The sequence below is a fragment of the Glycomyces sp. NPDC048151 genome, assembly GCF_043202775.1.
Lineage (GTDB): Bacteria > Actinomycetota > Actinomycetes > Mycobacteriales > Micromonosporaceae > Glycomyces.
Map to the genome: position 1 here is coordinate 468,907 of NZ_JBIDBB010000002.1, position 56,940 is coordinate 525,846.

At 71.5% G+C, this 56,940-nt stretch carries 48 protein-coding genes (2 of these 48 cut by a window edge); 21 read left to right on the forward strand and 27 right to left on the reverse strand.

Annotated features, from left to right (window positions below; genetic code table 11):
• The 6 genes from ACGGCP_RS05645 to ACGGCP_RS05670 form a co-directional block, all read left to right on the forward strand.
• Window positions 1–218 carry the final stretch of an ATP-binding cassette domain-containing protein gene (locus tag ACGGCP_RS05645; RefSeq protein WP_392961497.1) on the forward strand. The gene continues 703 nt to the left of window position 1, outside the view, so the window shows 218 of its 921 coding nt (coding positions 704–921); the start codon falls outside the window, past its left edge; its stop codon occupies window positions 216–218.
• Window positions 215–1,852, forward strand: coding sequence for an ABC transporter permease (locus ACGGCP_RS05650; RefSeq protein ID WP_392961500.1), 1,638 nt, complete (start codon window positions 215–217; stop codon window positions 1,850–1,852). The genes ACGGCP_RS05645 and ACGGCP_RS05650 overlap by 4 nt, the downstream gene beginning before the upstream one ends.
• A 275-nt stretch (window positions 1,853–2,127) precedes the next feature.
• Complete coding sequence (locus ACGGCP_RS05655; RefSeq protein ID WP_392961503.1) at window positions 2,128–5,220, forward strand: ATP-dependent helicase; 3,093 nt, start codon at window positions 2,128–2,130, stop codon at window positions 5,218–5,220.
• Window positions 5,213–8,287, forward strand: a complete 3,075-nt coding sequence (locus ACGGCP_RS05660; protein ID WP_392961506.1) for a UvrD-helicase domain-containing protein — start codon at window positions 5,213–5,215, stop codon at window positions 8,285–8,287. The genes ACGGCP_RS05655 and ACGGCP_RS05660 overlap by 8 nt, the downstream gene beginning before the upstream one ends.
• Window positions 8,288–8,354: 67 nt before the next feature.
• On the forward strand, window positions 8,355–8,546 hold the full coding sequence (locus ACGGCP_RS05665; protein WP_392961509.1) for a ribbon-helix-helix protein, CopG family: 192 nt from the start codon (window positions 8,355–8,357) through the stop codon (window positions 8,544–8,546).
• A complete protein-coding gene (locus ACGGCP_RS05670) occupies window positions 8,543–8,929 on the forward strand; it encodes a type II toxin-antitoxin system death-on-curing family toxin (RefSeq protein ID WP_392961511.1) in 387 nt (128 codons plus the stop codon). Before ACGGCP_RS05665 ends, ACGGCP_RS05670 begins: the two co-directional genes overlap by 4 nt.
• A 60-nt stretch (window positions 8,930–8,989) precedes the next feature.
• On the opposite strand, the gene ileS is transcribed toward ACGGCP_RS05670, so the two are convergent.
• Window positions 8,990–12,133 (reverse strand): isoleucine--tRNA ligase, encoded by a 3,144-nt coding sequence (ileS, locus tag ACGGCP_RS05675; RefSeq protein ID WP_392961513.1) that lies wholly within the window; start codon window positions 12,131–12,133, stop codon window positions 8,990–8,992.
• Window positions 12,134–12,635: 502 nt separating this feature from the next.
• Here ileS and ACGGCP_RS05680 point away from each other — a divergent pair.
• A complete protein-coding gene (locus ACGGCP_RS05680; protein ID WP_392961516.1) occupies window positions 12,636–14,762 on the forward strand; it encodes an anthranilate synthase component I in 2,127 nt (708 codons plus the stop codon).
• Window positions 14,763–14,834: 72 nt separating this feature from the next.
• On the opposite strand, the gene ACGGCP_RS05685 is transcribed toward ACGGCP_RS05680, so the two are convergent.
• Window positions 14,835–15,245: a hypothetical protein gene (locus tag ACGGCP_RS05685; RefSeq protein WP_392961519.1), complete on the reverse strand. Its 411-nt coding sequence runs from the start codon at window positions 15,243–15,245 to the stop codon at window positions 14,835–14,837.
• Window positions 15,246–15,516: 271 nt separating this feature from the next.
• Here ACGGCP_RS05685 and ACGGCP_RS05690 point away from each other — a divergent pair, with 271 nt between their 5' ends.
• Window positions 15,517–16,095: a dihydrofolate reductase family protein gene (locus ACGGCP_RS05690; protein ID WP_392961522.1), complete on the forward strand. Its 579-nt coding sequence runs from the start codon at window positions 15,517–15,519 to the stop codon at window positions 16,093–16,095.
• A 99-nt stretch (window positions 16,096–16,194) separates the two neighbouring features.
• Here ACGGCP_RS05690 and ACGGCP_RS05695 read toward each other — a convergent pair whose 3' ends face one another.
• Entirely contained in the window at window positions 16,195–16,779 is a 585-nt protein-coding gene (locus ACGGCP_RS05695) for a PepSY domain-containing protein (RefSeq protein WP_392961524.1), read from the reverse strand.
• Between the two features lie 236 nt (window positions 16,780–17,015).
• Between ACGGCP_RS05695 and ACGGCP_RS05700 the strand changes: the two genes are divergently transcribed.
• The 4 genes from ACGGCP_RS05700 (at window position 17,016) to ACGGCP_RS05715 (ending at window position 21,190) form a co-directional block, all read left to right on the forward strand.
• Complete coding sequence (locus tag ACGGCP_RS05700; RefSeq protein ID WP_392961527.1) at window positions 17,016–17,693, forward strand: response regulator transcription factor; 678 nt, start codon at window positions 17,016–17,018, stop codon at window positions 17,691–17,693.
• A gap of 28 nt (window positions 17,694–17,721) precedes the next feature.
• Window positions 17,722–19,224, forward strand: coding sequence for a sensor histidine kinase (locus ACGGCP_RS05705; protein WP_392962039.1), 1,503 nt, complete (start codon window positions 17,722–17,724; stop codon window positions 19,222–19,224).
• 281 nt (window positions 19,225–19,505) lie between these two features.
• Complete coding sequence (locus ACGGCP_RS05710) at window positions 19,506–20,435, forward strand: 2-hydroxyacid dehydrogenase (protein WP_392961530.1); 930 nt, start codon at window positions 19,506–19,508, stop codon at window positions 20,433–20,435.
• Between the two features lie 47 nt (window positions 20,436–20,482).
• A complete protein-coding gene (locus ACGGCP_RS05715) occupies window positions 20,483–21,190 on the forward strand; it encodes a spermidine synthase (RefSeq protein ID WP_392961532.1) in 708 nt (235 codons plus the stop codon).
• On the opposite strand, the gene ACGGCP_RS05720 is transcribed toward ACGGCP_RS05715, so the two are convergent.
• The 12 genes from ACGGCP_RS05720 to uraD all read right to left on the reverse strand — a co-directional run bounded on the left by ACGGCP_RS05720 (window position 21,191) and on the right by uraD (window position 32,488).
• The gene (locus tag ACGGCP_RS05720) at window positions 21,191–21,541 is read right to left on the reverse strand and encodes a tRNA-binding protein (protein WP_392961535.1); all 351 of its coding nucleotides are present in this window, start codon (window positions 21,539–21,541) and stop codon (window positions 21,191–21,193) included. It abuts the gene before it with no gap.
• A 15-nt stretch (window positions 21,542–21,556) separates the two neighbouring features.
• On the reverse strand, window positions 21,557–22,597 hold the full coding sequence (gene alc / locus ACGGCP_RS05725; RefSeq protein ID WP_392961537.1) for an allantoicase: 1,041 nt from the start codon (window positions 22,595–22,597) through the stop codon (window positions 21,557–21,559).
• Window positions 22,594–23,946, reverse strand: coding sequence for an allantoinase AllB (gene allB / locus ACGGCP_RS05730; protein ID WP_392961540.1), 1,353 nt, complete (start codon window positions 23,944–23,946; stop codon window positions 22,594–22,596). Before allB ends, alc begins: the two co-directional genes overlap by 4 nt.
• Before the next feature lie 123 nt (window positions 23,947–24,069).
• Window positions 24,070–24,462, reverse strand: a complete 393-nt coding sequence (locus ACGGCP_RS05735; protein WP_392961543.1) for a gamma-glutamylcyclotransferase — start codon at window positions 24,460–24,462, stop codon at window positions 24,070–24,072.
• A 258-nt stretch (window positions 24,463–24,720) separates the two neighbouring features.
• Window positions 24,721–25,770, reverse strand: a complete 1,050-nt coding sequence (locus ACGGCP_RS05740) for an XdhC family protein (RefSeq protein WP_392961546.1) — start codon at window positions 25,768–25,770, stop codon at window positions 24,721–24,723.
• Window positions 25,767–28,043: a molybdopterin cofactor-binding domain-containing protein gene (locus tag ACGGCP_RS05745; protein WP_392961549.1), complete on the reverse strand. Its 2,277-nt coding sequence runs from the start codon at window positions 28,041–28,043 to the stop codon at window positions 25,767–25,769. Before ACGGCP_RS05745 ends, ACGGCP_RS05740 begins: the two co-directional genes overlap by 4 nt.
• Window positions 28,036–29,397, reverse strand: coding sequence for an 8-oxoguanine deaminase (locus ACGGCP_RS05750; RefSeq protein WP_392961552.1), 1,362 nt, complete (start codon window positions 29,395–29,397; stop codon window positions 28,036–28,038). Before ACGGCP_RS05750 ends, ACGGCP_RS05745 begins: the two co-directional genes overlap by 8 nt.
• Entirely contained in the window at window positions 29,394–29,951 is a 558-nt protein-coding gene (locus tag ACGGCP_RS05755; RefSeq protein WP_392961555.1) for a (2Fe-2S)-binding protein, read from the reverse strand. Before ACGGCP_RS05755 ends, ACGGCP_RS05750 begins: the two co-directional genes overlap by 4 nt.
• Window positions 29,948–30,826 (reverse strand): FAD binding domain-containing protein, encoded by an 879-nt coding sequence (locus tag ACGGCP_RS05760; protein ID WP_392961558.1) that lies wholly within the window; start codon window positions 30,824–30,826, stop codon window positions 29,948–29,950. Before ACGGCP_RS05760 ends, ACGGCP_RS05755 begins: the two co-directional genes overlap by 4 nt.
• On the reverse strand, window positions 30,823–31,674 hold the full coding sequence (gene pucL / locus ACGGCP_RS05765; RefSeq protein ID WP_392961561.1) for a factor-independent urate hydroxylase: 852 nt from the start codon (window positions 31,672–31,674) through the stop codon (window positions 30,823–30,825). The genes ACGGCP_RS05760 and pucL overlap by 4 nt, the downstream gene beginning before the upstream one ends.
• A gap of 2 nt (window positions 31,675–31,676) precedes the next feature.
• Entirely contained in the window at window positions 31,677–31,997 is a 321-nt protein-coding gene (gene uraH, locus ACGGCP_RS05770; RefSeq protein ID WP_392961564.1) for a hydroxyisourate hydrolase, read from the reverse strand.
• A complete protein-coding gene (gene uraD / locus ACGGCP_RS05775) occupies window positions 31,994–32,488 on the reverse strand; it encodes a 2-oxo-4-hydroxy-4-carboxy-5-ureidoimidazoline decarboxylase (RefSeq protein ID WP_392961566.1) in 495 nt (164 codons plus the stop codon). The genes uraH and uraD overlap by 4 nt, the downstream gene beginning before the upstream one ends.
• Before the next feature lie 218 nt (window positions 32,489–32,706).
• On the opposite strand from uraD, the gene ACGGCP_RS05780 reads away from it, so the two are divergent.
• On the forward strand, window positions 32,707–34,230 hold the full coding sequence (locus tag ACGGCP_RS05780) for a PucR family transcriptional regulator (RefSeq protein WP_392961569.1): 1,524 nt from the start codon (window positions 32,707–32,709) through the stop codon (window positions 34,228–34,230).
• A 40-nt stretch (window positions 34,231–34,270) separates the two neighbouring features.
• Complete coding sequence (locus tag ACGGCP_RS05785; RefSeq protein ID WP_392961572.1) at window positions 34,271–34,879, forward strand: NTP transferase domain-containing protein; 609 nt, start codon at window positions 34,271–34,273, stop codon at window positions 34,877–34,879.
• A gap of 39 nt (window positions 34,880–34,918) precedes the next feature.
• On the opposite strand, the gene ndk is transcribed toward ACGGCP_RS05785, so the two are convergent.
• Window positions 34,919–35,326: a nucleoside-diphosphate kinase gene (gene ndk / locus ACGGCP_RS05790; RefSeq protein WP_392961575.1), complete on the reverse strand. Its 408-nt coding sequence runs from the start codon at window positions 35,324–35,326 to the stop codon at window positions 34,919–34,921.
• 128 nt (window positions 35,327–35,454) lie between these two features.
• Here ndk and ACGGCP_RS05795 point away from each other — a divergent pair, with 128 nt between their 5' ends.
• A complete protein-coding gene (locus tag ACGGCP_RS05795) occupies window positions 35,455–37,035 on the forward strand; it encodes a VOC family protein (protein ID WP_392961578.1) in 1,581 nt (526 codons plus the stop codon).
• A gap of 31 nt (window positions 37,036–37,066) precedes the next feature.
• Window positions 37,067–38,089: an SCO2521 family protein gene (locus tag ACGGCP_RS05800; RefSeq protein ID WP_392961581.1), complete on the forward strand. Its 1,023-nt coding sequence runs from the start codon at window positions 37,067–37,069 to the stop codon at window positions 38,087–38,089.
• On the opposite strand, the gene ACGGCP_RS05805 is transcribed toward ACGGCP_RS05800, so the two are convergent.
• Genes ACGGCP_RS05805 through ACGGCP_RS05815 form a run of 3 tightly spaced genes read right to left on the reverse strand, consistent with a single transcriptional unit; the run spans window position 38,086 to window position 41,898 of the window.
• Window positions 38,086–39,081 carry an SCO2522 family protein gene (locus ACGGCP_RS05805; protein ID WP_392961584.1) on the reverse strand — a complete coding sequence of 332 codons (996 nt, stop codon included), beginning with the start codon at window positions 39,079–39,081 and terminating at the stop codon, window positions 38,086–38,088. The two genes, ACGGCP_RS05800 and ACGGCP_RS05805, sit on opposite strands and share 4 nt — an antisense overlap.
• A gap of 40 nt (window positions 39,082–39,121) precedes the next feature.
• Entirely contained in the window at window positions 39,122–40,030 is a 909-nt protein-coding gene (locus ACGGCP_RS05810; RefSeq protein ID WP_392961587.1) for an SCO2523 family variant P-loop protein, read from the reverse strand.
• A gap of 2 nt (window positions 40,031–40,032) precedes the next feature.
• Window positions 40,033–41,898: an SCO2524 family protein gene (locus tag ACGGCP_RS05815; protein WP_392961590.1), complete on the reverse strand. Its 1,866-nt coding sequence runs from the start codon at window positions 41,896–41,898 to the stop codon at window positions 40,033–40,035.
• A 206-nt stretch (window positions 41,899–42,104) separates the two neighbouring features.
• On the opposite strand from ACGGCP_RS05815, the gene ACGGCP_RS05820 reads away from it, so the two are divergent.
• Both ACGGCP_RS05820 and ACGGCP_RS05825 read left to right on the forward strand, forming a co-directional pair.
• Window positions 42,105–42,299, forward strand: coding sequence for a hypothetical protein (locus tag ACGGCP_RS05820; RefSeq protein ID WP_392961592.1), 195 nt, complete (start codon window positions 42,105–42,107; stop codon window positions 42,297–42,299).
• A 9-nt stretch (window positions 42,300–42,308) separates the two neighbouring features.
• A complete protein-coding gene (locus tag ACGGCP_RS05825; protein ID WP_392961595.1) occupies window positions 42,309–42,620 on the forward strand; it encodes a hypothetical protein in 312 nt (103 codons plus the stop codon).
• Here the strand turns inward: ACGGCP_RS05825 and ACGGCP_RS05830 are convergent.
• From ACGGCP_RS05830 to tnpB, 7 genes are all read right to left on the reverse strand, one after another.
• Complete coding sequence (locus ACGGCP_RS05830) at window positions 42,617–43,138, reverse strand: GNAT family N-acetyltransferase (RefSeq protein WP_392961597.1); 522 nt, start codon at window positions 43,136–43,138, stop codon at window positions 42,617–42,619. The genes ACGGCP_RS05825 and ACGGCP_RS05830 overlap by 4 nt on opposite strands.
• The gene (locus tag ACGGCP_RS05835; RefSeq protein ID WP_392961600.1) at window positions 43,135–43,557 is read right to left on the reverse strand and encodes a DUF4233 domain-containing protein; all 423 of its coding nucleotides are present in this window, start codon (window positions 43,555–43,557) and stop codon (window positions 43,135–43,137) included. The genes ACGGCP_RS05830 and ACGGCP_RS05835 overlap by 4 nt, the downstream gene beginning before the upstream one ends.
• The gene (locus ACGGCP_RS05840; protein WP_392961603.1) at window positions 43,550–44,887 is read right to left on the reverse strand and encodes a bifunctional folylpolyglutamate synthase/dihydrofolate synthase; all 1,338 of its coding nucleotides are present in this window, start codon (window positions 44,885–44,887) and stop codon (window positions 43,550–43,552) included. Before ACGGCP_RS05840 ends, ACGGCP_RS05835 begins: the two co-directional genes overlap by 8 nt.
• Before the next feature lie 56 nt (window positions 44,888–44,943).
• Window positions 44,944–47,565, reverse strand: a complete 2,622-nt coding sequence (locus ACGGCP_RS05845; RefSeq protein WP_392962041.1) for a valine--tRNA ligase — start codon at window positions 47,563–47,565, stop codon at window positions 44,944–44,946.
• A 39-nt stretch (window positions 47,566–47,604) separates the two neighbouring features.
• Window positions 47,605–48,525 carry a methylmalonyl Co-A mutase-associated GTPase MeaB gene (gene meaB / locus ACGGCP_RS05850; RefSeq protein WP_392961605.1) on the reverse strand — a complete coding sequence of 307 codons (921 nt, stop codon included), beginning with the start codon at window positions 48,523–48,525 and terminating at the stop codon, window positions 47,605–47,607.
• Entirely contained in the window at window positions 48,525–49,685 is a 1,161-nt protein-coding gene (locus ACGGCP_RS05855; protein WP_392961608.1) for an acetyl-CoA C-acyltransferase, read from the reverse strand. The genes meaB and ACGGCP_RS05855 overlap by 1 nt, the downstream gene beginning before the upstream one ends.
• A gap of 90 nt (window positions 49,686–49,775) precedes the next feature.
• Window positions 49,776–51,245 carry an IS607 family element RNA-guided endonuclease TnpB gene (tnpB, locus tag ACGGCP_RS05860; protein WP_392961611.1) on the reverse strand — a complete coding sequence of 490 codons (1,470 nt, stop codon included), beginning with the start codon at window positions 51,243–51,245 and terminating at the stop codon, window positions 49,776–49,778.
• A 176-nt stretch (window positions 51,246–51,421) separates the two neighbouring features.
• Here tnpB and mce point away from each other — a divergent pair, with 176 nt between their 5' ends.
• The 3 genes from mce to ACGGCP_RS05875 all read left to right on the forward strand — a co-directional run bounded on the left by mce (window position 51,422) and on the right by ACGGCP_RS05875 (window position 55,260).
• A complete protein-coding gene (gene mce / locus ACGGCP_RS05865) occupies window positions 51,422–51,850 on the forward strand; it encodes a methylmalonyl-CoA epimerase (RefSeq protein ID WP_392961614.1) in 429 nt (142 codons plus the stop codon).
• A gap of 215 nt (window positions 51,851–52,065) precedes the next feature.
• Window positions 52,066–53,265 (forward strand): cell division protein DivIVA, encoded by a 1,200-nt coding sequence (locus tag ACGGCP_RS05870; protein WP_392961617.1) that lies wholly within the window; start codon window positions 52,066–52,068, stop codon window positions 53,263–53,265.
• Between the two features lie 174 nt (window positions 53,266–53,439).
• Window positions 53,440–55,260 (forward strand): DivIVA domain-containing protein, encoded by a 1,821-nt coding sequence (locus tag ACGGCP_RS05875; RefSeq protein ID WP_392961620.1) that lies wholly within the window; start codon window positions 53,440–53,442, stop codon window positions 55,258–55,260.
• A gap of 357 nt (window positions 55,261–55,617) precedes the next feature.
• On the opposite strand, the gene mmsB is transcribed toward ACGGCP_RS05875, so the two are convergent.
• Window positions 55,618–56,940, reverse strand: partial view of a multiple monosaccharide ABC transporter permease gene (gene mmsB, locus ACGGCP_RS05880; RefSeq protein ID WP_392961623.1) — the 3' portion only. Its footprint extends 9 nt past the window's final position; only the last 1,323 of its 1,332 coding nucleotides appear in the window; its start codon lies beyond the right edge, outside the window; the stop codon is at window positions 55,618–55,620.

Below are 56,940 nucleotides of genomic sequence, written 5' to 3' on the forward strand. Positions count from 1 at the left end.
GCCTGGAGGACAACGACGGCGTGCACGACCTCAAGGTCGACGGCCTCGACATCGAGTGCAGCGTCGACACCGCCGCGCTCGACGACGTGCTCGCGCAGCTCGCCGTCGCGGGCGTCGCCGGCCTCACGTGCGAGCCGCCGTCGCTGGAGGAGATCTTCCTGCGCTTCTACGGCGACGAGCTCGCCGCCAAAGGCGTGAGCAACGGGGAGCAGCCATGACCGCCGCGGTCGCCGAGATCGAGGACGGCCTGGGCACCCTCGCCGGGACCGGGAAGCTCCTGCGCTTCCAGCTGCGCCGCTCCCGCGTGTACCTGATCGGCTGGCTCGCCGGACTCGCCGGAGGCACCTGGATGGTCGCCGCGTCCTTCCCGGACCTCTACCCGGACGCGGCGGGCCGCGAGGCCTACGGCGTCACCGTCAACACGCCCGCCATGCGGTCGATGACCGGCCCCGAGACATACATCGAGGCGTACGGCGCCAGCACCGGCGCGATGTTCGCCCACCAGATGATCCTGTGGACCGGCGCGCTCACCGCCGTCATGTTCCTCCTCCTGGTCACCCGGCTCACCCGGGCCGACGAGGAGACCTCCCGCTCGGAAGTGTTCCGCTCGAACCCGATCGGACGCCGCGCCGACCTCGCCGCCGCGCTCCTGCTCGCGCTCCTCGCCGCAGTCGCGCTCGGCGCGGTCATGGCGCTCGCCGTCGCCGCGCTCCCAGGCGGCCAGGGCGGCAGCGCGATCCTCTTCGGACTCGTGCACACCGCGGTCGCGGTCGTCTTCGCCGGGATCGCGGCGGTGACCGCGCAGCTGGCGAGCTTCGCGTCGAGCGCGAACGGACTCGCGTTCGCGGTGCTCGGCTGGTCCGCGTTCACCGCCGGGATCGGCAACGCCCAGGAGAACTGGGTCGTGTGGCTCTCGCCGATCGGCTGGGCGCAGGAGACCTTCGTGTACACGCCCGAGCAGCGCTGGTGGCCGATCGTGTTCGCGGGCGCGGTCGCGTCACTCACCGTGTGGCTGGCGTTCGCGCTGGTCACGCACCGCGACTTCGGGCAGGGCATGATGGCCGGACGCCCCGGCCGGGCCGCGGCCAAGCCGGGACTGCGCAGCGCCACGGCGCTCACGTTCCGCCTGACGCGCGGCGTCACCTGGGCCGGGATCATCACGATGCTGCTGCTCGGCGCGGCCTACGGGTCCGTGCTCGGCGGCGCGGACGACATGCTCGAAGGGCTCTCCGAGACCGAGCGGGCCGTGCTCGACCAGGGCGGGGCGAGCATCGAGGACAACGTGGGCGCCACGTTCTCGGCGCTCAACGGCCTGTTCGCGACCATCTTCGGCCTGCTCGTGATCGGCCGGGCCCGCAAGGAGGAGACGCAGGGCCGCGGCGAGCTCATCGCGGCCGCCGCCGTGCGCCGCTCGGGCTGGCCCGGCTCGTACCTGCCCGCCGCGATGTGGGCGGTGACGGCGGCGGTGCTCGTCGCCGCCGTGTTCACGGGCCTGACGGGCGCGGCCTCGACTGGCGACGGCGACTACCTCGGGAAGCTCGCGTACGCCGGGGCGCTCCAGCTCCCGGCGGTGTGGGCGGTCACGGCGTTCGCGTTCGCCGCGTTCACGTGGCTGCCGCGCCTGGGCTGGCTGCGCTGGCTGGCGTGGGTGTGGCTGTTCGTGGTCCTGTACTTCGCGAACCTGCTCGACCTGCCGGAGTGGGCGCAGGCGGTCTCGCCGTTCCACCACCTCGCGGCCTACCCGGCGCAGGACGTGGACTGGCCCGCGTTCGCGATCGTGACGCTCGCCGCTGCTGCGCTGACCGTGCTCGGCTACGCGGGCGCGCGCCGCCGCGACCTCAGTTTCAGCTGAGCCGCAAAGACTCTGCCGTAGAAGGAAACCAGGCGCCGCCGGTCCCGTCCAGGGGCCGGCGGCGCCGTCCGCTCGCTCCTGTCGACGGGCAGTCCCCCACCCACCCGGGGGGCGTCCCCTGCTCAATTTTCTCGCGCCGGTCCGACAAGAAAGCCCCGGTCTTACCGTCGTAAGGAAAAGTGTCACCCGAAAGCGTGAACGCCGCGTGTGCCGTGCCACTCGCGGTTCGCATATGCGCAACCGAATTGTCGTGGGGTCATGGTTCCATTGGGTGCGTGTCCGACCTTCGGTATGAGCTCACCGATCCGCCCGCCGCGGCCGAACCGGGATTCGATCTCGATCCCCGGCAGCGTGCGGTGGTCGACCACCCCTCCGGGCCCCTGCTCGTGCGCGGCGGGCCCGGCACCGGCAAGACCGAGTCGCTCATGCGGGCCGTCGCCGCGAAAGTCGAGGCCGGGACCGACCCGGCCTCGATCCTCGTGTTCGGGTTGCGCCGCCAGGACACCGCCCACCTGCGCAACCGCCTGAACTTCGCCACCGCCGGGCTCTCGGCCGCCGAGGTCGGCGTGTTCACGTTCCCCGCGTTCGCGTTCGCGCTGCTGCGCGCCTCGGCCGTCGCCGCAGGCCGGGACGAGCCGCGCCTGCTCACCGGCCCCGAGGCCGACGCGCTCATCCGGTCGATGCTCGAAGGCGAGGATTTCGCGTGGCCCGCCGGGTTCGACGAGGCGGTGCGCACGTACGCGTTCGCGCAGCAGCTGCGCGACCTCGTGCTCCGCTGCGGCGAGCGCGGCCTGTCCGCGCCCGAGCTGGCGCGGCTCGGCGGCGAGCACGACCGGCCCGAGTGGGCCGCGGCCGCGCGCTTCTACGACCGGTACGTCACCACGCTTGCGCTGCAGTCGATGTCGAGCGCGCTGTACGACTCGGCGGAGATCGTGCGGGCCGCCGCCGCGGCGCTGCGCCGCGACCCGTCGCTGTTCCCCAGGCCCGCTTGGGTGTTCGTCGACGACCTGCAGGACGCGACGCCCGCGCACCTGCGGCTGCTCGAACTGCTCGCCGGGGACGGCGCGAACCTCGTCGCCGCCGGGACGCCGGACGCGGCCGTGTTCGGCTACCAGGGCGGCGACCCCGAGTCGGTGCGGGACTTCCCGTTCCGGTTCCCGCGCCGCGACGGGTCCGAGGCGCCGGTGGTGCAGCTCGACGACACGCACGACACGGCGCTCGCGCCGCTCGCGGCCACCACGGTCCTGTCGCGGCGGCTGCGCGGGCACGACCGGGACCGCAGGCGCGGCACCGCCTCCGAGGAGCCCGGCCGCGTCGACGTGGTCTACCTGCCCTCGCCCACACGGGAGGCCGTGTACGTCGCCGACGTCGCGCGCCGCGCGCACCTGCTCGACGGCATCCCCTACGGGGACATGGCGGTCGTCGTCAAATCCGCTTCGGAGATCCCGCGGCTGCGCCGGGCCATGCAGCACGCGGGCGTCCCGACCCGGCAGGCCGCCGACGATGTGCCGCTCCCGGCGCACCCCACGGTGCGCAACCTCCTGCACCTCGTCCTCGTCGGGCGCGGGCGCGAACGCCTCGACGAGACGAACGCGGCCGGGCTGCTGCACTCGGCGTACGGCGGCGCGGACCCGTTCGAGGAGCGGCGGCTGCGCCAGGAGCTGCGGCGGCTCGCCGTCGCCGCCGACAACTTCTCCCCCGGCGCGGACCTCCTCGTCGAGACCCTCCGCGACCCCGAACGCACTGCGGCCCTTCCCGAAGAGGACTGGGCCGAACCGGCGCGGCGGCTCGGGGCGCTCTTCGGCGCCGCCCGCGAGGGCACCGGACTCAGCGGCACCCTGTGGGCGGTGTGGGAGGCCTCGGGGATGAGCGAGCGGCTGCGGCGCCGGGCCCTCTCGGGCGACCGGCGGGCGCAGCGCGCCGACGCCGAACTCGACGCCGTCATCGCCCTGTTCGACCTCGCCCAGGACTACGAGCGCAAGCAGCCCGGCGCGGGCGTCGAGGTGTTCTGCGAGCACGTCCTCCACCAGCAGCTCCCCGGCGACTTCCTCTCGGCGCGTGCGGAACTGGGCGACGCCGTGACCCTCGCTACCGCGCACGCCGCGCACGGGCGGCGCTGGGAGTTCGTGGTCGTCGCGGGCGCGCAGGAGGGCGCGTGGCCCAACCTGCGCCCGCGCGGCTCGCTCCTGGGCGCCGAAGCGCTCGTCGACCTGCTCGACGGCCGCGCCGACGTCGACCAGGTCGCGCAGCTCCTCGACGAGGAACGCCGCCTGTTCTACAACGCGTGCACCCGGGCCCGGCTGCGGCTCCTGGTCACCGCCGTCGACTCCGAAGAGGCGCAGCCGAGCCGGTTCAGCGCCGAGCTCGGCGTCGAACCGGTCAACGCGCCCCGCCGGGGACGGCCGCTGAGCCTGGCGGCGCTCACCGCGCGGCTGCGCGAAGCCGTCGTCGACTCCGGCCACGCCGAACGCGACGCGGCCGCCGCCGCGCTGCGCCGCCTCGCCGACGCCGACGTGCCCGGCGCCGACCCCGCCAGGTGGTGGGGCCTCGCCGAGATCTCCGACGAACGCGCGCTCGCCCTCGCCGGGGAGACCATCCGCATCTCACCGTCCCAAGTGGAGAAGACGCAGCAGTGCGGGCTGCGGTGGGTCCTCGAGGCCCACGGCGGCGACTCCGGCGACCTCCTTCCCCGCCACCTCGGCACCCTCCTCCACGCTGCCGCCGAAGCTGTCACCGTCGACCCCAACGCCGACCCCAAGGTCGTCATGGAGCAGGTCGTCGGCGAGCACTTCGACCGGCTCCCGTTCGAAGCGCCCTGGCACGCCGAGCAGCAGCGCCAGCGCGTCTCAGGCGCGGTCGAGCGGTTCGCGAAATGGCTGAGCGCCAACAGGAGAGAGCTCATCGGCGCCGAACGCTCGTTCCGGCTCAAACTCGAAGTCGGCCCGCCTGGAGTCGAAGTCGTCATGTCCGGCCAGATCGACCGGCTCGAACGCGACGGGGACGGCCGCCTCTACGTCGTGGACCTCAAGACCGGGAAGAGCGCCGTCTCCAAAGCCGACGCGCAGACGAACCCGCAGCTGGGCATCTACCAGCTCGCCATCAGCGAAGGCGCGTTCGAGGAGGGCTCGGAGCCGGGCGGGGCCGAACTCGTGTACCCGAACGCGAAGGGCGCCACGGCGGTCGCGCGCCAGCAGGGGCCGCTCGGCGAGCACGAGAACCCGGACTGGGCGCGGGAGCTCGCCGGGGACACCGCGATCCGCATGGCCGGGTCCGTGTTCGAGGCCCGCAACACCAGCAAGTGCGAGACGTGCTCGGTCAAACGGTGCTGCCCGATCGCCGACGAAGGACGGCAGGTGACCGATGAGTAAGGCGTACACCGCAGTGGGGCTCGCCAACCGGCTCGGCACGCCCACCCCGACACCCGAGCAGGCCCGTGTCATCGAAGCCGGGCGCGACCCGATGCTCGTCGTCGCGGGCGCCGGCTCGGGGAAGACCACGACCATGGCCGACCGGGTGGTGTGGCTCATCGCCAACCGGGTCGCCCGGCCCGAGCACATCCTCGGGCTCACCTTCACGCGCAAGGCCGCCGCCGAACTCGCCGCGCGCGTCCGCGACAAGCTGCGGCGCCTCACCGAGTCGATCCCCGAACTCGCCGACCTCCACGGCGAGCCCACCGTCTCCACGTACAACGCGTACGCGGGCAGCCTCGTCGCCGAGCACGGCCTGCGCATCGGCATCGAACCGGGCACGCGTGTCATCACCGACACCGGCCGGTGGCAGATCGCGCGCGACCTGGTGTGCGCCTGGGACAGGCCGATGAGCGAGTTCGACGTCGGCGTCGACAAGGTCACCGAGCAGGTGCTGCAGCTCGCCGGGCAGCTCGCCGAGCACTTGAAGGACGGCGACGACCTGCGCGCGTTCGACCGCGCGCTCGCCGAACTCCTCGCCGAACGCCAGGGCAGCCGCTCGAACGACCAGTTCCGGGCGCTCATGTCGCTGCGGCTCAAGCGGGAGCAGCTGCTGCCGCTCGTCGAGTCCTGGGACCGGCGCAAACGCGAACTCGGCGTCATGGACTTCGCCGACCAGCTCTCGCTCGCCGCGCAGCTCGTCGCGGGCGCGCCCGAGATCATCAAGACCGAACGCGAACGCTGGCGCGTCGTCCTCCTCGACGAATACCAGGACACCTCGTTCTCGCAGGTGTCGCTGCTGCGCGACCTGTTCGGCGGCGGCCACCCCGTCACCGCAGTGGGCGACCCGAACCAGTCGATCTACTCGTGGCGCGGCGCCTCCGCCGGGACGCTCATGCGCTTCCCCTCCGACTTCCCCACGCCCGCAGGGCTCCGCGCCGACCGCGTCGAACTCACCAAGTCGTGGCGGAACCGGGCCGAGATCCTCGCCGTCGCCAACCGCGTGTCGGAGCCGCTGCGCGCGGGCAACATCCAGCCGCTCGAAGCGGGCGTCGACGGCCCCGGCCTGGTGCGCGCCGCCATGCACCTCACCGTCGCGGACGAAGCCGACTGGCTCGCCGCGAACCTCAAGGTCATCCGCGACGCGATCGACGAGCAGCGGCGCGCCGAACTCGGCGACGCCGCCAAACCCGTCGAGGCCGCCGTCCTCGTCCGCAAACGCCGCCAGATCCCGGCCCTGCACCGGGCCCTGACCGCCGCCGGGCTGCCCGTCGAAGTGGTCGGCTCGCTCGGGCTGCTGTTCCATCCCGAAGTGGCCGAAGCGGTCGCGATGCTCCGCGCCGCCGCCGACCCGACCGACGGGCCCTCGCTCATGCGGCTCCTCGCCGGGAACCGGTGGCGGATCGGGCCGCGCGACATCGCGGGGCTGTGGGCGCGCGCCCGCGAGCTCGCGCCCGACACGCGCGGGTTCGAGCCGGACGCGGGACGTGAGGCGGAGGCGTCCCTCGCTGACGCGCTGGCCGATCCCGGTCCGGCTGAGCGGTATTCGGCACTGGGGTATCTGCGGTTCGCGCAGCTGCACGAGGAGCTGGGGTGGATCCGGGGCCGGCTGGGGCAGAGCCTGCCTGACGTGGTGGGCGACGTGATCAGCCATTCAGGGCTCGACGTCGAGGTGATGCTGCACCACGGGGACCTGTCGAACCTCGACGAGTTCATCGATGTCGCTGCGGCGTACGAGAACGACACGAGCGGGGCGAGCATCCCCGGTTTTTTGTCCTATCTGGAGACCGCGGCCGAGCGCGAGCGTGGGCTCACGGTGGAGGGCGCGTCCCCGGCGGGCGGGGTGGTGCAGCTGCTCACCGTGCACGCGGCGAAGGGCCTGGAGTGGGACGTGGTGGCGGTGCCGGGGTTGTGCGAGGGCATCCTGCCGGGGAAGGTGAAGGGCGACCAGACGTGGGTGAGCGACGCGGCGCGGCTGCCGTACCCGCTGCGCGGCGACGCGGAGAACCTGCCGGTCCTGTACCTGGAGGACGCCACGGTTCCTTCGGAAGTCAAAGGGGCCGTTGAGGACTTCAAACGCGACGACGAGGAGGCGCGCCTGGAGGAGGAGCGGCGTCTCGCGTACGTCGCTCTGACCCGGGCCCGGCAGGCGCTGCTCGCGAGCGGCTACTGGTGGGAGGCGGAGCGCCGCCAGCCGCGCCCGCCCGCCCCGTACTTGAACGAGGCGGTCGCGGCGGGCGCGGAGGCGACGGTGTGGGCCGATTCCGGACCTTCGAACCCGCTCGAAGAGGACGCCCGCACGGTCGAGTGGCCGAGCAAGGCGCCCTTGGGTTCCCGTCAGGAGGCGTTCGCGGAGGCAGCGGACCTGGTGCTCACTGTCCCCGACGGCACCGCCGAAGGCCCGCAGTCGCGGGCCTGGCAGGAGGAAGCGGCGCTGCTCCTCGCCGAACGGGCCGAACGCGAATCCGGGATCGTGCGGCTCCCCCGCCCAAGACGCCTCTCGACCTCGCAGCTCATGGCGATGCGCGAGGACGAGGAGCGGTTCGCTGCGGAACGCCGCCGCCCGATGCCCGCCGCGCCGCGCCCGGCCACTCAGCGCGGCACCGAGTTCCACGCCTGGGTCGAGGAGTTCTTCGGCGGCGGCGCCCTCTTCGACCCGGCCGACCTGCCGGGCGCGGCCGACCCGGTCGGCCCCGACGCGGACCTCGACCGCCTCAAGGCGTCCTTCCGCGACTCGGCCTGGGCTTCGCGCCGCATCGCTGCGCAAGAGGTCCCGTTCGTCGTCGAGTACGAGGGCACGGTGGTCCGCGGCCGCATCGACGCGATCTTCTTCGGCGAGGACGGCGGCTACGACATCGTCGACTGGAAGACCGGCCGCCCCCCGCAGGGCGAAGCCGCCCGCCACGCCGCGCTGCAGCTCAAGGTCTACCGAAAAGCCTGGGCCCGCCTCCAGGACATCGACGAATCCCGGATCCGTACGGCCTTCCACTACATCGCCGCCAACCACACCTGGTGGCCCGAAGACTGACACGCCCACGATCAGGGAAAACTTCACGATACCGCGTGGTATCACGCGGTATCATTAGCCTATGGCCATGACCTTGCGACTCTCAGAAGAAGACGACCGCCTGCTCACCGAGCGCGCGGCGAAAGAGCACCGGTCGAAGCACGACCTGGTCATCGAAGCTGTGCACGGCTTCCTGACCGAACGACAACGGCGCTTCGACGAGCTGCTCGCCAGGACCCTCGACGAAGACCGCGAGCTGCTCGACCGGCTCGCCAAATGATCGACTACCTCGACCTCGACGATCTTGAGAAGATCGCCATCGCGGTCACAGGCCTCAAACCGCCGCCCGTACGGGATTGGGGCCTGATGGAGTCATCGCTCGCTCGCCCGCAGGCTTCCGTGTTCGGAGTCGAGGCATACCCATCCCTGCATGAGAAGGTCGCCGCGCTGCTGCACTCCCTAGCCCGCAACCACGCGATGCTGGACGGGAACAAGCGTTTGGCGTACACCGCCGCCAAGCAGATGTACGGCCTGAACGGATACCATCTCAAGCCCCCTTCTCCAGAGGAAGGCGACGATTTCATCCGAGCAGTGGCGCAGGGCGACTTCGAGGTCGCCGAAATCGCCAACACGCTTGTGAAATGGACGACCCCGCTCCAATAGCAGAGAGAACGAGAAAGGGCCCCGACGGTTTCGCGTCCGGGCCCCTTCTTGTTGTGACGCTTACTGCTTCGTGACCGCTGCCTTCACGGTGGTGTCTCCGGCCTCGCCGCTGGTGGCGGCGTCGGGGAGGTCGCCGAATTCGAGCTGCAGGGCCAGGGTCTCGGCCTGGACGAAGTCGCGGTGGACCTCGATCGCGGCCTTGACGTCGTCGGCGGCGTCGAGCGTGACCGCGACGCGGTCGGTGACGTCGAGGCCGGCGTCCTTGCGGGCCTGCTGGATCACCCGGACGACGTCGCGGGCCAGGCCCTCGGCGGCGAGCTCGGGGGTGACCTCGGTGTCGAGCACGATGACGCCCGCGTCGTTCGGCAGGGCCTCGGTGTGCTCGGCGTCGACGGCGACCATCGTCAGCTCGAACTCGCCGTCCTCGAGGACGACCCCGCCCGCGGTCACGGTGCCGTCGGCGACGGACCAGTCCCCGGACTTGACGGCCTTGATGACCCGCTGCACGTCCTTGCCCAGGCGCGGCCCGAGCACGCGCGGGACCAGCTTGAGGTCGGACTTCGAGTAGGCGCTCACGTCGGAGTCGAACTCGACGGCCTTGACGTTCAGCTCGTCCTTGAGCAGGTCCGCGAACGGCGCGAGCCGCTCGGCATGCCCGGTCGCGACGGTGAGCTTCGCGAGCGGCAGGCGCACCCGGAGCTTGCGGGCCTTGCGCATGAACAGGCCGACCGAGGCGATCTCGCGCACGGCGTCCATCGCCTCGACCAGGGCGTGGTCGGCGGGCAGGTCGGCGGCGTCGGGCCAGTCCGCGAGGTGCACCGAGCGGCCGCCGGTCAGGCCCCGCCAGATGTCCTCGGTGATCAGCGGCAGCAGCGGCGCGGCCACCTCGCACGCGGTCTTCAGCGCAGTCGCGAGCGTCGCGAACCCGTCCTCGTCGCCCTCCCAGAACCGGTCGCGCGAGCGGCGCACGTACCAGTTCGTGAGGCTCTCGAGGTAGGAGCGGAACGCGGCCGTGGCGCGCACGAGGTCGTACCCGTCCAGCGCCTCGGTCATGGTCTCGACGAGCTCGCGGGTCTTCGCCAGCAGGTACTTGTCGAGCCGGTGCTCACTCGCCAGCGCGGTCGCCCGCGCCTGCTCCGGGGTGGCCTCGTAGCCCGCGGCCCCGGCGTAGAGCGTGTAGAAGTACCACACGTTCCACAGGGGCAGCACGATCTGGCGCACCGCGTCGCGGAAGCCGTTCTCGGTGACGGGCATGTCGCCGCCGCGCAGGACCGGGGAGGACACGAGGAACCAGCGGACCGCGTCGGAGCCGTAGTCCTCGAAGGACTCCCGGACGTCCGGGTAGTTCTTGAGCGACTTGGACATCTTCTGCCCGTCGGCGCCCAGGAGGGTGCCGTGGACGACGGCGGTGCGGAACGCGGGCCGGTCGAACAGGGCCGTGGCGAGGACGTGCAGCAGGTAGAACCAGCCGCGGGTCTGCGCCGTGTACTCGACGATGAAGTCGCCCGGGTAGTGGTGCTCGAACCAGTCGGCGTTCTCGAACGGGTAGTGGACCTGCGCGAACGGCATGGACCCGGATTCGAACCAGCAGTCGAGGACTTCGGGGACGCGGCGCATCACGGACTTGCCCGTGGGGTCGTCCGGGTTGGGCCGCACCAGGTTGTCGATGCCGGGCCGGTGCAGGTCGGTGACCGGCACGCCGAAGTCGCGTTCGAGTTCGGCGAGCGAGCCGTAGACGTCGACGCGCGGGTACTCGGGGTCGTCGCTGACCCACACGGGGATCGGCGAGCCCCAGAAGCGGTTGCGGGAGATGTTCCAGTCGCGGGCGTTGGCGAGCCAGCGGCCGAACTGGCCGTCCTTGATGTGGCCGGGGGTCCAGTCGATCTCCTGGTTGAGCTCGACCATGCGGTCGCGGAACTGCGTGACGGCGACGAACCACGCCGACAGGGCCCGCTGGATCAGCGGGGAGCCGCAGCGCCAGCAGTGCGGGTAGTTGTGGTTGTACGTGTCGTGCCGCAGGAGCGCCTGGGTCTCCTTGAGGTCCTTGATGATGAGCTTGTTCGCTTCGAAGACGTGGACGCCGGCGTAGGGCGGCACTTCGTCGGTGAACTTGCCGGCGCTGTCGACGGGGACGACCGGTTCGATCCCGGCGGCGTCGGTGACGAGCTTGTCCTCTTCACCGAAGGCGGGGGCGATGTGGACGACGCCGGTGCCGTCCTCGGTGGTCACGTAGTCGGCGGTGAGGACCTGGTGGGCGTTCTCGCGTCCGGCGAAGAAGTCGAACGGCGGGTTGTACTTGAGGCCGACGAGGTCGGCGCCCTTGTACCGGGCGAGGACCTCGGGGCCTTCGCCGAGTTCGCGCGCGTACGCGGCGAGGCGGGCCTCGGCGAGCAGGTAGCGGGAGCCTTCGGCGGCGACGACGACGTAGTCGACGTTCGGGTGGACGGCGGCGGCGAGGTTCGACGGCAGCGTCCACGGCGTGGTCGTCCACACCAGGAGTTTCACGCCCTGGAGGGGGCCTTCGGTGGTGACGTCGAGGCCGACGGTGACGGCCGGGTCCTGGCGGTCCTGGTAGGTGTCGTCCATCTTCGTCTCGGTGGCGGCCAGCGGGGTCTCGCACCGCCAGCAGTACCAGAGCACGCGGTAGCCCTCGTAGACCAGGCCCTTGTCGTAGAGGGTCTTGAAGGCCCACATGACGCTCTCCATGTAGGTGAGGTCGAGGGTCTTGTAGTCGTTCTCGAAGTCGACCCAGCGGGCCTGGCGGGTCACGTAGTCGTGCCATTCGCCGGTGAACTGGAGGACCGAGGCCTTCGCGGCGGCGTTGAACCGGTCGATGCCGTACGCCTCGATGTCGGCCTTCGACTTGAGGCCGAGCTCCTTCTCGGTGGTGACCTCGGCGGGCATGCCGTGGGTGTCCCAGCCGAAGCGGCGCTCGACGCGCTTGCCGCGCATCGTCTGGTAGCGCGGGACGATGTCCTTGACGTAGCCGGTGAGGAGGTGGCCGTAGTGGGGCAGGCCGTTGGCGAAGGGGGGGCCGTCGTAGAAGACGAACTCGTTCGCGCCGTTCTCGCCCGCGTCGCGGGCTTCGATGGAGGCGGCGAAGGTGTCGTCCTTGGTCCAGAAGTCGAGCACGCGGCGCTCGACCTCCGGGAGGTTCGGGCTCGCGGGTACGCCCCGTGCGGGGTCGTCGAGTGGATAGGCCATAGGACCGGTGTCTCCTCACACACACCTTGCGGACTTCGGTGTGCGAGGACGAGCTGCGGCTTTTCAGGGCCTGCCCGCGGTACCACCTCGCTTGGCGCACCGGGGTGCGCCCGCTTCGTTCGGCGGCGGTGACGGGCCGCGCCCGTCCGGTTCTACTGCGGCCCGCTCGGCTGCGCGTGCGCTGCCGTGGCGGGGCCGGTTCTTCCGGAAGCTCGCCGGTGATGGCCGGGTCGACGCTGTTGCACGCAAGTGTAGCGCCGCGCCCCGCGGGGTCTGCGAGCGATTTACGGCGCGTCCCCGCAGCGCACCGGCGGCCGTCCCGCCCAGTGGGCATGTAGTATTCGGCCTGTGAGAATCCACGCACGCAACTGGTGGTGGCGTCGCTGAGGCGGCGTCCCTGCTTTTGCGTGCAAGAAGCAAGCGACCGTCTCGAAGGCGGTCGCTTCGTCGTATCCGGGGTCGGCCGCCTCGAGTCGGGACCTGAGACCCAGTGAGAGGGCCGATGACCAAGTTTCTGACACCCGCCGGAGTGACGGTCGAGCGTCACGTCAGCGAGCTCGACGACCCGGACCTGACTTCGATCGTCGCGCAGGTCGAGACGCGCCGCGGCGGCGTGCTCTCCAGCGGCATGGAGTACCCGGGCCGCTATTCGCGCTACCACCTCGCCTATGTCGACCCGTGCGTCGAGGTCGTGGCGCGCGGCCGCAAGGTGACGGTGCGGCAGTTGAACGCGCGCGGGTTCCTCCTCGTCGACGTGCTCGCCGACGCGCTGGCCGCGTCGGGGGTCGGTGAGGTGACCCGGTGCGACCGCGAAGTGCACGTCCAGGTGCCGACGCCGACCGGGCGCGTCCCGGAGGAGCTGCGCTCGAAGCTGCCGACGGCGTTCTCGGCACTGCGGGTGATCCTCGACGCGCTCAAGTGCGACGACCCGTACCTGGGGCTGTGGGGCGCGTTCGGGTACGACCTGGCCTACCAGTTCGAGCCGATCCCGTTCGCGAAGGACCGTCCCGCCGACGCGCGGGACCTGGTGCTGCATCTGGCCGACGAGATCTACGTGGTCGACCGCAAGCGGGAGACCGCGCAGGTGCGCCGGTACGACTTCTCGTTCGGCGGGCGCTCCACGGCGGGGCTCTCGCGCGAGACCGAGTCCCTCGGCTACGTGCAGGCCGAGAAGGTGCCGGACGGGCCGGTGCCGGGCGTGTACGCCGACACGGTGCGCCGCGCGAAGGCGGAGTTCAAGGCGGGCAACCTGTTCGAGGTCGTGCCCGGCCACGAGATGTACGCGGCGTGCGATTCGCCGACGGCGTTCTACGAGCGGCTGCGCACCGCGAACCCGGCGCCGTACGAGTTCCTGTTCAACCTGGGCGACCGCGAGTACCTGGTGGGGGCCTCGCCGGAGATGTTCGTGCGGGTCACGGGCGACCGGGTGGAGACGTGCCCGATCTCGGGGACGGTCGCGCGCGGGGACGACCCGATGCACGACGCGTCGCAGATCAAGGCGCTCATCGGCTCCGCGAAGGAGGAGTCGGAGCTGACGATGTGCACCGACGTGGACCGCAACGACAAGGCCCGCGTGTGCGTGCCCGGTTCGGTGAAGGTGCTGGGGCGCAGGCAGATCGAGATGTACTCGCGGCTGATCCACACCGTCGACCACATCGAGGGGCGGCTGCGCGAGGGCATGGACGCGCTCGACGCGTTCCTCACGCACATGTGGGCGGTGACGGTGACGGGCGCGCCGAAGACGTGGGCGATGCGGTTCATCGAGGAGCAGGAGACGACCCCGCGGCGCTGGTACGGCGGCGCGGTCGGCTTCGTCGGGTTCGACGGGACGATGAACACCGGGCTGACGCTGCGCACGGCGCAGATCCGCGACGGCGTGGCGTGCGTGCGCGCGGGCGCGACCCTCCTGTACGACTCCGACCCCGCCGCAGAGGAGGCCGAGACCCACCTGAAGGCGCGGGCGCTGCTGGAGACCGCCGCGGGCGGGATCGGCGCGGCCGCCGTCGTGCCCGAGCCGATCGAGGTCGCGGGCGGCCCGGCCGGTGTCGGCCGGAAGGTGCTGCTGGTCGACCACGAGGACTCGTTCGTGAACACCCTCGGCGACTACTTCCGCCAGCACGGCTGCGAGGTCACGACCCTGCGGTTCGGGTTCGACGCCGCGGAGGTGCTGGCCGAGACCGCCCCCGACCTGGTGGTGCTCTCGCCCGGCCCGGGACGCCCGAACGATTTCGGGACCGCCGCCCTGCTCGACGAGCTCGAGCGGCGCGGCCTGCCCGTGTTCGGGGTCTGCCTGGGGCTGCAGGCGATGGTCGAGCACGCGGGCGGGTCGCTGTCGCTGCTGGACGAGCCGAGCCACGGCAAGCCCGGGAGCGTGAAGGTGACCGGCGGGGGCCTGTTCGACGGCCTGCCCGACGAGGTGACCGCCGCGCGGTACCACTCGCTGTACGCCACGCCCGACGAGGTGAAGGGCGACTTCGTGCCGACCGCGGCGATCGACGAGGTCGTCATGTCGATCGAGGCGCCGGGCAAGCGCTGGTTCGCGGTGCAGTTCCACCCCGAGTCGATCCTGACGGCGGCGGGCGCGCACGGGCACCGGATCATCGGGAACGTGCTGCGGCTGACCGCTTGAGCTGACACGCGAAGGGCCGGGAGCGCGGTGGCGCTTCCCGGCCCTTTGCGTTGCGGGCGTTGCGGTCTGGGGTTACGAGGTGTACTCCCAGTCTTGGACGCAGGACCAGGCGCTGTAGCCCCAGGCGCCGTTCCAGTAGACCTCCATCCAGTAGTCGCTGGTGAGGCCGCAGGCGCTGTACTCGCCGCCCGAGCCGCGCTCGCAGGAGACCGGGACCCAGGTGTCGGCCGGGATGACCTCGAGGATCGCGGCGCCGACCTCGGCGAGCCGCCGGTGGTTGACGCCTTCGGTGAAGCGGGCCCGGCAGGTCCGCTGCTCGACGGCCGCGGCCGGGACCGCGTCCGCGTTCTCGATCCGCGATTTGACCGGCGTCGGCATGTCGACGGGCACGCGCGGAGCCGCAGCGGCCGAGGACATGGCGGAGAACGACAGCGCGAACGCGGCCGCGACGACGCCGATGGCAGTGAAGAATCTCTTCATCACCAGATCACCCCTTTGGTGAACTTGATCATGCTTACGCCTTATGACGTGATCTCAACCTAATTACGAAGAAGCGCGCGCTACTACACAAAACGGGTAATGTCGGGAAGCCGACAGAAAAGCGTCCGGGGCTTGTCGAACACACTCGCGGGCAGCCCGCCGGGCGTCGCACGGCCGGACCGCGAATCGCCTGGGGGCCATGCTTGTCGCGCACCACGACGTGTTCGAGACGGTCCGCTGACGGCGTGTCGGTGGCACGTGATTGGCTGGTGGGATGGCGAAAACCGTGTACAACACAGCGACCAGCATCGACGGCTTCCTCGCGGACCCGGAGAACTCGCTCGAATGGCTCTTCACCGTCCCGGGCGGGCACCCGGAGGCCGAGGGCGGGGACGTGGAGACCCCGCTCGACGAATTCGGCGAGTTCCTCGCCGGGGTCGGCGCGATCTGCATGGGCTCCACCACGTACGAGTGGATCCTCGAGCACGAGCACCTGCTCGAGAACCCGGACAAGTGGGAGTACGAGGCGCCGGTGTGGGTGTTCACCTCCCGCGACCTCCCGGCGGTGCCGGGCGCGGACATCCGGTTCGCTTCCGGTGACGCCGCGAAGATCCACGCCGAGATGGCCGCGACCGCCGGGGACAAGGACCGGTGGATCGTCGGCGGCGGCGACCTCGTCGGCCAGTTCTTCGACGCCGGGCTCCTCGACGAGATCCGCGTCTCGCTCGCCCCGGTCTTCCTCGGCGACGGCGCGCCGCTCCTGCCGCGCCGCATCCTCTCGCACCACCTCGAACTCACCGAGACGAAGAGCGCGGGCCAGTTCGCTTGCCTCACTTACAAAGTGAAGTATTAGTTCGGACGACGGAGGGGGGAGGGCCCCTCCCCTCCCCCCTCCCCACCCCTGTCTCAATGACCCGCCCGGCCCAAGAGGGCCGGGCGGGTCGTTTGCCGATTAGTCGTTGTCGCCGTTGTCGTCACGGTCGTCGGCGTCGTTGTCGTCGTCGTCCGCGTCATCGGAGTCGTCGGCGTCATCGTCGCCGTCCGTGTCGTCGGCGGTCACCTCGGTGACCGTGCCGTCGAGGGCGTCGACCGCGACGTCCCATTCGGCGCCGTCGGCGTCGGTCACCTCGACGACCCAGACGGGCGCCTCGGCGGTGCCCTCGAGGTCGACGTCGTAGACCTCGCCGGGGACCTCCGCGAGCGCGGCCTCGACGGCCGCGTCCTCGCCGATGGCGTCGGCCGGGAGTGCGAAGTCGTCGTCATCGGCGCCAGAGCGGTCGTCCGCGTCGTCGTACTGGTCGTCCGCGTCGTCGCGATCGTCGTACTGGTCGTCCGAGCCGTCGGCCGCCTGCTCGATGCGGTCGTCGCGGTCGTCGATCTCGTCAGCTGCGAACGCCGCGGCGGTGCCGCCGCCGAGGAGCAGGACGCCTGCGGCGCCGGCGATGACGAGGGTGCGCTGGCGGCCGCGGAAGCGGCGGCGGGCGGGCTCGGGCTGGCCGGGGGCGGGGGTCTGCTGGGTGTCGGTCGGAGTGCTCATCTCGTGTCCTCTCGCTGGTGTGCGGTTGATGTCGGCAACGATGCGCCCCCGAACCTGAAGCCAAGCTGAAGTCACCTGAAGCCGTCTTCAGGAAACAGGGCAGCAAGCCCGTCGGGAACGGGTGATCAGCCGATCCGGGCACGGCTCAGTGCGTGTTTCGGCTGGCAGCGGGCGAAAGATCGTGTCCGGGAGCGACTTCAGCTTGGCTTCAGGTTCCCTGTGCCAAGCTTCGGGACATGCGATTGCTGATGGTGGAAGACGAGCAGCGGCTGGCCAAGATGGTCGCCGCCGGGCTGACGGCCGAGGGGTACGCCGTCGATCTCGCCCATGACGGCCGGACCGGCCTGTCGATGGCCCGCATCGGCGGCTACGACGCGATCATCCTCGACATCATGCTGCCGGCGATGAACGGCTACCAGGTGTGCGCGACCCTCCGCCAGGAGGGCGTCACCACGCCGATCCTCATGCTCACGGCCAAAGACGGCGAGTACGACGAGGCCGAAGGCCTCGACACCGGCGCCGACGACTACCTCACCAAGCCGTTCTCGTTCGTCGTCCTGCAGGCGCGCCTGCGGGCGATGATGCGCCGCGGCCGGTCCGCCGCGCCCACCGTCTGGCGCTTCGGCGACCTCACCGTCGACCCGGCCACCCGCACCTGTCGCCGCGGCGGCGAGGAGGTCGAGCTCACCTCGAAGGAGTTCTCCGTCCTCGAGTACCTGGCCAGCCGCGCCGGAGAGGTCGTCTCCAAGACCGAGGTCCTGCACCACGTGTGGGACTTCGCCTACGACGGCGACGTGAACATCGTCGAGGTCTACGTCTCCAACCTGCGCCGCAAGATCGACGCGCCCTACCGGCGCAACTCGATCGCGACCGTCCGCGGGGCGGGCTACCGGCTGGCGGCCGACGGTGGATAGGGCGCAGCGGGCCGAGATCCGGCGGGCCATGAAGCGCGCCGAAGGCAAGAAGCCGTTCTGGCGGCCCGAATCGGTGCGGGCGCGCACCACCGTGGGCGCGACCCTCGTCGTCGCGGTCGCGCTGGTCGCCGCCGGGCTCCTCGTCGTGACCCTGCTGCGCGACAACCTCTACGGCCGTGCCGAACTCACCGCCGAGGTCAACGCCCAGTCCGTCGCCGGGCAGCTCGCCTCGGGCGCGGCCCCCACAGCGATCGAGCTGCCTGACGACGACGAGCTCGTCCAGATCGTCGACGCCGACGGGAACGTGGTCGCCGCCAGCGAAGACCTCGAATCCGCCGCCCCGGTCGGGTCCTTCGCGCCCGAACCGGACCCCGTCGAGACGGCCGACGCGGCCGAGACCGACGACGAGGACGGCGACGACAGTGACGACGCCGAAGATGACGACGACGAGACGCCCTCAGGCGAGGACCCGACCACGGGCGGCGGCTCGGTCGGGTCGCGGATCGACTACGAGACCGTGACCGTGCCGGGCGAGGACGCGTCCTATCGGTTCGCGGCGCTCGCGGCCACCGCCCCTGACGGGCGGGTCTATGCGGTCTATTCGGGCGCTTCCCTTGAGACGCAGGAGGAAGCGGTGGCCAGCGTCGGGGCGACGATGGCGTGGGCGCTGGTGCCGCTGCTGCTGGTCGTCGCGGTGGTGACGTGGCTGGTGGTGCGGCGGGCGCTGCGGCCGGTGCGTGCGATCCAGAAGGAGCTCATCGAGATCACCGGCGGCGACCTGAGCCGCCGGGTGCCGGTTCCGGCGAGCCGGGACGAGATCCACAGCCTCGCGAGGACGACGAACATGACGCTCGCGGCGCTGGACGCGGCGGTCGCACAGCAGCGCCGGTTCGTCGCCGACGCCTCGCATGAGCTGCGCAGTCCGCTGGCGATTCTGCGGACGCAGTTGGAGATCGCCCGGGAGCATCCGGAGCTGCTCGATCTCGATGCGACGCTCGGCGATGTGACACGGCTGCAGGACCTCGCGAGCGACCTGCTGCTGCTCGCGCGTCTCGACGCCGGGGAGCGGCCGCCGCACGTGTCCGTGCCGTTCACGGAGCTGGTGCGGGAAGAGGTGGCGCGGCGGGCGGCCACCGATCGGGTGCCGGTACGTCTCGATGTGAAGGAGGACCTGTCGGTGTGGGGCGTGCGCGGGCACCTGGCGCGGGCGGTCGGGAACCTGCTGGCGAACGCGCAGCGGCATGCGGAGAGCGCGGTGTCGGTGCGGTTGACGGTGGAGGACGAGGACTGGCTGCGGCTCGAAGTGGCGGATGACGGGAACGGTGTGCCGCAAGGGCAGCGGCGGCGGATCTTCGACCGGTTCGTGCGGCTCGACGAGTCGCGCAGCCGTGACGAGGGCGGCGCGGGCCTGGGCTTGGCGATCGTGCAGGACGTGGCGTTGGAGCACCACGGCATGGTGTACGTGCTCGACGCGCCCGAGGGCGGAGCGCTGTTCCGTCTGGCGCTGCGGCGCACGGAACGGGGGTGGTGAAGGAGGAAATCTGCGGTGGACTGGGGTTCGAACCCCTAGCCGGTGACCGCGAGTCGGCGGTTTCGGGTTGGCGAAAAGCGGCGGTCGGCCTGGCACGGCGGTGATCGGGCGAGCCCTCCGGCAGGACGGCCGAGGCGGTCGGGTGCTGAGGAGCGCTCCGGGGACCGAACCAGGCGCCGTGAGGCGTCGTCGTCCGGTGGTCGGCCGACTGCGGCTGTGACGGGTTCTCGGGTTCTGGTCGGCCCTGTCGCGCGGCTAGTGGCGGTCCTTACGATGGCCGCATGAAAGCTTGGATCCCCCACGAGGCCGGTCTCGACCGGCTCGGCCCGGTTCCCGACGGCGTGGTCGTCGAGGTGTACGACGGCGGCGACTACCCGTCCGACCCCGGCGGGGTCGAGTTCCTGGTGCCTCCGGCCGCCCCCAAGTCGACGCTGCCGGGAATGGCCTACACGGCGCCGCCGGTGTTGCGGGACATGCCGAACCTGAAGGTCGTGCAGCTGCTCAGCGCCGGCGTCGAGCAGTGGGTGCCGGTCGTTCCCGAGGGGGTGCTGCTGTGCAACAACCGGGGCGCGCACACCGAGGTGACGGCCGAGTGGGTGATGGCCGCGGCGCTGGCGTCGGTGCGGCGGCTCGACGTGTTCGCCCGCAACCAGTCCGAGGGCAAGTGGGAACTCGCGTGGGGCACGACCCTGTCGGGGAAGTCGGCGGTGATCCTCGGAGCCGGATCGATCGGCGCTGCCGTGGCGCGGCGGTTCGAGGCGTCGGGCATGGAGGTGCGGATGGTCGCGCGGTCGGCCCGGCCGGGGGTCGGGACGCTCGCGGACCTGCCCGCACTGGTGCCCGAGGCCGATGTCGTGGTCGTCATGGTGCCGTTGACGCCGGAGACCGAGGGCCTGGTGGACGCCGCGTTCCTGGCGCGGATGAAGGACGGCGCGCTGCTGGTGAACGCGGCGCGCGGGAAGATCGTCGACACGGCGGCGCTGACGGCCGAAGTCGCTTCGGGGAGGCTGCGGTGCGCGCTGGACCTGACGGAGCCGGAGCCGCTGCCCGCCGACCATGAGCTGTGGGGCCTGGAGGGGGCGATCGTGACGCCGCACGTCGGCGGCGCGGTCCTCGGGTTCATCGAGCGGGTCTATCCGCGCGTGGGCGACCAGATCCGCCGTTTCGCGGCGGGCGAGGCGCTCCACAACGTGGTCGCGGACGGGTATTAGCGGGTGCGGGTCGCCGGGCGTCGGGCCGCTGATGGTTCGATGATGCGGTGACGATGCGATTCGAGGAACTGGGCTGGCGTGACTCGCCGATGGGCGAGATCAGTCTGCGGCGGCGGTTCGACCCGGAGGTGCAGGCCGAGGTCTACGAGGTCAAGCTCGACGAGGACTTCCTCATGTCGAGCCTGTTCACCGTGGCGGAGCGGGAACTCTCGCACCTCGGCCTGGCCCGGGTGTCCGGCGACGACCTGGACGTGGTCGTCGGCGGTCTCGGCCTGGGCTACACCGCGCTTGCGGCCCTTGAGGACCCGCGCGTGCGCGACCTGCTGGTCGTCGAGTACTCGGAGGCCGTCATCGACTGGCACGAGCGGGACCTCCTGCCCGACACGGTCGGCCTCGCGGCCGACGAGCGGGTGCGCCTGGTGTGCGCCGACTTCTTCGCCGCCGCGGTGAGCGAGGAGGGGTTCGACTCCGGCCGGGCCTTCGACGCGATCCTGCTCGACATCGACCACTCCCCCAGCCGGGTCCTGCACTCCCCGCACGCCGAGTTCTACACGGCCGCAGGGCTGCGTGCGATGGCCGCGCACCTCAAACCGGAAGGGGTGTTCGCGATCTGGTCGGACGACCCGCCGGAGCCGGAGTTCATGAGGGTGCTCATGGAGGTCTTCACGGGTGTGAAGGCCAAGCGGGTCTGGTTCGACAACCCCTACACGCGCGGGCGCTCCTCGAACACCGTGTACACGGCGGTCCGGGCCTAGTCAGGCGATCCTGGCGCCGAGCGGGACGTCCGCGTCGGGGGCCAGGAGGACCACTTCGCCGGTTCCTTCGACGGGGACGCCGAGCACCAGGACCTCGGACTTGAAGCCCGCGATGCGGCGCGGCGGGAAGTTCGTCACCGCGACCACCGTGCGGCCCACCAGTTCCTCAGCGCTGTAGCGGGCGGTGATCTGGGCGCTCGACTGCTTGACGCCGTGGTCGCCGAAGTCGATCCACAGTTTGTACGCGGGGACGCGGGCCTTCGCGTTCACCTCGGTCTTGACGACGCGTCCGGCGCGGATCTCGGTGCGGAAGAAGTCCTCGGCGGTGCTCTCAGGCGCGGGTTCGGTCATCGCCGCAGAATAGCGTCAGTCCGCCGCGAACCGCGCCCGCATTTCCGCCAGCGCCTCGTCGGTGAGGCGGCCGTAGAGGCGCAGTCGGGCCATGCCGCCGTCGGGGAAGATGTTGAGCCGCACGGAGGTCGCCGGCCTGTCGTTGTCGAGGACGAAGCGGTGGGGCGTGTCCGGTTGGAGTGCGGTGCGCGGCAGGAGTTCGAAACTGGTGTCGCCGTCGCGGGCTTCGATGGAGGCCCAGCCGGGGGCGTTGTGCTTGAGGTGGGTCGTGTCGAGTTCGGCGATGCGGACGACGCCGCGTCCGGCGAGGCGGACGTCGAGCCATTCGTGTCCTGGTTCGCGGCGGCGGGCGGTCTCCCAGCCGTCGGCCTGGCTGGCGGGGAGGCCGGGCATGATCGCGCCGACCGGGTTGGAGTAGAAGGCGTTCGAGGCGCCGGTGACGGTGGCGCCGTTGGCGAGGGCGGCGAGGTCGAGCGGGAGGTCGGCGAAGGCGACGGGGTCGGGTACGGGTGTGCCGTGGACGCGGAGTCGGGCGATGCCGCCGTCGGGGTGCATGTTGAGGCGCACGTGGGTCCAGCGGCGGGTGTCGTGGACTTCGTATTCGTTGACGCTGTCGCCCTTGGCGTCGGAGACGGGGACGAGCGGGTGCCAGTCGGCGTCGCGGAGGTCGGCGGGCGAGGGGTATCCGGTGGTGCGGCAGGCGTCGAGGGAGATGCGGGGCGGGTAGTTGCCGGTGAAGTAGGCGGTGTCGACGACGATGCCGCTGACGGTGCCGGGGACGCCGAGGCGGATGACCGCCCAGTCGTGGCCGTCATGGTTGCCGGTGGCGTTGTCGCGGCGGCGGCGGGTCTCCCAGCCGTCGTAGAGCTGTCCTTTGTGGCCGAACGTGTGAGCTTGGTGGAGGACGGGGTAGGGCCTGATGAGGTTTTCCTTCTCGGCGAAGGACTCGTCGTTGGCGGCGAGGACGGCGCCGCCGAGGGCGCGGGCGGCGAGGTCGGGGAGCGTCCGCCAGTCGTCCGGGTCGGGTGCGGCCGTGGCGGGCTGCGTGTCGGTCATCGGGTGCTCCTTCGCAGTTGGCGGCCGCGCGGGGCGGCTTCGGTGTCGATGCGTCTGCCGCGCAGCCAGGTCGAGACGACGGTGCCGGTGAGTGCTGCGCCGTCGTAGGGCGTGACGGGGTGGCGGTGGAGGAGGTCGGCGGCGCGGACGGTCCATTCCCGTTCGGGGTCGAAGGCGACGAGGTCGGCGTCGGCTCCGGTCGCTATGCGGCCCTTGCGGTGGAGGCCGACGAGGTCGGCGGGGCCGGCGCACATCCAGCGGGCGAGGTCGGCGAGGGCGAGGCCGCGTTTGCGGGCCTCGTTCCAGACGACGGGGAGTCCGATCTGGAGTGAGGCGATGCCGCCCCAGGCGGTGGCGAAGTCACCGGTCTTCATGGCGGGCGGGCTGGGCGAGTGGTCGGAGACGACGATGTCGATGCGGCCGTTGACGAGTCCGTCCCAGAGGGCGTCGCGGTTGGCGTCGCCGCGCAGGGGCGGGCAGCATTTGAAGGCGGTGGCGCCGTCGGGGACACGTTCGGCGGCGAGGGTGAGGTAGTGGGGGCAGGTCTCGGCGGTGATGCGGACGCCGTCGCGGCGGGCGGCGTCGATCGCGTCGAGGGCTTCGGCGGCGGCGAGGTGGAGGATGTGGACGCGGGCGCCGGTGGCGCGGGCGGCTTCGATGACCTCGCGGACGGCGCTGGTCTCGGCTTCGGGGGGCCGGGTGGCGAGGAAGCCGTCGAAGGCGGGGGCGGTGGGGGTGTCGTGGAGGTGGGCGGGGTCTTCGGCGTGGACGAGGAGCAGGGAGTCGAGGGCGGCGACGGTGGCGCAGGCCTGGCGGAGTCCGGCGGTGTCGAGGGGCGGGAACTCGTCGACTCCCGAAGGGGCCGTGAAGCATTTGAAGCCGAAGACGCCGGCGTCGTGGAGGCTCTTGCGTTCGGGGTCGTTGCCGGGGATGGCGCCGCCCCAGAAGCCGGTGTCGACCCATGTCTGGTGTTCGGCCGCGGCGCGTTTGGCGGCGAGGGCGGCGGTGTCGACCGTGGGCGGGAGGCTGTTGAGGGGCATGTCGACGATGGTGGTGACCCCGCCTGCGGCGGCGGCGCGGGTGGCGGTGGCGAAGCCTTCCCATTCGGTGCGGCCGGGTTCGTTGACGTGGACGTGGGTGTCGACGAGGCCGGGCAGGAGGGCGAGGTCGCGGAGGTCTTCGGTGCGGTGGGCGGGGATCGGCTCGTCGTAGTCGCCGATGACGGCGATGCGCTCGCCCGCGATCGCGACGGCGGCGGGCCGCTCCCCGTCGGGGAGGACGGTGCGGCGGGAGCGGAGTACCAGGTCGTAGATGACGGGAGCGGCGATGTCGTACGGGTCGGTCATCATGGTGACTCCAGGTGCGCTAACGGTTACGAGGAGGGAGGGGTGATGCGGCGGAAGGCGGTGGGCGGAGCGGTGGCCCGTGGCTCGGCGGGGCCGGAGCGGTGGAGCGGAGGTGGTGCTGACTGGTCATGACGCCTCGGCTTTCGCGGCGTTGTAGGCGCGCCAGGAGCCGTGGGCGGTGATGTCGATGAGCTCGGGCAGGTCGGCGCAGTCGTCGCGCAGGCGCATGCCGAGCGCTTCGGTGCCGTCGGCCATGCCGACGACGCCAAGTTCGAGGTCGGCCGGTTCGGCCGGCAGGAGGGAGGTCCGAAGGACGGCGAGGTCGATGTCGTAGAGCTCGCCTTCGATCGCCGCCCCTTGGCCTTCGGGCGCGAGCTGGAGGGCCGGGTGGTCGTCGCCGACGGAGTGCAGCCGGTAGATCGGCAGCGTCGTGGCGGGGCCGACGAACGGCGCGCCGCCGATGAGGTGGTGGAGGTTGCCGCCTTTCATGCCGCCTCCGTTGAGGAACATGTGGACCATCGTCGGCTCCTTCAGTGCTCGGGTCGATCGTTCGGCTGTGGCTGTGGCTGTGGCTGCGGTTCGGGGTCGCGGACCGGCGGGTGCCGGTTCGGGCCGCCCGAGTCCGGTTCGGGCTGCGGCCGGTGCTCGTTCGGGTCTGCGGTGCTCGGTATCGGTTCGGGCGGGCTCGTTGCTCGGTGGTCTCCTCGGTGTCTGTCGGGACCGTCGCGGGTTCGGACGGTCGCGCTTCGGGCCGTGCCCTGTCGGTCGCCGCCCGGGTCAGTGGTGGATCGGGCCCTCGGCGTTGGTGAGGAACCCGGCCCGGGCGTCGTTGCGGACCGCGACGATCTCCGCGACGATCGACAACGCCGTCTCGTCCGCGGTGCGGCCGTTCAGGTCGAGGCCGATCGGCGAGCGGAGGCGGGCCAGCGCGTCCTCGGCGAGCCCTGCCTCGCGGAGCCGTTCGAGGCGGTCGCGGTGGGTCGCCCGGGACCCGAGCGCGCCGATGTACCCGGCCTCGGAGGCGAGGGCGCGTTCAAGCAGCGGCAGGTCGAACTTCGCGTCGTGGGTGAGCACGACGATCGCCGTGTCGGCGTCGACGGCGGCCTGGTCGAAATGGCGGTGCGGCCAGTCCACGATCACCTCGTCGGCGTCGGGGAAGCGGATCTCGGTGGCGAACACCGGCCGGGCGTCGCAGACCGTGACCCTGAATCCGAGGGTCTTGGCGACGCGCACGATCGGCGCGGCGAAGTCCACCCCGCCGTAGACGAGGAGCCGCGGCGGCGGCGAGTAGACCTCGACCGCGAACCGGACGGCGGTGTCGCCCTCGACAGCACCGCCCCGTACCGTGCCCGAGACCGCCGGTAGGTCGATCGCGCCGAGCTCGAGGCGACCGGCGAATCCGTTGGGGCTGATGGCGACCGCGTCGCCCACGTGCGGGCCGTCGACGGCGCGCACGAGCGAGACCGGCTCTCCCGCGAGGATCGCGTCGAGCGCCGCGCCGATCGCGGGGTCGTCGGGTTCGACGCGGACGACGAGCACCTCCATTGAGCCCTCGCATGTGATGCCCAGGTAGAACCGTTCCTCCTCCGTGGAGCCGAACGACTCCGTCGCGGCCGTCCCGGACTCGAGGACCTCCTGGCAGCGCACGTACACGGCGGCCTCCACGCACCCGCCCGACACGCCGCCCACGGCCGTGCCGTCGGCGTCGACCGCCAAAGCGGTGCCCAGCGGGCGCGGGGAGGACCCGGTGGTGGCGACGACCGAAGCGAGCGCGAAGGGCCTCCCGGCGTCCATCCAGGCGCGGAGCGTCGCGGCGATGTCCTTCATGGCTGCCTCCCGAGGTGGGCGGTCAGGTGTTCGGGCCTGACCGGGATGTGCGTGAGCGCGAGGCCCGTCGCGTCGCGGATCGCGGCGACGATCGCGGGCGTCGAGGACAGCGTGGGCGGCTCGCCCGCGCCGCGGAGTCCGTACGGCGCTTCGGGATCGGCGTTCTCGACGATGTGCAGCCGCATCGGCGGCATGTCGAGGATGGTGGGGATGAGGTAGTCCGTGAAGGACGCGTTCCTGACGCGCCCCCGGTCGGTGATCATCTCCTCCATGACGGCGAGCCCGAGGCCCTGCGCGGAGCCGCCGTGGATCTGGCCTTCCAGGGCGACCGGGTTCATGGCCTTGCCGACGTCCTGGACGCAGGTCAGGTCGACGACCTTGACGAGCCCCAGCTCCACGTCGACGTCCACAGTGGCGCGATGCACGCACAGGGCGAGCTGGACGTGCGACTCGCCTTGGCCCGTGACGGGATCCATGGGCTTGGTCTCGCGGTGGCGGAACACGCGGGTCGCCTCGATCGGGCCGTCGGCGAGGTCGCGGTCGGCCCACAGCTCGCGCACGGCCTCGCACGCGGCCTTCACGGCCCCGCCGGTCATGTACGACTGGCGCGACGCCGACGAGGAGCCGGCCGACCCGGCCTTCGTGTCGTTGGCGAGCAGCTCGACCCGGTCGACCCCGAGCTCGGTGCGCGCGATCTGCGCCTGGAGGCTCCAATGCCCCTGCCCCACTTCGGCGGCGGCAGTGTGCACGTAAGCGACCGTGGCGCCGTCGACGAGTTCGAGGCGGACGCTCGCGGTCGAGTAGTCGTCGAACCCTTCGGAGTAGCAGACGTTCTTGAGGCCGACACCGTAGCCGACGCCGCGGCGCACGCCCTCGCCGTGCGTCGTGTTGCCCGTCCCGCCGGGCAGTTCGACGATGTCGCGCCCGACAGGGACGGCCGGGACCGGCACCGTCTTGATGCGGCCGAGCATGTCGGCGAGCGGCGAGAACGGCCGCCCGTCGTCGGACCGGGACGGGTCGTACGCGTCGACGATCTGCCCGGTGATGAGCTTGGAGCCCTGCGCGACCGCGTTGCGGCGGCGGAACTCCAGCGGGTCGAGGCCGAGCGCGTCCGCCAGCGCGTCCATCTGGGACTCGTACGCGAAGCAGGTCTGGACGCCGCCGAAGCCGCGCATCGCCCCGCACGGCGGGTTGTTCGTGCGCGCGCCCCACGCGTCGACGCTCACGTGCTCGACCTCGTAGGGCCCCACGGCGAGTGAGGCGGCGTTGCCGACGACGGCCTCGGTCGTGGAGGCGTACGCGCCGCCGTCGAGGACGATGCGGGCCTTGACGTACAGGAGCTTCCCGTCGACGTCGGCCGCGTGCTCGTACCGCATCCGCGCCGGGTGCCGGTGCACGTGGCCGACGAAGGACTCGGCGCGGTCGTACATCATCTTGACCGGCCGGGCGGTCGCGAGCGCGAGCATCGCCATGTGGATCTGCACGGACAGGTCCTCGCGGGCGCCGAACGCGCCGCCGATCCCGGCGATCGCCATGTGGATGCGGTCCGGCTCCAGTCCGAGGCAGGGAGCGATCTGCTCCAGGTCGGAGTGGACCCACTGGGTGGCGACGAACAGCTCGACGCCGCCGTCGCCGCTCGGCACGGCCACTCCGGACTCGGGGCCGAGCGGGGCCTGGTCCTGCATGCCGACCACGTATTCGCGGGTGACGACGGCGGCCGGGACCTGCGCGTCGGGGTCGCCCACGCGCACCGGCTGGTACCGGAAGTAGTTCCCGGCCTCGACGGCTTCCTCAGGGTCCCAGAGGGTTTCGAGCTCCTCGTATTCGACCTCGACGAGTTCGGCGGCGCGGCGGGCGAGGTCGAGGGTCTCTGCGGCGACGATCGCGACCGGTTCGCCCTGGTAGTTGACCTCGTCGGCGGCGAGCACGGGCTGGTCGGCCTCGATGAGCCCGTAGTGGCGCTTCCCGGGTACGTCGTCGGCGGTGAGGACCGCTGCGACGCCGGGCAGGGCGCGGGCGGCGGCGGTGTCGATCGCGACGATGCGTGCCCGCGGGTGGGGGCTGCGGAGCGTGTGGCCCCAGAGCATCCCGGGGAAGGCGAGGTCGGAGGCGTAGTCGAAGGCGCCGTTGGCTTTCGCTTCGGCGTCGGGGCGGGTGGGGCTGGACCCGACGCCGCCGTGGCGGTGTGGGGTCCCGACCCCGCCGGCTGCCCTTGTCGGCGGGGTCGGAGTCTCGGTGCGCGCAGACTGTTGGGGCGCTGCGGGTTCAGGCATCGCGGGCCTCCCTGAGGTTCGCGCTGGCGGCGGCGAGGTCGCGGGCGAGCGTCGCGGTGTCGGCGGTGCGCAGTTCGCCTCGTGCGACCACGGTCCTTCCGGCGACGGTGAGGAGCCGCAGTGGCGCAGGCGGTCCGAGGACGAGGGCCGCGACGGGGTCGTTGATGCCGGCGTGGCCGAGGCCGGTGAGGTCCCACAGGGCGATGTCGGCCTGCTTGCCGGGCTCGAGCGAGCCGATCTCGGTGTCGCGGCCGAGGACGCGGGCGCCGCCGATCGTGCCGAGGCGCAGGGCGGTGCGGGCGTCCATCGCGTGCGGGCCCTTGAGCTGCCGCGCGGTGTAGAGGGCCTGGCGCAGCTCCTCGCCGAGGTGCCCGGCCTCCTGGCTGGCCGCTCCGTCGACGCCGAGGCCGACGGGGATGCCGGCGTCGAGCATGGCGGGGACGTCGGCGAGGCCGGTGCCCAAGCGGGCGTTGGAGGACGGGCAGTGGGCGACGCCGGTCCCGGCGGCGCCGAGGCGGCGCTGCGCGTCCGCGTCGAGGTGCACGGCGTGGGCGAGCCACGCGTCGTCGGCGATCCAGCCGGTCTTGTCCATGTACTCGACGGGGTCGCAGCCGTGGACCTCTTGGCAGAAGTCGGCCTCGTCGAGGGTCTCGCACAGGTGGGTGTGGAGGCGGACGCGCTTGTCGCGGGCGAGCGCGGCCGATTCGCGGAGCAGCTCGGTGGAGACGGAGAACGGCGAGCAGGGGGCGACCGCGATGCGGACCATCGCGCCGGGGGCCGGGTCGTGGTAGCGGTCGACGGCGTCGGACGTGGCGGCGAGCGCGGCGTCGATGTCCTCGACGAGGTGGTCGGGCGGGAGGCCGCCGTCGCTGACGCCCCGGTCCATGGAGCCGCGCGCGAGGTGGAGGCGGACGCCGATCCGCGCGGCAGCGGCGATCTGGACGTCGACGAGGTCGGCGGCGTGGCCCTTCGGATAGACGTAGTGGTGGTCGGCGGCGGTGGTGCACCCGGAGAGGGCGAGCCACGCGAGACCGGCGGCGTTGGACGCGGCGACATGCTCCGGGCCGATGCGCGCCCACACGGGGTAGAGGTCGACGAGCCACTCGAAGAGCGTGTGGTCGGTCGCGTACCCCCTTGTGGCCCACTGGTACAGGTGGTGGTGGGTGTTGACCAGGCCGGGCGTGGCGAGGCAGCCGGCGCCGTCGATGTACTGCGCGCCTTCGATTCGCGGGGCTTCGCCCGCGCCCACGGCGGTGATGACGCCGTCGTCGACGACGATGTGGCCGCTCGCGTGCTCGGTCCCGGCGGCGTCCACGGCCGCGATCGCGGCGTGCTCGATCACAATGGGGGTCATGGCGTCTCCTCCGCGGTGCCGGCGGCGCGCGAGATCCCGGCGATGCCGATCCACCGGTCGTCGATGCGGGGCTTCCCGTCGGGTGCGGGCGCTGCCGGGCCGTCCCCCATGGCCTCGGCGGCAGCGTGCACCGCGTCGATGATCTTCTCGTAGCCCGTGCACCGGCACAGGTTCCCCGCCAGCGCCTCACGGATGTGAAGGTCGCCCGGGTCGGGTTCGCGGGCCAGGAGGTCCGCGACCGAGACGAGCAGGCCGGGCGTGCAGAACCCGCACTGCACGGCCCCGCACGCGACGAACGCGTCGCGCACCGGCCGGGGCACCGCGCCCACGACCGTCTTCACTTCGCGCCCTTCGCACTGCGCGGTCGCGACCAGGCACGAGCAGACCGGGTCGCCGTCGAGCAGCACCGTGCACGACCCGCATTCGCCCTGCTCGCAGGCGTTCTTCGTGCCGGTGAGCCCGAGCCGGTCGCGCAGGGTCGAGAGCAGGCTCTCCCCCGGCCGGTCGATCTCGGCGACGGCGGCCTCGCCGTCGATCCGCATCTCCACCTTCATCGGCTGCTCCTCGCTTCATGCGCGGCGGTCCAGACCCGCCGCAGTGCCCGCGCGGCGCACACCGCCAGCGCGTGGCGCCGGTAGTCGGCGGTGCCGCGCACGTCGTCGATGGGCCGCGCCGCGGCGGCGACCCGACGGCCGAACTCCTCGGCGAGCGCGTCGTTGAACAGGCCCGGCCGCGCCCAGGGCAGTTCGATCAGGTTCGCGTCGGGCGCGGTGAGCGGCGTCGGCCCGGCCGAGCCGATGCCCGTGCCGAGGCGCCGCGTCTCGAGGTCGAGCGCGACCGCGAGCGAGCACACGGCGATGACCATGGCGTTGCGCGTCCCGACTTTGAGGAACTGCTGCGGACCAATCGCCTTCGGGACGGTGACCGCGGTGATGAGCTCACTCGGTCGCAGGACGCTGCGTTTGGGGCCGGTGTAGAACTCTCCGACCGGGACGGTGCGCGTGCCCGCGTCGGAGGCGATCTCGATGAGCGCGCCGGTGGCGAGGAGCGGCGGGTGGCCGTCCCCGGCCGGGGAGGCCGTGGCGAGGTTGCCGCCGAGGGTGCCGCGGTTGCGGATCTGCGGGGAGCCGACGGTGCGCGCGGCGGCGGCGAGCCCGGGGAGGACCGTAGCCAGCTCGGCGCAGATCCGTGCGTACGGGACGCCCGCGCCGATGCGGACCGCGTCGCCTTCGTCGACCCATTCGCGCAGTTCGCCGAGACGGGTGAGGTCGAGCATCGCGGCGGGCCGGGCGAGGCGGTAGTTGACGGCGACCATGAGGTCGGTGCCGCCCGCGACCGGGACGGCCTCGGGGTGGGCGGCGAGGAGCCGCAGCGCCTCAGTGAGGTCGGCGGGGCGGTGGAAGACGGCCGTGGGTGCGGCGGTGCTCATGCCTCCTCCCTTCGGACCGTGCCCTCGATGAGCCCGTACGGGAGGTCTCCGGCTTGGAAGACCACGCCGGGGTTGTCGAGGCCGAACCGTCCGAGGTCGTAGAGGTAGTGGTGCCGGTTCGGCAGCGACAGGCGGACCTCCCGGGCCTCGGGGATCGCCTTCAGTATGCGCTCGCCGACGGCGTGGAGGGTCTGTTGCAGCGAGAGCGAGTAGGTGTCGGCGAACGCGGCGAGGAGCGCCCCGCGGGCCCTGGTGAACGCGTGGTCGTAGAAGGCGCTGTCGAAGAACGCGTCCTGGTCGGCCTGGTAGTCCCAGGTGGCGGTGACGGCAGTGGCGAGGATCCGGTCGTCGGTCTCGGCGAGGATCGTGTACTCGTCGTGGAGGAAGCCGGTGAACTCGGAGTCGGTGGTGTTGAGCAGCAGCAGGTCCCGCACGCCGGAGGCGGTGCGCGCGCTGGCGCCGTCGTAGACGACCTCGGTGGTGCGCAGTTCGCCGCCTTCGCCGCGGGTGAAGGAGTGGTCGCCGATGCGGGTCCAGGCGTGCTCCTCGATGCGGACGCGGGCGGCCGTGATCGAGGGGGTGTTGTCGGTGAAGTGGCGGGCGAGCCGTTCGGCGAAGGTCTCGATCGCGCCGACCCCGTCCCTGGCAAACGCGTACACGGTGTTCTTCTGGGTGTCGGTGGGCAGGACGCCGGTGTTGTCGCCGGTGTAGTGGGTCGCGTCGAGGTCGCCCGAGAGCGCGGTGTGCACGGTGAGGTCGCGCAGCTCGTGGCGCGCGGACTCGCGGCCGACGCGGACGAGGCGGATCCCGGACTTGCCGTAGCTGTTGGGGCCCATGGTGAACGGCATGGCTAGCTCCCCCGGTACGTGGAGTAGGCGAAGGGGCTCAGCAGGAGCGGCACGTGGCTGTGCCCCGCTGCGGCGGTGAAGCTGATCTCGACCTCCGGGTAGAACGTGGGGATGTCGCGCGCGGCGAACCAGTCGCCGGTGGCGAACCTGATCCGGTGCGGGCCGGGCTCGGTGGCCCAGCCGCTGACGCGGCCGTCGGCGTCGGTCACCGCGGTCTGCGGCGCGCCGCCGTCGAGGCGGGAGAGGGTGACGCGGACCCCGGCGGCGGGCCGGCCCAGGACGGCGTCGAGGACGTGGGTGGAGACGGTGCACGCTTCGGTCACGGCCGCACCGCCTTCTCCAGGCGCAGCGCGACGATCTTGCGCAGCTCCGCCACGGCCTCGCGGTGCTCGTCCGCGTCCGTGTTACCCAAGCGGCGCTTGGCCTCGGCGAGGATCGCCTCCGCGGTCAGCCCGGTCGCGCAGATGAGGAAGACCCGCCCGAACCGCCGCTCGTAGGCCGCGTTCACCGCCGCGAGTTCGGCCCGCACCGCCTCGTCGGCGGCCAGCGCCCGGGACTGCTCGCCCCGCGACCAGCGGTCCTCGCCCGCGGGCTTGGGCTTCCCGATGGGGGCGTGGGCGGCGTGCGCGACCGCGATCTCGGCGTCGTCGAGCTCGTCGAAGCCCGCCAGGGCGGCGGCGTACAGCGCCGCGACGGTGCCGTACGGGCGGCCGGACGCGACCTTCTCGGCCCAGGCGCGCGACGCGCAGCAGGCCGTGAGCGCCTCGACCGCGTCCTCAGGGTCGGCGGTGTTGAACGCTCCGAGAGTCCACATCGGCGCCTCCTCGTGCCAGTTCCGGGGGCGTGTTCGCCCTACGGGATAAGTGAAGCGGAACGCGGGCCCGGGGGCTTCGTCTTCGGCTATGAAAGCTTGGTTTCCCCGCCGTTAAATGCTGGAGGATCGTCCAAAGGCCCCGGTCGGGCGGCGCTATGGTGGAGTTGCCTACCGCGTCCCGACGCGCCTGTGAAGGCCGGACCCCTGGGGGCCACACCATGCGACTCCGTTCACTGCTGCAGATGCCCGAGCTGGGCCTGACCCTGGTCTCCGGCCGCCACCACCTCGACCGCGAGATCCGGTGGGTCGTGCCGACCGACATGCACGACCCGCGCCGGTACCTCTCGGGCGGCGAGCTGGTGCTCACCGGCCTCATGTGGCGCCGGGCCGAGACCGACTCGGACGCCTACGTGCGCAACCTGATCGCGGCGGGCGTGACCGCGCTCGGCGCGGGCGACCACCCCGAGTTCCCGTCGGTGCCGCTCGACCTGGTGGACGCGTGCGCGCGCCACGACCTGCCCCTGTTCTCCGTGGACGCGGCGGTGGCGTTCGCGGAGATCACCGAGAAGATCGTGCAGCGCCTCTCAGTCGGCCGCTCGGGCGACCTCGCGTCGCTGCTCGACCGCCACCGGCGGCTCATCGCGGCCGACGGGATCGGGCAGATCCTCGAGCTCATCCGCAAGGAGCTGGGCATGGAGTGCCTGGTGCTGTCGCCCGCCGGGCGGGCGCTGCGCGGCGGGCTCGACCTCGGTGACACGGACCGGGCCACCGTGGTCGCGCGGGCGCACGCGGCCGAGCGCCTGCCGCAGAAGGTGACGCTCGACCGGCACCGCGCCTACTCGGTGTTCGGGATCGGCTCGACCCTCCACACCGGCCGGTTCCTGGTCATCGACGACGACCACACGCAGTGGGCCCCGGAGCGGCGGCTCGTCGCCGAGCAGCTCGCGGCCCTGCTCATGCTCGAACTGGACGACCCGGCGGTCAGGCCCGCCCCGCACGTCGAACTCGTGACCGCCCTCAAGGAGGGCCGGGTCGACGAGCACCTGATGCGCTCGGCGGGCCTGCCCGCGGGCGGCACGGTCACCGTCGTCGCGGCCGTCGGCGAACCGGCGGCGCTGCGGGAAGTCGTTGTCGCCGAAGCGATCGCGGGCCAGGACGGCAACCCGCTCGGCCCGCGCATGGCAGCGTGGGCGACCCTCGGGGACGAGACCGTCGCGGTCCTCGCGGGCCCGGCCGGGTCCGCCGAGGAGCGCCCGAGACTGCTCGAATGGTCGCGGCAGTGCGCGAAGGCCCTGTCAGGGCTCGGCGGGAACGGCGCGGTCGGCATCGGCTTCGCCGACCCCGTGCGCGCCCCCGCCGGACTGTGCGGGGCGCTCGAACAGGCCCGGCACACCGCGGCGCTCGCCCAGCCGCGCCCCGGCGGCGTCGACGTCGCCGAACCCGACCACCTCGTATCGCACCGGATGCTCCTCGCAGCGGTCCCCGCCGACGTCAGCAAGGCGTTCCGCACCCGCGTCCTCGACCCGCTCCTCGAATACGACGCGAGGCACCGCTCCGACCTGCTGCCTACCCTGCGGCGCTTCCTCGAGTGCGACGGCTCCTGGCGGCAGTGCGCCGCGAGCCTCCACCTGCACGTCAACACCGTCCGGTACCGGATACGGCGGGTCGAAGAATTGACCGGCCGCGATCTGCGCAACCCCCTCGACCGGATGGACCTCGCCCTCGCGGTGAGCCTGGAGTGAACGCGGCCCCGCCCGGGGCCGCGCGACAAGGGGGGAACACATGAAGAACACCGCGGGCCTGGTGCTCGCCGCGGGCGCCGGGCGGCGCTTCGGCGGACCGAAGGCCCTGGCCGAGTTCGACGGCCGAAGCCTGCTCGACCGGGCCGTCGCCACCCTGCACGCGGGCGGGTGCCGCCAGGTGCTCGCCGTGCTCGGCGCGGGAGCCGAGCAGGCGCTCTCCGCAGCGGGGGAGGCGTTCACGCCCGTCCTGAACCGGCGGTGGGGGCAGGGGCTCTCGACGTCGCTGAAAGCGGGGCTGGCGGCCGTGCCCGAACGGTACGACGGGGTCGTGGTCACCCTGGTCGACCAGCCGCGCATCGTCCCCGAAGCGGTCCGGCTCGTCATCGACGCCGCCGAGGAGGGCGCCCAGATCGCCGTCGCCGTGTACGGGGAGCAGCGCGGCCACCCGATGTACTTCGCGCGCGAGCACCTCGGTGCGATCGCCGCCGAGGCGGCGGGCGACCGGGGCGCCCGCGACTTCCTGGCCGCGCACCCGCAGCTCGTGCGGGAGGTCGCGTGCCCAGGCGACCCGCTCGACGTCGACACGCAGGCCGACCTGGAGGCGCTGACGCGGCCCGGCCCGGGCGGCCCGCACCTCATCCCGAGTTAACCAGGCTCCGTGCCGCTGCCAGCGTCGTCAGTGGTGCGGTTAAACCGCGAACCAGAGGTCGATCTCGCGCTTCGCGGACTCCTCCGAGTCCGAGGCGTGGATCAGGTTCTGCTGGTTCGAGACGGAGAAGTCGCCGCGGATCGTGCCCGGCTCGGCCTTGCGCCCGTCGGTGGCCCCGGCGAGCTTGCGCACCACCGGGATCGCCTCGTCGCCGGAGACCACGAGGCTCACCAGCGGCCCGGAGGTCATGAACGTCTTCAAGCCGTCGTAGTACTCCCGGCCCACGTGCTCGGCGTAGTGAGCGTCCGAGAGCGCCGCGTCCATCGTCCGCATCCGCAGCTCCTCGACGCGCAGCCCCTTGCGCTCCAGGCGGGACAGGACCTCGCCGATGAGCCCGCGCCGCACGGCGTCGGGTTTGATCAGGACGAGCGTGCGCTGTTCGGCCACGGCAGGATCTCCTCGAAAGTGACAGTCGGATTCTGGCTGCCATCGTAAGGGATGTTGTGTCCGTTGCCTCACCCACGTACGATTCACGTTGCAACCCGGTTCTCCCAGTTGTGGATGAGGTGTCCCCGATGGCACGTGGCGGCAGCCAACCCCCAAGACCGGCCCCCCGGTCCTCCAAGGCACCCAGCAGGGGCGGCGCGAAAGGCGGGGCCGCGCGCGGCGGCGCGAAAGGCGCCGCCAAAGGCGGCGCGGCGAAGAAGGCGCAGGCCGGCGGGGTCCGCAAGGCCGCGCCGGGCAAGGCGATGCCCCGCACCGGACGGCAGCCGGTCGGCCGGGGCATGACCGCCGAGCAGCTGCGTCAGCAGCGGCTCATCCTCGACCAGCAGCGCCGGTCCCGCGAGGCCCGCTGGTGGGCGATCAACCAGCACGCGCTGAAGGACCTCCACTCCCGCCAGCACCACTCGGCGGGCGGCGAGGCGATCGGCACGACCCTCAACGGCGACAGGCGGATGCGGTGGCGCACCTCCCACGCGGTCGGCGCGATCACTTTACTGGTCATCTCCCTCTTCCTGGCCTCCATGGCGGTCGGCGCGCAGAGCCTCGGCATCGCGATCGCCTCGTTCGCGTGCTTCGCGGGCTGCATCGCGTTCGTCACCGTCGAGCACTCGGCGAGGCGCTTCCCGCAGCCGGTCCCCGCGCCGCCGCTCATCGGGCAGCACCGGCTCGAAGACCTCATCGTCGAGGACGACCCGCCGCGCCCGGCCCAGGTGAAGGAACCGGCCCCCGCGGCCTCGCTCGACGACCTGTTCGAGCCCGCACCGCGCCCTGAGGAGGCCCCGAAGGCGGCAGCGACCGTCGCGGCCACCGCGCCGGTGCGGACCGCCGAACCGGCGCCCACCGTCGTCATCGTCGAACCGGCCGAGACGGTCGCGGCCGAAGCGCCCGCGCCCGGACAGCGGCACATCACCGAACCGGTCGACGCCGAGCTCGTCGACGACGACCTCATCGAGAACCCAAGCAGCGCAATCGAAGACGCGAGCACCAGGGCCGAGCCCGAACCGCTGGGCCCGGTCGCCGAGTCCGCGCCGCAGCGCGACGCGGCCCCGTCCCCGGGACAGGCGTTCACCCTGCCCAGCGAACAGATCGGCGGCTACGGCACGACCGGGACCGCCGAGACCGCGCCCCCGCCGCCGCCCGAACCGACCCCGCCGAAAGGGCCGATCGCCGAAGCCGTCACGAAACTCAAGTCCCCGCCCCGGCAGCGCACCTCCAGCGAAGGCAGCAGCCTCGCCCACGACCTGGCCGAACTGCTCCTCTCCGAACAGCGCCTGAGCGGCACCGACGTCACCGACGTCGCCGCCACCCTGGTCGTCGCCGACCTCCAGCGGTCCGTCGAGTTCTACACGGACACACTCGGACTCCACATCGCCGACCGCACCGAGGAGGCCGCCGTCCTCGACGCCGGCTTCGGCAAGATCCTGCTGTGGGAGCGGCCCGACGCGCCGCCCGGCGAGACCGGCGTCATGCACCTGACCTTCGAGGTCGGCGACATCGACGCCACGTTCGCCGAGATGAACGAAGCCGGCGTCGAGTTCCTGCACCTGCCGCGCACCGCGCTGCTCGGCCAGAACTACCAGATGCGGGCCGCGGCCTTCCGCGACCCCGACGGCCACGGCCTGGCCATCACCGAGCACCGGGAGCGCGATTAGTTCTCCGGCCCAAGTGAAGAGGAGCGAACCCATGCTCGTCGTCGGCGAGATCCACACCGCGCTGCTGCCGCACTCGCGCCCCCTCACGCCCGAGGAGGCCCGCGCCGCCCTCGCGCTCGCCGTCGGCGAGACCGTCGTCCAATGGGCCAGGCCCGTCCCGCACACCTCCTCGCCCACGCTCCTGCACGGCGTCGACTGCCGACTCCCCCTGGGCCCCAAGCCCGACAGCCACCACACCGACGAGGACGACCGCAACGGGTCGCTGCGCGCCGTCGGCTCCGTCTCCTCCCGCGCCGTCCTCACCGGCGGCCAGCTCCTCCAGGGCTCCGCGTGGGCCTCCGTGTCGCTCTCGCAGCACCCGCGGCGCATGCCGTGGTCCTACTACCTCGCCAGGCCCGGCACACTCGAGACGATCGGGAAGTTCGACGCCCGCCGCCTCGCCGAGGGCTACCTCGTCGCCGAGCAGCGCGCCGACCGCGCGAAACTCCTCGACACCGCCGCCGTCGCCCGCCACTCCATCCACGACGTGCTCGCCCGGCCCATGTTCGACCAGCGCCCGCCCATCAAGACCGGCTCGACCCGGCTGCGCTGGGCCGCCTTCACCGACCCCGACTCAGGCCAGACTGTAGCGTTCCGCCTGGCGGGCAACGACAGACGCCGCCTGCGCATCACCACCGGACCGGTCGACCCCGAGCAGATCGCCACCGCCGCGGAAGACCTCGCCGTCCACGACTGGCTGCTCACCGCCGTCGCCGCCCGCGTCGCGCTCGCCAAGATCGGCGACGACGCACGGCACACCCTGCGCACGCTCCGGCCCGTCGTCGACCACCTCCTGCACCTGTGGTCGGCCGGCGCCCGCACCTCCCCCGGGCTCGAGTTCATGTGGGACGCACTCGAGAAGCGCCCCGGGCTCACCCGGCAGTGGACGACCATGACCGAGCGCGTGCGCTCGCAGATCGACTACGGCGCGGCCGACATCGCCGCGCAGATCCTCGACCTCATGGAGACCCGCCAGCGCCAGGGCGGCGGGTCCGGCAGCGGCTATCGAGTCTAAAGAGGACCCTGGAAGATGTAGGAGAAGCGGTCCACGAGCTCGTCGGGAAGGGTCATGCCCTCCCGTTCGGCGGACTTGCGGATGATCTCGATCGCCGTGGCCTCGGGGCGGACCGACCCGCAGATGACGCGCACCGCGTGCTCGACCTCGAGGTAGTTCACCGAGAGGATCGAGACGGTGCGGTAGGCCGGGAACGGGAACGCGCCCGGCTCCAGCTGCAGGATCGGCGGCATCGCCGCCCACGTCTCGGGGAAGCGGGCCCGCGCGGGGCGGTCGGGGTCGTGGCCGTGCTCGTCGGGGACGACGGCGCTGACGGCCTCGGGGACGCCGATGCGCTTGCCCTGGTTGCGGAGCACGCCCAGGCGCAGCAGCTGCCAGACGGCGGCGAGCATCGGGCAGGACCAGCGCCGCCCCTGCTCGGTGTCGCTCCACAGCTCGACGTCGAGGAACACCGAGTGGTCGCGTTTGGCGTTCTGGCTCGGGGGCTTCCACTGGTCGGGGACGCCCATCGCGATGCCCTTCGGCTTCGGGCTGGGCACGCCGTTGCAGAGCCAGCCGGAGCGGGCCACGGTGGGGCGGGAGCCGTTGGAGTCGGGCGGCGGCTCGAACACGATCCGGTCGGCCACGAGCGCGGCGAGCTGCAGCTGGTCCATGTCGGCGCAGGCGGACTCGCGCGCGAGGTAGTCGATGCGAAGCCCGGCGTCGGCGGCGGCCTCGGTGATGACGCCGATGAGCTCCTCGGGCGGGGGCATGCCCTGCTGCGAGTAGTCGTCGACGAGGTAGCAGGTGCTCACGCGCGGGCGGCGGCCGCCGAGGCGCTTGGACAGGGCCTCGGTGGTGCCGTGGACCCAGGCCGCCGCGGAGGCCATCTCGGCCTTGAGCGTGTCGGGGCGGGCGAGGTCGTCGGCGTAGAGGTGGCCGACCTCGATCGACAGGTGCGACATGCCGAAGCGTTCGGTCCGCTGCTTCGCGCTGGTCTCTTCGTACGTCATGTGTCCACTCAATCGATGCTCGGGCGGCCCGGGGGCCGGGTCAGAACAGCTCCTCGGCGGAGCGCACGGCCAGCTCGGAGAAGGCCCTGACGGTCTCGTGGTTGGCGATGTCGAGCGCGACGGTGTCGGCGTCGGTGATGATCTGCTCGCGCCACTGCAGGACCGGGTCGAGCGGGACCGATCCGAGGAGGTTCATGCGGCCCAGTTTGAGGCGGGCGGCCATCTGGTGGAGGTCGGCGTCGATCTTGCGCAGCCAGCGGACCTGGGTGGGCTTGAGCCCGGCGAGGTCGGCGCCGTCGGGGTCGACGACGGCGGTGCGCACGTAGCGGATCGAGGCGAGGAGCTTGCGCTGGTAGTCCTCGCCGAGGGCCTTGGCGGTCTCGATGAGGCCCCTCTCGCCGTAGACGAGGGAGTGGGCGGCGATGACGTGCTGCTTCGTCCAGCGGTGGTAGACGATCCAGCGCCACGGGAGGTTGGCGAGCTCGGGGCGGGCGGTGGCGGCCATGACCATCTCGGTGGCGTGGGAGCGGCCCGCGGAGAGGTCGACGATGACGAGGTCGAATTCGCGCGAGAGCTCCTGGAGGAGGTTCACGCATTTGTCCACTGTGGTGTCGTCGCCGGGGAACTCGGAGCCGTCGGCGTCGCCGGGGCAGAGCACGAGGTCGCCCGCGCCGTCGGGCCTGGCCTGCAGCTCTTCGCGATCGCTGGTGGCCCAGACGGAGTGGCGCTCGGACTCGGAGGCGAGGCCCTGCAGGTACTCGTGGACGCCGGGGCCGTGGGTGCCGTGCTCGAGGTCGTCGATCGCGAAGATCGCCCCGGCGGTGGGCGAGCCGAAGTCGAAGTCCACATAGCACACGTTGGCGCCCTGGATCGCGCGGCGGTAGGCCAGGTTGCACGAGGACACCGACCGCCCCGTGCCGCCCTTGTCCGAGGTCGCGAACAGCAGCATCGTCACACTCCGGTCTCGGCGTCGCGCCCGGCCGCGATGAGCCGGTCGAGGTCGATGAGGGCCTTGACGCCCAGGGCGAACGCGGTGCCCGGGCGCTCGTCGACGACGTCCTTGGCGTGGCGGATCGTCAGGCCCACCGAGCGGATCTCCTGCGCCAGTGCGGGGCCGGCGTGGCCGGAGCCGCGCAGCAGCTCCTGGTCGTAGACGTGCTCGGCCTCGACGAGGAGTTCGTGCGCGAGGTCCTCCAGGCTGCGGGAGCGGGCCGGTTCGGAGGTCGCGAACTGGGCCGCGAGCACCATGGACTCCACGACGCGGATCGTGAAGTGCCAGGACGGGTCCTCGAACCAGTTGGGGAGCTCGCTGTAGACCTGCTTCGGCTGGTCCCACAGGCGGGCGGGCGCGCCCTCGCGGATGCGCCTGCGCGCCAGGTGGTCCCACACGAGGTCGGCCACTTCGAGCAGCTCGGCGCGGGCCTCGATCGTGACGAGGAGGCTCGCGGCGTGGTAGAGGCGCTTGAGCAGCAGCGGCGCGAAGTCGACCATGTTCCAGACCATGGGCGGGCCGTCGAGCTTCTCGATGCCGGCGAGTTCGGACTTCACGCCGGGGAAGTGCGTCTCGATGGCGCGGTCCCCGCGGAGGGCGCGGCGGGTGATGCGGCCCCGGTTGGCGAGTTCGATGAGGACGTTCCCGAGGCGGATGAGGTCGTCGTCGTCGCCGCGGGCGGACCCGAAGTTGTCGGTCGCGACCGCGCACACCAGGAGCGAGTAGTAGTCGTACTCCATGCCGTCGGTGGTGCGCCAGGGGACGTCTTCGAGGGGCCACTTCGAGCCGCCGCCGAAGGCGGCGACCATGGCCCAGTAGCGGCGGGTGACGTCCATGCGCAGCTGCAGCGACTGGGCGAGACGCTGCTCCTCCTCGGTGAGGAGGTTGCGGCGCATGACCCTGGGCGAGAACAGGGTCTGGATCGCCTCGAGGGCGACCACGGTGAAGTACAGGTACGGGACGTCCTCGGCGCGGCCGACGCGCTGCGTCGAGGTGTCGGAGACGTCCGGGATGTCGGGGGCCTTCTCCACGACCGACCAGGACCAGCCGATCTCGAAGAGCTTCGTGGGGGCCTCGACGCCGGCGGTGCCGCCCGAGCCGACGGTGATGGTGCGCAGTGTGGCGATGATGTCGTCCGCGTTCTCGCGGAAGCGGCGCACGATCTTGCGGTCGGCCTGGCCGTCGACGTTGATGAGGTCGATGAGCTGGCGGCCGAAGTCGTCGTCGGCGTCGAACGTGGAGACGGCGAACGAGCGCAGCAGGCCCGTGATCGCGCCGAGGAGGCGGCGGTGGATGGCCTCCTGGACGTCGGCGACCTCGCGGCCGAGGTCGCCGCGGCCCATGCGGTCGACCGTGGGCTGGAAGTCGGCGAGGAAGGTGAGGGCCGCCAGGCAGAGCGGGATGGAGAGTGCGAAGCCCTCGGTGACGTCGACGGCGCGCTGCTCGGGGTTGGCCTTCTGGGTGCGGTCCTTGCGGTGCATGTTGGAGCCGCCGGAGTAGACGGGCACGCCCTCGTCGTCGACGTGTCTCTCCATGTAGTCCTTGACCATCCGCATGATCCGGATGGGGATCTCGACGGCGTCGCCGAGGCCGGAGAACGCCTCCAGGACCGCGTCGCTCGTGGCGTCCGGGTCGGCGTAGTTGAGCTCGGGGAGCTCCTGCGCGGGGTAGAGCAGGCACAGGAGCTGCTGGGCGTCGCCCACGGCGTCGGACTGGTTGCGGCCTCCCCAGTGCCAGGCCTTGCGCTTGCCGCCGTCCTCGGGCACGCGCCAGCTGTAAGCCACCTGGGCCCGCCAGATGTCGAGGAGCTGTTGCCGAGGCTGCATCTTCACAGGGGATCACCGCCGAGCGCTCACAGGGCCGAATCGGACAGGTCCACTATCGCACGGCCATGTGACACAAACAGTCTCGCAGAACGTGTTGTGTCGCTTACCCGACAGTTCGGAAGCGTCCTCCGCGGGGCCTTCGAGCGTCCTAAGAGCAGGGTCGGCAAACCGGGCGTACCGGTACCCTTCAGGCGCAGGGAGTCGCGATGGTCGAACTGGTCTTGGCGGGGGTCATCATCGCGGCCGTAGCCGCCGCGGTCGTCGTCACGGGCGTCCGCGACCACCGCCGCCGCAGGGCCGAACGCCTTGCGGCCGAGGCAGACCGCATGCCGCGCGGCGAACCGATCCCCAGCGGGTGGCCGGACGGCGGTAGCGTGGAAGACCGATCCCCCGCCCCTTGAGGAGTTCGCATGGAATCAGGGTTCCTGTTCTTCGCGGTGTTCGGCGTCATCGCGCTCGTGATCATCGTCTCCGCCGCAGCCGGAGGCTCCAAGCGGCGCACCGGAAGGCCTTATCACCACCACCACGACTCGACGAGCACCAACCACCTCGGCATGGGCTACACCGGCCCCTCCGACGGCGGACCGAGCGGCGGCCGCAACGACTGCGGCCCGGGCTACAGCGACTCCGGCAGCAGCGGCGGCTTCTTCGGCGGCGGTGGCGACTCAGGCGGCGGGTTCAGCGGCGGCGGCGACTCAGGAGGCGGCGGCTCGAGCTGCTAGGCCTTCAGTTCGTAGACGCTGCAAGGAACCTCGTAGCCCGGGACCACGGTCTCGCGCTCCAAGGACATGCCCAGCTTCTCGGCCACCCGGATCGAGGCGCGGTTCTCGCTGTGGATGCACGAGACGACCCGGTCGAGCCCGAGTTCGCCGAACGCGAAGCCGACCACGGCCCGCGCGGCCTCGGGCGCGTACCCGCGGCCCCACCGGTCGCGGCCGATCCGCCAGCCGACCTCGGTCACCGGCAGGATCTCCGGGAGGAACGTCGGCGTCGCGAGGATGCCCAGGCCGACGAGGAAGCCGGTCTCCTTCTCGCACACGGCGAACGCGCCCCAGCCGTGCTCGACCCAGTGGGCGGCGACCTTCTCGGTGAGCGCCTCGGTCTGCTCGAGCGTGCGCGGGCCGCCGTCGCCGATGTAGCGCATGACCTCGGGGTCGGCGTTGATCGCGGCGAGCGCCTCGGCGTCACCGGTCGCCAAGGGGCGCAGCAGGAGCCGTTCGGTCTTCAGTTCGAGTGTCATCGTTTCGGCGGCTTCCCCAGAGCGGTCTTGACGTACCAGCAGTAGGCCCACACGAGGCCGAAGACGATCCCGGCAACGCCGAGCGCCCAGTGGATCGCCCAGCAGGCGATCAGCGCGACCTGCACAACCGCGCCCGCGGGCCACACCCACGCGCGCTTCGTCATGCCCGCCAGCGCGATGCAGGCGACGGTGAGGACCAGGACCGCGACGATGGCGACCGTCGCGTCGTCCAGGATCATCCGCATCGGGACGATCGCCAGCAGCAGCGCGAGCGCTTCGAAGCTCAACGCCATCGCCGCGAGGCTGCGCGCGGCCCGGTTCGGGTCGCGCAGGCCCGAGCGAGTGTCCTCCGGCTCGGTCCAGGGGGCCTCGACCTCTTCGCCGTGCTCGGGGTGCTCGTGCTTCTCGTCGTCAGCCACGGCGGCCCACCAGGAGCTTGCGGGCGTCGGCGACGGTGAACACCGAGCCGGTGACGAGGACGCCGCCGCCGGACTCGTATATGTCGTCGGCCTCCTCGGCGAGCTCGATGCCGCGCGCGATCGCGTCGGTGAGGTGCGGGAGCACCGTGACGCGCTCCTCGCCGAAGACCTCCTTGGCGACCTTCGCGAGCGTCGCCGCGGGCATGGCCCGGTCCGAAGAGGACTTCGTGATCACGATCTCGTCGAGCAGCGGTTCGAGGAGTTCGAGCATGTGGTCGGTCTCCTTGTCGGCGAGCATCCCGACGACGCCGACGAGCTTGCGGAAGTTGAACTCCTCCTCGACCGCCTTCGTCATGGCCTCCATGCCCGCCGGGTTGTGCGCGGCGTCGAGGATCACCGTCGGCGCGGTCCGCACGACCTCCAGGCGGCCCGGCGAGGAGAACTCCGCGAACGCCTGCCCGACCACCTCGGCGTCGAGGGCCTTCGGCTCGCCCGCGCCGAGCAGCACCTCCACCGCGGCCAGCGCGAGCGCGGCGTTGTGGGCCTGGTACTCGCCGTGGAGCGGCAGGAACAGGTCCTGGTAGCGGGCGGCGCGCGTCTCGATCGTGATGAGCTGGCCGCCGACGGCGACCTCGCGCGCGGTGACCTCGAAGCCGCGGCCCTCGGGCACGAGCTTCGCGCCGACGGCGTTGGCGCGGCGCAGCAGCGGCTCCATCGCGGAGCGCTCCTGGGTCGAGGTGACGAGCGTCGAGCCCTCGTGGACGATCCCGGCCTTCATCGTCGCGATCTCGGCGAGGGTCTCCCCGAGCCACTTCGTGTGGTCGATCCCGATCGGCGTGATGACCGCGACCTCGGCGTTCAGGACGTTAGTCGAGTCGGTCTCGCCGCCCAGGCCCACCTCGATGACGCCCACGTCGATCGGCGTGTCCGCGAACGCGCCCATGGCGAGCGCCACGGTCATCTCGAAGTAGGTGAGCGGCTCGGAGGCCTCGCGGTCGACGAGCTCGGCGAGCGGCGCGATCTCGTAGTACTGGGCGGCGAGCCGGTCGGGGCTGATCGGCTCGCCGTCGATGTTGATGCGCTCGTTGACGCTGTTGAGGTGCGGCGAGGTGAACATGCCGGTGCGCAGGCCGTGCCCGCGCAGCAGCCGCTCGATCATGCGCGAGGTCGAGGTCTTGCCGTTCGTGCCCGTGATGTGGACCGAGCGGAAGGACCGCTGCGGGTCGCCCATCATGTCGAGCAGCTGCTTGATGCGGTCGAGCGTGAAGTCCCAGCGGGAGAACCCGCGGGCTTCCAGGAGCGCTTCGACTTGCGCCAGTTCGGCGTTCAACTATTTCCCCCTATGAGCGACGAGGGCGGCCGCCCGCGCGGGCGGCCGCCTCCGTACTACGCCAGTCGTTCGAGCTGCGCCGTGATGCGCGCGATGTCGGCCTCGGCGGTCGCCTTGCGCGCCTTGATCTTGTCGACCACGGCGTCGGGCGCCTTCGACAGGAACGCCTCGTTGCCGAGCTTCCCCACCGTCCCGGCCAGCTCCTTCTCGGCGGCCTTGAGGGCCTTGTCGAGACGGGCCCGCTCGGCCGCGACGTCGATCGTGCCCGACGTGTCGAGCGCGACGGTGACCTGGTCGGACACCGCGAGTTCAGCGGTCGGCGCGAAGCCCTCCGGCTCGGCGTCGAGCTTCACGAACGAGCGGATCAGCCACTCCTGGTCGGCCAAGCCCGCCGCGTCGAGACCCGAGATGCGCGCGGCCACCCGCTGGCTGGGCTTCACGCCCTGGTCCGAGCGGAAGCGGCGCACTTCGACGACCACGTGCTGCATCGCGGCCACGAGACGCTCGGCCTCCTCGTCCACACCGGACGGCGTCGGCCAGGCGGCCACCGTGAGCGAGTCGCCCCGCTCCTCCCCGCCGGTCAAGGTGAGCCACAGCTCCTCCGTGACGAACGGGATCACCGGGTGCAGCAGCCGCAGCAGCTGGTCGAACACGTGCCCCAGCACCCGGCGGGTGTCCTCGGCCTGCTGCCCGCCCGCGGCGAGCACCGGCTTCGTCAGCTCCAGGTACACGTCGAACACGTCGTCCCACGCGAAGTGGTACAGCACGTCCATCGCCTTCGCGAACTCGTACTGCTCCAGGTACGCGTCGGTCGCCGCGACCGTCTTCGACAGGCGCGACAGCACCCACCGGTCGATCAGCGACAGGTCCCGCGGCAGTTCGCCTTCCACGGTCGCGCCGCTCATGAGCGCGAACCGGGTGCCGTTCCACAGCTTGTTGCAGAAGTTCCGGGAGATCTCGGCGAGCTCGATCGACGCGATCGCGTCGGCGCCCGGGTTCGCGTCCCGCGCGAGCATGAACCGCAGCGCGTCCGCGCCGTACTGGTCCACCACCTCGAGCGGGTCGATGCCGTTCCCCGAGGACTTCGACATCTTCTTGCCGTTCTTGTCCCGCAGCAGGCCGTGCAGGAACACCTCCTTGAAGGGCGCCTTGCCCATCGCGTAGGTGCCGAACATCATCATCCGAACCACCCAGAAGAAGATGATGTCCCAGCCGGTCACGAGCACCGAGGTCGGATAGAACTTCTCCAGCGCCTTCGTGTCCTCGGGCCAGCCGAACGTCGAGAACGGCCACAGGCCCGACGAGAACCACGTGTCGAGCACGTCCTGGTCCTGCGTGTAGCCCTCGGGCGCTTCCTCGCCCGGGCCCACGCAGATCTCCTCCCCATCGGGGCCGTACCAGATCGGGATGCGGTGGCCCCACCACAGCTGGCGCGAGATGCACCAGTCGAGCAGGTTGTCCACCCACGAGAAGAACCGCTTCTCCATCTCCGGCGGGTAGATCTTCGTCTCGCCGCTGCGCACCGCGTCCCCGGCCGACTTCGCCAGGCGCTCCACCTTCACGAACCACTGCTTCGACAGCCGCGGCTCCACCGTGGTGTCGCAGCGCTCGCAGTGCCCGACCGCGTGCATGTACGGGCGCTTCTCGGCCACGATGCGGCCCTCGGCGCGCAGCGCGGCGGCGATCGCCGAGCGGGCCTCGAACCGGTCGAGCCCCTGGAACGGGCCGTGCGCGGTGATCACGCCGCGCTCGTCCATGATGAGGATCGACTCCAGGCCGTGGCGCTGGCCGATCGCGAAGTCGTTCGGGTCGTGCGCCGGGGTGACCTTCACGGCGCCGGTCCCGAACTCGGGGTCGACGTGCGCGTCGGCCACGATCGGGATGCGGCGGCCCGTGAACGGCACCTCCACAGTGGTGCCGAGCAGGTGCTGGTAGCGCTCGTCGTCGGGGTGGACGGCCACGGCGGTGTCGCCGAGCATCGTCTCCAGACGGGTCGTGGCGACCACGATCGCGTCGTCCCCGTCGCCGTAGCGCATCGACACGAGCTCGCCCGCGTCGTCCTGGTGCTCCACCTCGATGTCCGAGAGCGCGGTCATGCAGCGCGGGCACCAGTTGATGATGCGCTCAGCGCGGTAGATCATGCCGTCGTCGTACATCTTCTTGAACATCGTCTGCACGGCGTTCGACAGTCCCTCGTCGAGGGTGAACCGCTCGCGGTCCCAGTCGACGCCGTCGCCGATCTTCTTCATCTGGGAGGAGATGCGCTCGTGGTAGATGTCCTTCCACTCCCACACCTTGTCCACGAACGCGTCGCGGCCCAGGTCGTGGCGGGACAGGCCCTCCTTGTCGGCGAGCTGGCGCTCCACCACGTTCTGGGTCGAGATGCCGGCGTGGTCGGTGCCCGGCAGGAACAGCGCCTCCTTGCCGCGCATGCGCTCGCGGCGCACGAGGGTGTCGATGAGCGTGTGGTCGAGCGCGTGGCCCAGGTGCAGCTGGCCCGTCACGTTCGGCGGCGGGATCACGATCGCGTAAGGGTCGCGGTCGGAGTTCTCGTCAGCCTTGAAGCGACCGTCGGCTACCCACTTCTCGTAGCGTCGCGCCTCTACCTCTACGGGCGCGTACGTCTTCGAGAGCTGGGTTTCCATGTCCGGTGTCTTCTTCGCTGCATCTGTCACCAGTCAAGTGTAAGGAGCCCGGGCGCACGCGCGCGAAGCGGTTTACGCGGTGTCGCCCAGAACCCTTCCGGCGGCTGTGGCCACATCCGTCTCGCCGTTCGCGACCTGTTCGGCCAGGGCCTCGGGGACCGCGTACCGGCGGCGCAGCTCGGCGTCGACGCGGGCGCGGATCTCGGCGGCGGCGCGGCGGCGGCGGTGCTCGGCGAGGTGGTCGCCGCCCGCGAGCCAGTCGCGGTGCTTGCCGATGGAGGCGACGAGCTCGTCGATCCCCTTCGCCTCGGAGGCGACGGTGGTGCAGATCGGCTGGCGCCACTCGCCGGGCTCGCGGCGGACGAGGCTCATGAGCGCGCGCAGGTCCCGCACGGTGCCGTCGGCGCCGGGCCGGTCGGCCTTGTTGACCACGTAGACGTCCGCGATCTCCACGACACCGGCCTTGACGGCCTGGATGCCGTCGCCCATGCCGGGCGCGAGCAGCAGCAGCGTCGTGTCCGCGAGCGCCGCGATCTCGACCTCGGCCTGGCCGACGCCGACGGTCTCGACGATGACCACGTCGAAGCCGAGCCCTTCGAGGACGCGCACGGCAGCTCCGGTGGTGGCCGCGAGCCCGCCGAGGTGGCCGCGGGTCGCGATCGAGCGGATGTAGACGCCGTCGTCGAGGGCGTGGTCGGCCATGCGCACGCGGTCGCCGAGGATCGCGCCGCCGCTGAACGGGCTCGACGGGTCCACGGCGAGAACGCCGACGCGCAGGCCCTGCTCGCGCCACGCGCCGATCAACGCGGAGACGAGCGTGGACTTGCCGACCCCGGGCGAGCCGGTGACGCCCACGACCGTGGCGTCACCGCCGTGGACCAGGCGCGAGACCTCGGGGGCGTCGGGGGTGCCGTTCTCGACGGCCGTGATGAGGCGGGCGGTGGCCCGGCGGTCTCCCGCACGGGCCGCCGCCACCAGGTCGGGGACCTGCATCAGGCTCCCTTGAGGACGATCGCGTCGCCCTGGCCGCCGCCGCCGCACAGGCCCGCCGCGCCGAGCATCCCCGGGCCGAGCTGGCGGGCGAGGGTCTGCGCGAGACGCGCCCCGGAAGCGCCGATCGGGTGCCCGAGCGCGATCGCGCCGCCGTCGGGGTTGACCTTCTCCAGGTCGACGCCGAGCGTCTCGGCCGAGGCGAGCACGACGGCCGCGAACGCCTCGTTCATCTCGACCACGTCGAGGTCCGATGCCGCGACACCGGCCGCGTCCAGGGCCTTGGCGATCGCGTTCGCGGGCTGGTCGAGCAGCGAGTTGTCGGGCCCCGCAACCGTGGCGTACGCCAGGATCTCGGCGGTCCAGGACCAGCCGTTCGCGACGGCGGTCGACTTCCGGCACAGGACGAGCGCGGACGCGCCGTCGGAGATCTGCGAGGCCGTGGCGGCGGTGATGGTGCCGTTCTCGGTGAACGCCGGGCGCAGCTGCGCGAGGCCCTCCGCAGTGGAGCCGGGACGGACGCCCTCGTCGGCGTCCACGAGGCCCTTGCGGGTCTCCACGGAGGTGATCTCCTCGGCGAGCCGCTCGGCGGCCTTCGCGGCCCGCTGGTGCGAGTACGCGGCGAACGCGTCCTGGTCGGCGCGGGTGATCGAGCGGCCCTTCAGGTGGCGCTCGGTGGACTCGCCCATCGAGATGCCGTCGTAGGCGTCGGTGAGGCCGTCGTACGCGAGGTGGTCCAGGAGCACCGCCTCGCCGTACTTGAAGCCGCGGCGCGAACCCGGCAGCAGGTGCGGGGCGCGGCTCATCGACTCCATGCCCCCGGCGACGACCACGTCCGCCGCGCCGCCCTTGAGGAGGGAGTCGGCGAGGCCGATCGCGGTGAGGCCCGAGAGGCAGACCTTGTTGACGGACAGGGACGGGACGCTCATGGGCAGCCCGGCCGCGACGGCGGCCTGCCGGGCGGGGTTCTGGCCGCAGCCCGCGGGCAGGACCTGCCCGAGGATGACCTGGTCCACCTGTGCGGGGGCCACGCCGGCCCGTTCGAGTGCCGCCCGGATCGCGGTCCCGGCCAGATCGGTGGCGGGGACGTCGGCGAGCGCGCCGTTGAATCGCCCGATGGGTGTCCGGGCGCTGGCGAGAATGACGGTTTTGTCGTCGTTCATGGGAGGACCTCCGTTGGTCTATACCGTTACTGAAACTGTAGTCAAGTTTCAGCAATCCCGATCTTTCGGTCGGGAAGGTCCGTCGCTCGTCTACAGCAGCCGGGGCTGGTTACAGGCGATTGGACGGTCCTCGTTTCTGTCCCGCGGTGCGGGTGTTGCGCCACCAGCCCGCCCGCGGGCAGCAGCGCTGCCTGCGGTGGTGCGGGTCTTATGGTCGGCTCGGCGAGGTTTCGCAGCTTCCGCTGCCTGGTCTCCGGCCACTCCGGTACCAGTCGAACACGCCGCCACGAGAGCGGCGAGATTGCGCGCGGCATTCGCATCCCGGTCCAGGACCAGGCCACAACTGCCGCATGCATAGACCCGGGCATGCAACGGCAGCTTGGCTTTCACCGCACCGCATCCCGAGCAGGTCTTCGACGAGGGCATCCACCGATCCGCCACGACCAGTTCTCCACCGCCCCAAGCGGTCTTGTACGCCAACTGGCGGCGGATCTCCCCGAACGAGGCATCGGCGATCCGCCGCGCCAACCGCCGGTTGCGAAGCAACCCGGCCACATTCAGGTCCTCGACCACCACGGTCCCGTACTCACTCGCGATCCCAGTCGTGAACCGGTGGATGGTGTCTTCTCGAAGGTTCACCACTCGATGGTGAACCTTGTTCCGCTCGGCATTCGCCTTCAACCACCGCCGCGACGGCACCTGCCCGGTCCGACGGTCCGGCCCTTGACGGCGCGAGACCCGCCGCGAGACATTGCGCAGATGCTGCAAAGCCGCATCCAGATGACGCGGATTCGCGATGAAGGCAGTGGTCCCATCTGCTTCGGCGGTGACAGCCAGATGCTTGACACCGAGGTCGATCCCGACCGTCGCCGCCGGGCGGCGCGGGCTGTCCTGTGCACGCTCGACCTCGACCTGAAAGGCCACGAACCACCGGCCCCCCGTAAAACTGACCGTGGCCGACAGAATCCGGGCTTTTCCGTTCGACAAGCGCCGCTGGAGCTTCGCGGTGTTCTCATGAACCCGGATCTTGCCCAGACGAGGCAAGGTGACATGACGGCGGTCGGACTCGACCCGGATCGCCCCGGTCGTGAACCGGCACGACAGTCGCGCTCCGCGCTTCGACCTCCGCCGCGGCACACCCATCCGCCGGCCCTTGCGCTCACCGCGCTTGGACTTCGCATAGTTGTCGAACGCGGCAGCAGCAGCGGCGAGCCCCGTGTTGTAAGCCTCCTTCGAGTTCTCAACCCACCACGACAAGCGGGGATCGGCGCGCTTCGCGGCGTTGAAGGCCTTCCGCAGAGCCGGAAGCGACCACGACCGCCACTCGGTCCGATCGCCCTCGGCCACGCCATATGTGGCTTCTGCCGCCCGCTGATGCCATGCCGCGAGCACCCATGACACCGCCCAGTTGAAGGCCACACGCGAAGCACCGCAATGCGACCGAAGCGACCCCTCCTGACCCGCATTTGGATCGAGCGCAAACCGATACGCCTGCAACACACAGCCGGGTCGTGCTTCAAATCGCCGCCGCGCCACGCACCACCCCATTGATGTATACATTCGATCGATAACAGTTCGTCCGTACTAATATTCAAGGCTCCCTCGTACCCCATCAAGGTTCAATACCCCATACGGGTGACGTTCAAGGATTTTTATTCACTACCGTGACGCTCACGCATCAGACTCCGCGAGCCGTGCGGTGGCGGGGTGACACGACGGAAAGCGAGGAACGGGCGATGACGTTCACTGAGGGAATCGGCCTGCGGCGCATCGATCACGTCGGGATCGCAGTCCCGGACCTGGACAGCGCCCTGGAGCTCTACGTCGGGACGCTCGGCGGGGCCGAAGTGCACCGCGAGGTCAACGAGGCGCAGGGGGTCGTCGAGGCGATGGTCGCGTGGCCCGAGGGCGGCGCGCAGGTGCAGCTGCTCGCGCCGATCGGGGACGCCTCGCCGATCGCGAAGTTCATCGGCTCGAAGGGGCCGGGCCTCCAGCAGCTCGCGTTCACCGTCGAGGACGTGGAGGCGGCGGCCGCGGCACTGCGGGCAAAGGGATGCCGACTGCTGTACGACGAAGCACGCCAAGGCACCGCGGGCTCCAAGATCAACTTCGTGCACCCGCGCGACGCCGGGGGCGTCCTCGTTGAACTCGTCCAACCCGCATAGGGCCCTTGCAGGTCAGACCGTCGCGCCCCGATCACTGTCGGATACATGACGCCATTCGGGTGACACCTGGAGGACACCGAAACTTCACCGCGCACGGGTTCCGTGTCGTTTCAAGGATTTCGCCCGATTTGCGGCTAGTGTTGCGAGTGGTTCGACGCCCACAAACCCCTGACCTTGCTGTCGACATTCCCAGTCGCGTCTGCAAGTATTGGTCCATGTCGCAGCAGCCCTCCAGCAGTACCTTTTTCGACAACGACCAATCGGTGCCGGAATTCCCCGTCCAGCTGCGGGGTTACGACCGGCACCAGGTGGATGAGTTCATCCAGAAGAACCTCGGCAAGCTGAAGCAGACCGAGTCGCAGCGCACCGAGGCCGAGCAGCGGATGACGGACGCCCAGCGTCGTCTGCGCCAGGCCGAGCAGCGCATCCAGGGTCTCGAGCAGCGCCTCGCCGAGCAGCAGAAGCAGCTCGAGGAGAACACGCGCCCGACGCTCTCCGGGCTCGGCACCCGAGTCGAGCAGATCCTGCGGCTCGCCGAGGAGCAGGCCAACGAGCACCGCGCCGAGGCCAAGCGCGAGACCGAGGGCATCCTCTCGGCCGCCCGCCTCGAGTCCCGCGAGATCACCGACGCCGCCCGCGGCGAGGCCGGCTCCCTGAAGCAGAACGCCGAGCGCGAGGCCAACACCCTGCGCACGCAGGTCGAGCGCGAGGTCGCCGAGCTGCGCACCAACGCCCGCCGCGAATGCGAGACCCTCCGCGCCGACGCCGAGCGCGAGACCAAGCAGCTGCGCACCGCTACCGGTCACGAGGTCGCCGAGCTCAAGGCGTCCGTCGAGCGCGAGGTCGCGACCCTCCGCGCCACGGCCGACCGCGAGATCACCCAGCTGCGCGCCAAGGCCGCCCGCGAGGCGGAGGAGAAGCGCGCCGAGGCCGCGAAGCTCTTCGCCGAGGCGAAGGAGAAGCGCGACAAGGACCTCCAGGCCCTCGACCTCGAGCTGGCCGAGCGCAAGGAGAAGGCCGAGCGCGAGGAGTCGGACCGCCACACCCGCGCGGTCGCCGAGACCCAGAAGCTCGTCTCCGACGCCGAGAACCGCGCCCGCGACGCCGAAGAGCGCGCCAAGGCCGCGGAGACCCGCGGCGAGGAGAAGCGCTCCGAGGCCGACAACTACGCGCAGGAGACCACCAGCAAGGCCAAGAAGGACGCGCAGAAGCTCGTCGCGGACGCCAAGTCCGAGGCCGAGCGGCTCCTCGCCGACGCCAAGTCGGACGCCGAGCGCGTCACGACGGACGCCGAGACCAAGGTGGCCGAGCTCACCGCGAAGCGGGACCAGGTGCAGGAGACCCTGCGGAACCTCAGCGGTCTGGTCAGCGGCGCCCTCGGCGGTGCCCTTGGGCAGCAGGGCGACGACAAGTAGAAAAACAGGACGACAAGTAAACCTGGCGAATCCGCGTTACCGTCGAAGTCTGCGACAGTGAAGAATGATCGCAGGCGTTGGTCGACGGTGGAGGAACCACAGCTTCGGCCGCGTCCCGTCACATCCGGTCCCTTGCCGGATATGGCGGGACGCGGCTTACGTGAGGATGAGGGTATGGCGCGTGAAGACAGACTGGACGACTCGGAACTGCTGACCGGATTCAACGAGGGTGGACCCGTCGAGTACGAGTTCGAGACCGCCTTGCGCGGATACGACAAGGGACAGGTCAAGCGGTTCCTGCAGCAGATGCAGCTCCAGATGGACACCCTCGCCGGTGAACGGGCGGAGGCGGTCGCGCAGATCGACCGGCTGGTGATCCAGATCCAGCAGCTCCAGGCCCAGATCCAGGAGCTCAGGCGGCGCAGCGCGGCTGGCGACAAGGCCTCCTACCGGCATCTCGGCGTGCGCATCGAGCACATGCTGACCCTCGCCGAGGAGCAGGCCGAGGAGATCAAGGCCAACGCGCACGCGCAGACCCAGCACCTGCACCACCACGCGGACAACCGCCTCCGCGAGGCCGAGGCGCAGATCGAGCAGGCCCGCAAGGACTTCGAGACCACGCTGAAGGCCCGGCGGGCCGCCGCCGAGAAGGCCGAGGCCGACCGGCGCGCGATCATCGACGCCGAGATCAACAAGCGGGCCCGCGAGGCGCAGGCCATGGTGGACCAGGCGAAGGAGCGCGCAGCCGCCCTCGTGGCCGAGGCCGAGCAGGACGCCGAGAACAAGCGCGCCGCCGCTGACGAGCAGACCCGGCAGCTGGTCGCTCACGTCGAACGCCTCCGCGCCGAGGCCCAGCAGCTCAAGGACGACGCCGCCCTCGCGTCGGAGCAGGCGATCGCCGAGGCCCGCGAGAAGGCCGACCGCATCGCCGCCGAAGCCGAGGCCGAGGCCGAGCGCAAGCGCGCCGAGCACGAGGCCGAGCTGCGGGACCTGCGCACCGAGGCCGTCGAGAACCTCGAGAAGTTCAAGCAGGAGACCGAGACCTTCGCGCAGACCGTCCGCACCGACGCCGAGAACGAGGCCACGCGGGTGCGGGCCGAGGCCGCCGACAACGCGACTCTGACGCGCACCGAGGCCGCCGACGAGGCCAAGCGGCTCCGCCTGGACGCCCAGCGGCGCCTGGAGGAGGCCGAGGCCGAGGCGCAGCGCCTCACGGCCGAGACCGACGAGAAGGTCGCGAAGCTCGCCGCCGAGGCCGAGGAGGCGGCGCGCCTGGAGCGCGAGGCCGCCGAGGCCAGCGCGCTGCGGCTCGCCGAGGAGACCGAGCGCGAGACCCAGCGCCTGCGCGAGGAGGCGGCCGACGCGTCCCGCAAGGAGCGCGAGGCGGCCGAGGTCGCGGCCCGCAAGCTGAACGAGGAGACCGCCGCCGAGGTCAAGCGCGTGCGCGAGCAGGCGGCCGCCGAGGCCGAGCGGGTCACCGCGGAAGCGGCCGCCGAGGCCACGAAGCTGCGCGAGAACGCCGACAAGGCGAAGGTCGAGGCTGAGGCCGAGGTCGAGCGGGCCCGTGCCCAGCTGGCCGAGATCGAGGCTGAGCGCGAGCGGCTGCTGGCCGAGGCCAAGGCCGAGGCCGCCCGGATCCTCGAGGAGGCCGGGCTGGAGGCCGAGCAGGTCCGCTCCGAGCGCGACCAGTACGTGTCCGAGGCCGAGAAGAAGGCCGAGAACGCGAAGCGCCGCGCCGAGGAGCTGTCGAAGACCGCCAAGCAGACCGCGCGGCGCGACTCCGAGGCGATCCTGGCGACGGCCCGGGCCCAGGCGAAGAAGCTCGTCGAAGAGGCCCGCGCGGGCCGCGCGGAGGAGCCCGCCAAGGCGGCCGAGCAGGCCGCGCAGGAGGCGCCCGCGGACACGGCGGTGAACAAGCCCGCCGCCAACGGCCGCAAGCGCCCCCAGGGCAACGGCAAGCAGACGAGCGAGGCGGCCGAGAAGGTCTCGTCCTAAGCAGTCGACGCGAGAGGGCCCGGTGCTGATGCACCGGGCCCTCATCGCATCCACTGCCTGGAACCTGCTGCGCGCCCCCGCGACCCGCGACCCGGGCCCCGCGGCCCGCAACCTGCAACCCGCGGCGCGGGCCCCGCAACCCACAACCCGGGCCTCGCAACCCGCGGCCCCGCAACCCTCCTACCTGACACGTTCGGGTGACATCGACGCTGCCGGGCCCCGTTTTTGTCGTACCCGGCGGGGACGATCGGCGCTAGGGTTCCTTTCCCCTCTCGGGAGGGTGGGGGTTTGTGGATGGCCGTACGTGAAAGGGCCCGCAGCGCTTGCGCGCCGCGGGCCCTCGTCGACTTCGTCCGACTACGAGATCGGCTTGCCGTCTTCGGTCGCGTTGAGCGTGCCGGCCGTGGTGGACTCCTTGTCGATGCCCTCCTTGGCCTTCGCCTTCGCACCGCCGGAACCGCCCGGCGTGGTGCCGACGATCGGCGGCATGAGGCCGCCGCCGGTGGCGCGCTTCTTGTTCCACACGTCGAACAGGACCGCGGCGAGCACGACCAGGCCCAGGATGATCTGGACCGTGTCGGTCGCGATGCCGAGGACCTGCATGCCCTGGCGCAGGACGCCCATCACCAGACCGCCGATGACGGCGCCGATGATGGTGCCGACGCCGCCGGTGACCGACGCGCCGCCGATGAACGACGCGGCGATGGCGTCGAGCTCGAACGCGTTGCCGGCGCCCGGGGTCGCCGCGTGCAGGCGGGCGGTCACGATGACGCCCGCGAGGCCCGCGAGCGCGCCCATGATCACGAACACGAAGAACGTGGTCTGCTTGGTCTTCACGCCCGAGAGCATCGCGGCCTTCTCGTTCCCGCCGCCCGCGTAGACGTGGCGGCCGAACACGGTGCGGTTCGCGATGAACGTGAACAGCAGGACCAGGCCCAGCAGGATCCAGCCGATGATCGGCAGGCCCTTGTACGAGTAGAACGTGTACGCGGCGGCGAGCATGACCGCGGCGATCGCCACCGTCTTGACCAGCCACGCCGTCTGCGAGGACGCGGCGATGCCGGCCTTCAGCTGGCGGGAGCGGCTGCGGGCCGAGAAGAACACGAACAGGGCCGCGCCGAGGATGCCCACCACGAGGGTCGGGATCCGCAGGTCGACGTCCATGAACGAGTAACCGGAGGCGAGCTCGTTGAAGGTGCCGGTGGTGCCCTTGGTCTCCGCGTCCAGGACCTTGAGGGTCAGGCCGCGGAAGATGAGCATGCCCGCGAGGGTCACGATGAACGCCGGGATGCGCACGTAGGCGATCCAGAACGCCTGCCAGACGCCGATCGCGGCGCCGAGGGCCACGGCGAAGAGCACCGCGACGTACCAGGGCCAGCCCCAGTCCGAGAGCGCGATCGCCGACATGGCGCCGCAGAACGCGAGCACCGAGCCGACCGACAGGTCGATGTGGCCGTTGACGATGACCAGCATCATCCCGATCGCGAGGATGAGGATGTACGAGTTCTGCAGGATCACGTTCGTGATGTTCAGCGGCGTGATGAAGTTTTCGTTCTGCAGCGTCACGTTGAGGACCTGGAACAGGATCATGATCAGCACGAGGGCGATGATCATGCCGTAGGCGCGCAGGTTGATGTTGCGCAGCGCCGAGATCAGGCTCGGCCGGGTTTTGGTCGGGAC

Coding starts and splice junctions, on each gene's coding strand:
- ACGGCP_RS05825 (WP_392961595.1), top strand. CDS start 42,309: ATGGAATCAGGGTTCCTGTTCTTCGCGGTGTTCGGCGTCATCGCGCTC.
- ileS (WP_392961513.1), bottom strand. CDS start 12,133: ATGGCCTATCCACTCGACGACCCCGCACGGGGCGTACCCGCGAGCCCG.
- ACGGCP_RS05870 (WP_392961617.1), top strand. CDS start 52,066: ATGTCGCAGCAGCCCTCCAGCAGTACCTTTTTCGACAACGACCAATCG.
- ACGGCP_RS05720 (WP_392961535.1), bottom strand. CDS start 21,541: ATGACCGAACCCGCGCCTGAGAGCACCGCCGAGGACTTCTTCCGCACC.
- allB (WP_392961540.1), bottom strand. CDS start 23,946: ATGATGACCGACCCGTACGACATCGCCGCTCCCGTCATCTACGACCTG.
- ACGGCP_RS05800 (WP_392961581.1), top strand. CDS start 37,067: ATGCTCGTCGTCGGCGAGATCCACACCGCGCTGCTGCCGCACTCGCGC.
- ACGGCP_RS05875 (WP_392961620.1), top strand. CDS start 53,440: ATGGCGCGTGAAGACAGACTGGACGACTCGGAACTGCTGACCGGATTC.
- ACGGCP_RS05805 (WP_392961584.1), bottom strand. CDS start 39,081: ATGACGTACGAAGAGACCAGCGCGAAGCAGCGGACCGAACGCTTCGGC.
- ACGGCP_RS05665 (WP_392961509.1), top strand. CDS start 8,355: ATGACCTTGCGACTCTCAGAAGAAGACGACCGCCTGCTCACCGAGCGC.
- ACGGCP_RS05690 (WP_392961522.1), top strand. CDS start 15,517: ATGGCGAAAACCGTGTACAACACAGCGACCAGCATCGACGGCTTCCTC.
- meaB (WP_392961605.1), bottom strand. CDS start 48,525: ATGCAGGTCCCCGACCTGGTGGCGGCGGCCCGTGCGGGAGACCGCCGG.
- mce (WP_392961614.1), top strand. CDS start 51,422: ATGACGTTCACTGAGGGAATCGGCCTGCGGCGCATCGATCACGTCGGG.
- tnpB (WP_392961611.1), bottom strand. CDS start 51,245: ATGTATACATCAATGGGGTGGTGCGTGGCGCGGCGGCGATTTGAAGCA.
- ACGGCP_RS05735 (WP_392961543.1), bottom strand. CDS start 24,462: ATGGTCCACATGTTCCTCAACGGAGGCGGCATGAAAGGCGGCAACCTC.
- uraD (WP_392961566.1), bottom strand. CDS start 32,488: ATGTGGACTCTCGGAGCGTTCAACACCGCCGACCCTGAGGACGCGGTC.
- ACGGCP_RS05815 (WP_392961590.1), bottom strand. CDS start 41,898: ATGCAGCCTCGGCAACAGCTCCTCGACATCTGGCGGGCCCAGGTGGCT.
- ACGGCP_RS05780 (WP_392961569.1), top strand. CDS start 32,707: ATGCGACTCCGTTCACTGCTGCAGATGCCCGAGCTGGGCCTGACCCTG.
- ACGGCP_RS05755 (WP_392961555.1), bottom strand. CDS start 29,951: ATGAAGGTGGAGATGCGGATCGACGGCGAGGCCGCCGTCGCCGAGATC.
- ACGGCP_RS05785 (WP_392961572.1), top strand. CDS start 34,271: ATGAAGAACACCGCGGGCCTGGTGCTCGCCGCGGGCGCCGGGCGGCGC.
- ACGGCP_RS05855 (WP_392961608.1), bottom strand. CDS start 49,685: ATGAACGACGACAAAACCGTCATTCTCGCCAGCGCCCGGACACCCATC.
- ACGGCP_RS05760 (WP_392961558.1), bottom strand. CDS start 30,826: ATGAGCACCGCCGCACCCACGGCCGTCTTCCACCGCCCCGCCGACCTC.
- ACGGCP_RS05680 (WP_392961516.1), top strand. CDS start 12,636: ATGACCAAGTTTCTGACACCCGCCGGAGTGACGGTCGAGCGTCACGTC.
- ACGGCP_RS05710 (WP_392961530.1), top strand. CDS start 19,506: ATGAAAGCTTGGATCCCCCACGAGGCCGGTCTCGACCGGCTCGGCCCG.
- ACGGCP_RS05740 (WP_392961546.1), bottom strand. CDS start 25,770: ATGAAGGACATCGCCGCGACGCTCCGCGCCTGGATGGACGCCGGGAGG.
- ACGGCP_RS05795 (WP_392961578.1), top strand. CDS start 35,455: ATGGCACGTGGCGGCAGCCAACCCCCAAGACCGGCCCCCCGGTCCTCC.
- ACGGCP_RS05705 (WP_392962039.1), top strand. CDS start 17,722: ATGAAGCGCGCCGAAGGCAAGAAGCCGTTCTGGCGGCCCGAATCGGTG.
- ACGGCP_RS05810 (WP_392961587.1), bottom strand. CDS start 40,030: ATGCTGCTGTTCGCGACCTCGGACAAGGGCGGCACGGGGCGGTCGGTG.
- ACGGCP_RS05660 (WP_392961506.1), top strand. CDS start 5,213: ATGAGTAAGGCGTACACCGCAGTGGGGCTCGCCAACCGGCTCGGCACG.
- ACGGCP_RS05745 (WP_392961549.1), bottom strand. CDS start 28,043: ATGCCTGAACCCGCAGCGCCCCAACAGTCTGCGCGCACCGAGACTCCG.
- pucL (WP_392961561.1), bottom strand. CDS start 31,674: ATGCCGTTCACCATGGGCCCCAACAGCTACGGCAAGTCCGGGATCCGC.
- alc (WP_392961537.1), bottom strand. CDS start 22,597: ATGACCGACACGCAGCCCGCCACGGCCGCACCCGACCCGGACGACTGG.
- ACGGCP_RS05695 (WP_392961524.1), bottom strand. CDS start 16,779: ATGAGCACTCCGACCGACACCCAGCAGACCCCCGCCCCCGGCCAGCCC.
- ACGGCP_RS05700 (WP_392961527.1), top strand. CDS start 17,016: ATGCGATTGCTGATGGTGGAAGACGAGCAGCGGCTGGCCAAGATGGTC.
- ACGGCP_RS05820 (WP_392961592.1), top strand. CDS start 42,105: ATGGTCGAACTGGTCTTGGCGGGGGTCATCATCGCGGCCGTAGCCGCC.
- ACGGCP_RS05650 (WP_392961500.1), top strand. CDS start 215: ATGACCGCCGCGGTCGCCGAGATCGAGGACGGCCTGGGCACCCTCGCC.
- ACGGCP_RS05830 (WP_392961597.1), bottom strand. CDS start 43,138: ATGACACTCGAACTGAAGACCGAACGGCTCCTGCTGCGCCCCTTGGCG.
- ACGGCP_RS05750 (WP_392961552.1), bottom strand. CDS start 29,397: ATGACCCCCATTGTGATCGAGCACGCCGCGATCGCGGCCGTGGACGCC.
- ACGGCP_RS05670 (WP_392961511.1), top strand. CDS start 8,543: ATGATCGACTACCTCGACCTCGACGATCTTGAGAAGATCGCCATCGCG.